The organism is Neisseria meningitidis, assembly GCF_022869645.1.
Taxonomy (GTDB): domain Bacteria; phylum Pseudomonadota; class Gammaproteobacteria; order Burkholderiales; family Neisseriaceae; genus Neisseria; species Neisseria meningitidis.
In genome coordinates, this window is the sequence record NZ_CP064367.1 from 227,884 (window position 1) to 280,904 (window position 53,021).

Annotated in this window: 64 protein-coding genes and 9 pseudogenes (1 of these 73 running past the window's edge); 23 read left to right on the plus strand and 50 right to left on the minus strand. The window is 52.3% G+C overall.

Annotated features, from left to right (window positions below; translation table 11 throughout):
• Positions 1-54: 54 nt before the first annotated feature.
• The 4 genes and pseudogenes from fdx to hscA form a co-directional block, all read right to left on the minus strand.
• Entirely contained in the window at positions 55-396 is a 342-nt protein-coding gene (gene fdx / locus IUJ45_RS01080; RefSeq protein ID WP_002217209.1) for an ISC system 2Fe-2S type ferredoxin, read from the minus strand.
• A 54-nt stretch (positions 397-450) separates the two neighbouring features.
• Positions 451-1,213, minus strand: a pseudogene (locus tag IUJ45_RS01085) (DUF2314 domain-containing protein).
• A 35-nt stretch (positions 1,214-1,248) separates the two neighbouring features.
• The gene (locus IUJ45_RS01090) at positions 1,249-1,905 is read right to left on the minus strand and encodes a GIY-YIG nuclease family protein (protein ID WP_002236974.1); all 657 of its coding nucleotides are present in this window, start codon (positions 1,903-1,905) and stop codon (positions 1,249-1,251) included.
• Positions 1,906-1,986: 81 nt separating this feature from the next.
• Positions 1,987-3,849, minus strand: a complete 1,863-nt coding sequence (hscA, locus tag IUJ45_RS01095) for a Fe-S protein assembly chaperone HscA (RefSeq protein ID WP_002234879.1) — start codon at positions 3,847-3,849, stop codon at positions 1,987-1,989.
• A 170-nt stretch (positions 3,850-4,019) separates the two neighbouring features.
• Here hscA and hpnD point away from each other — a divergent pair, with 170 nt between their 5' ends.
• From hpnD to IUJ45_RS01130, 7 genes and pseudogenes are all read left to right on the plus strand, one after another.
• On the plus strand, positions 4,020-4,892 hold the full coding sequence (gene hpnD / locus IUJ45_RS01100) for a presqualene diphosphate synthase HpnD (protein ID WP_002223786.1): 873 nt from the start codon (positions 4,020-4,022) through the stop codon (positions 4,890-4,892).
• 78 nt (positions 4,893-4,970) lie between these two features.
• Positions 4,971-6,284, plus strand: a complete 1,314-nt coding sequence (gene hpnE / locus IUJ45_RS01105) for a hydroxysqualene dehydroxylase HpnE (protein WP_002246191.1) — start codon at positions 4,971-4,973, stop codon at positions 6,282-6,284.
• An 82-nt stretch (positions 6,285-6,366) separates the two neighbouring features.
• Positions 6,367-7,086, plus strand: a complete 720-nt coding sequence (locus IUJ45_RS01110; RefSeq protein WP_002213577.1) for an SDR family oxidoreductase — start codon at positions 6,367-6,369, stop codon at positions 7,084-7,086.
• A gap of 164 nt (positions 7,087-7,250) precedes the next feature.
• Positions 7,251-7,922, plus strand: coding sequence for a CsgG/HfaB family protein (locus IUJ45_RS01115; protein ID WP_002213578.1), 672 nt, complete (start codon positions 7,251-7,253; stop codon positions 7,920-7,922).
• Positions 7,923-7,931: 9 nt separating this feature from the next.
• Positions 7,932-8,300 (plus strand): DUF4810 domain-containing protein, encoded by a 369-nt coding sequence (locus IUJ45_RS01120; RefSeq protein ID WP_002219297.1) that lies wholly within the window; start codon positions 7,932-7,934, stop codon positions 8,298-8,300.
• The gene (locus tag IUJ45_RS01125) at positions 8,297-8,944 is read left to right on the plus strand and encodes a DUF799 domain-containing protein (protein ID WP_002246190.1); all 648 of its coding nucleotides are present in this window, start codon (positions 8,297-8,299) and stop codon (positions 8,942-8,944) included. Before IUJ45_RS01120 ends, IUJ45_RS01125 begins: the two co-directional genes overlap by 4 nt.
• A gap of 287 nt (positions 8,945-9,231) precedes the next feature.
• A pseudogene (locus IUJ45_RS01130) lies at positions 9,232-10,413 on the plus strand (SbmA/BacA-like family transporter); the annotation flags it as partial.
• A 169-nt stretch (positions 10,414-10,582) separates the two neighbouring features.
• Here the strand turns inward: IUJ45_RS01130 and IUJ45_RS01135 are convergent.
• From IUJ45_RS01135 to IUJ45_RS01145, 3 genes are read right to left on the minus strand one after another with little or no spacing between them, the layout of a single operon-like run.
• Positions 10,583-10,792 (minus strand): hypothetical protein, encoded by a 210-nt coding sequence (locus IUJ45_RS01135; RefSeq protein WP_002213582.1) that lies wholly within the window; start codon positions 10,790-10,792, stop codon positions 10,583-10,585.
• A complete protein-coding gene (locus tag IUJ45_RS01140) occupies positions 10,789-11,085 on the minus strand; it encodes a hypothetical protein (RefSeq protein ID WP_002213583.1) in 297 nt (98 codons plus the stop codon). The genes IUJ45_RS01135 and IUJ45_RS01140 overlap by 4 nt, the downstream gene beginning before the upstream one ends.
• Complete coding sequence (locus IUJ45_RS01145; protein ID WP_002242615.1) at positions 11,064-11,669, minus strand: hypothetical protein; 606 nt, start codon at positions 11,667-11,669, stop codon at positions 11,064-11,066. Before IUJ45_RS01145 ends, IUJ45_RS01140 begins: the two co-directional genes overlap by 22 nt.
• A 79-nt stretch (positions 11,670-11,748) precedes the next feature.
• Between IUJ45_RS01145 and IUJ45_RS01150 the strand changes: the two genes are divergently transcribed.
• Entirely contained in the window at positions 11,749-12,036 is a 288-nt protein-coding gene (locus IUJ45_RS01150; protein WP_002213585.1) for a BrnT family toxin, read from the plus strand.
• Entirely contained in the window at positions 12,008-12,310 is a 303-nt protein-coding gene (locus IUJ45_RS01155) for a BrnA antitoxin family protein (protein ID WP_002213586.1), read from the plus strand. The genes IUJ45_RS01150 and IUJ45_RS01155 overlap by 29 nt, the downstream gene beginning before the upstream one ends.
• A gap of 801 nt (positions 12,311-13,111) precedes the next feature.
• On the opposite strand, the gene IUJ45_RS01160 is transcribed toward IUJ45_RS01155, so the two are convergent.
• The 8 genes and pseudogenes from IUJ45_RS01160 to IUJ45_RS01195 form a co-directional block, all read right to left on the minus strand.
• Positions 13,112-13,351, minus strand: a complete 240-nt coding sequence (locus IUJ45_RS01160) for a hypothetical protein (protein WP_232012976.1) — start codon at positions 13,349-13,351, stop codon at positions 13,112-13,114.
• A 25-nt stretch (positions 13,352-13,376) separates the two neighbouring features.
• The gene (locus IUJ45_RS01165) at positions 13,377-15,350 is read right to left on the minus strand and encodes a pyocin knob domain-containing protein (RefSeq protein WP_002246188.1); all 1,974 of its coding nucleotides are present in this window, start codon (positions 15,348-15,350) and stop codon (positions 13,377-13,379) included.
• A gap of 10 nt (positions 15,351-15,360) precedes the next feature.
• On the minus strand, positions 15,361-15,921 hold the full coding sequence (locus IUJ45_RS01170) for a YmfQ family protein (RefSeq protein ID WP_002213590.1): 561 nt from the start codon (positions 15,919-15,921) through the stop codon (positions 15,361-15,363).
• Positions 15,918-16,435 (minus strand): annotated as a pseudogene (locus IUJ45_RS01175) (baseplate J/gp47 family protein); the annotation flags it as partial. The pseudogene IUJ45_RS01175 and the gene IUJ45_RS01170, both read right to left, overlap by 4 nt.
• Positions 16,419-16,619, minus strand: a pseudogene (locus tag IUJ45_RS01180) (phage baseplate assembly protein domain-containing protein); the annotation flags it as partial. The pseudogenes IUJ45_RS01175 and IUJ45_RS01180, both read right to left, overlap by 17 nt.
• Positions 16,616-17,761 (minus strand): phage baseplate assembly protein, encoded by a 1,146-nt coding sequence (locus tag IUJ45_RS01185; RefSeq protein WP_002213593.1) that lies wholly within the window; start codon positions 17,759-17,761, stop codon positions 16,616-16,618. The pseudogene IUJ45_RS01180 and the gene IUJ45_RS01185, both read right to left, overlap by 4 nt.
• Complete coding sequence (locus IUJ45_RS01190) at positions 17,751-19,082, minus strand: DNA circularization protein (RefSeq protein ID WP_002217232.1); 1,332 nt, start codon at positions 19,080-19,082, stop codon at positions 17,751-17,753. Before IUJ45_RS01190 ends, IUJ45_RS01185 begins: the two co-directional genes overlap by 11 nt.
• Positions 19,082-21,253: a phage tail tape measure protein gene (locus IUJ45_RS01195; RefSeq protein ID WP_002229449.1), complete on the minus strand. Its 2,172-nt coding sequence runs from the start codon at positions 21,251-21,253 to the stop codon at positions 19,082-19,084. Before IUJ45_RS01195 ends, IUJ45_RS01190 begins: the two co-directional genes overlap by 1 nt.
• Before the next feature lie 154 nt (positions 21,254-21,407).
• Between IUJ45_RS01195 and IUJ45_RS01200 the strand changes: the two genes are divergently transcribed.
• Positions 21,408-22,010 carry a hypothetical protein gene (locus IUJ45_RS01200; protein WP_002222503.1) on the plus strand — a complete coding sequence of 201 codons (603 nt, stop codon included), beginning with the start codon at positions 21,408-21,410 and terminating at the stop codon, positions 22,008-22,010.
• Between the two features lie 42 nt (positions 22,011-22,052).
• On the opposite strand, the gene IUJ45_RS01205 is transcribed toward IUJ45_RS01200, so the two are convergent.
• From IUJ45_RS01205 to IUJ45_RS01235, 7 genes and pseudogenes are all read right to left on the minus strand, one after another.
• Positions 22,053-22,286, minus strand: a complete 234-nt coding sequence (locus IUJ45_RS01205; protein WP_082308606.1) for a hypothetical protein — start codon at positions 22,284-22,286, stop codon at positions 22,053-22,055.
• Positions 22,261-22,626 (minus strand): hypothetical protein, encoded by a 366-nt coding sequence (locus tag IUJ45_RS01210; RefSeq protein ID WP_002217234.1) that lies wholly within the window; start codon positions 22,624-22,626, stop codon positions 22,261-22,263. Before IUJ45_RS01210 ends, IUJ45_RS01205 begins: the two co-directional genes overlap by 26 nt.
• A gap of 3 nt (positions 22,627-22,629) precedes the next feature.
• Positions 22,630-23,007 (minus strand): hypothetical protein, encoded by a 378-nt coding sequence (locus IUJ45_RS01215; protein WP_002222505.1) that lies wholly within the window; start codon positions 23,005-23,007, stop codon positions 22,630-22,632.
• Between the two features lie 64 nt (positions 23,008-23,071).
• Positions 23,072-24,481 carry a phage tail sheath subtilisin-like domain-containing protein gene (locus tag IUJ45_RS01220; RefSeq protein ID WP_002225237.1) on the minus strand — a complete coding sequence of 470 codons (1,410 nt, stop codon included), beginning with the start codon at positions 24,479-24,481 and terminating at the stop codon, positions 23,072-23,074.
• A 2-nt stretch (positions 24,482-24,483) separates the two neighbouring features.
• Positions 24,484-24,681 (minus strand): DUF2635 domain-containing protein, encoded by a 198-nt coding sequence (locus IUJ45_RS01225; RefSeq protein ID WP_002225238.1) that lies wholly within the window; start codon positions 24,679-24,681, stop codon positions 24,484-24,486.
• The gene (locus tag IUJ45_RS01230) at positions 24,678-25,328 is read right to left on the minus strand and encodes a DUF1834 family protein (RefSeq protein ID WP_002229450.1); all 651 of its coding nucleotides are present in this window, start codon (positions 25,326-25,328) and stop codon (positions 24,678-24,680) included. The genes IUJ45_RS01225 and IUJ45_RS01230 overlap by 4 nt, the downstream gene beginning before the upstream one ends.
• A pseudogene (locus IUJ45_RS01235) lies at positions 25,318-25,542 on the minus strand (phage protein Gp36 family protein); the annotation flags it as partial. The pseudogene IUJ45_RS01235 and the gene IUJ45_RS01230, both read right to left, overlap by 11 nt.
• Before the next feature lie 481 nt (positions 25,543-26,023).
• Between IUJ45_RS01235 and IUJ45_RS01240 the strand changes: the two are divergent.
• The gene (locus IUJ45_RS01240; protein WP_002217985.1) at positions 26,024-26,989 is read left to right on the plus strand and encodes an IS30-like element IS1655 family transposase; all 966 of its coding nucleotides are present in this window, start codon (positions 26,024-26,026) and stop codon (positions 26,987-26,989) included.
• An 87-nt stretch (positions 26,990-27,076) separates the two neighbouring features.
• Here IUJ45_RS01240 and IUJ45_RS01245 read toward each other — a convergent pair whose 3' ends face one another.
• The 19 genes and pseudogenes from IUJ45_RS01245 to IUJ45_RS01335 all read right to left on the minus strand — a co-directional run bounded on the left by IUJ45_RS01245 (position 27,077) and on the right by IUJ45_RS01335 (position 38,380).
• The gene (locus IUJ45_RS01245) at positions 27,077-28,138 is read right to left on the minus strand and encodes a phage protease (RefSeq protein ID WP_002232421.1); all 1,062 of its coding nucleotides are present in this window, start codon (positions 28,136-28,138) and stop codon (positions 27,077-27,079) included.
• 230 nt (positions 28,139-28,368) lie between these two features.
• Complete coding sequence (locus tag IUJ45_RS01250; protein ID WP_002213608.1) at positions 28,369-28,785, minus strand: phage virion morphogenesis protein; 417 nt, start codon at positions 28,783-28,785, stop codon at positions 28,369-28,371.
• A gap of 109 nt (positions 28,786-28,894) precedes the next feature.
• Positions 28,895-30,190, minus strand: coding sequence for a phage minor head protein (locus IUJ45_RS01255; protein ID WP_002249358.1), 1,296 nt, complete (start codon positions 30,188-30,190; stop codon positions 28,895-28,897).
• Positions 30,177-31,745: a DUF935 domain-containing protein gene (locus IUJ45_RS01260; RefSeq protein ID WP_002219310.1), complete on the minus strand. Its 1,569-nt coding sequence runs from the start codon at positions 31,743-31,745 to the stop codon at positions 30,177-30,179. Before IUJ45_RS01260 ends, IUJ45_RS01255 begins: the two co-directional genes overlap by 14 nt.
• On the minus strand, positions 31,745-33,367 hold the full coding sequence (gene terL, locus IUJ45_RS01265) for a phage terminase large subunit (RefSeq protein WP_002236962.1): 1,623 nt from the start codon (positions 33,365-33,367) through the stop codon (positions 31,745-31,747). The genes IUJ45_RS01260 and terL overlap by 1 nt, the downstream gene beginning before the upstream one ends.
• Before the next feature lie 20 nt (positions 33,368-33,387).
• Positions 33,388-33,894 carry a DUF1804 family protein gene (locus IUJ45_RS01270; RefSeq protein WP_002213612.1) on the minus strand — a complete coding sequence of 169 codons (507 nt, stop codon included), beginning with the start codon at positions 33,892-33,894 and terminating at the stop codon, positions 33,388-33,390.
• 1 nt (position 33,895) lies between these two features.
• Positions 33,896-34,093, minus strand: coding sequence for a hypothetical protein (locus IUJ45_RS01275; protein WP_002213613.1), 198 nt, complete (start codon positions 34,091-34,093; stop codon positions 33,896-33,898).
• Complete coding sequence (locus IUJ45_RS01280; protein ID WP_002213614.1) at positions 34,090-34,356, minus strand: hypothetical protein; 267 nt, start codon at positions 34,354-34,356, stop codon at positions 34,090-34,092. Before IUJ45_RS01280 ends, IUJ45_RS01275 begins: the two co-directional genes overlap by 4 nt.
• Positions 34,357-34,367: 11 nt before the next feature.
• A pseudogene (locus IUJ45_RS11040) lies at positions 34,368-34,696 on the minus strand (hypothetical protein).
• The gene (locus IUJ45_RS11045; RefSeq protein ID WP_002246181.1) at positions 34,693-35,010 is read right to left on the minus strand and encodes a hypothetical protein; all 318 of its coding nucleotides are present in this window, start codon (positions 35,008-35,010) and stop codon (positions 34,693-34,695) included. Before IUJ45_RS11045 ends, IUJ45_RS11040 begins: the two are co-directional and overlap by 4 nt.
• A complete protein-coding gene (locus tag IUJ45_RS01295; protein ID WP_002246334.1) occupies positions 34,907-35,326 on the minus strand; it encodes a hypothetical protein in 420 nt (139 codons plus the stop codon). The genes IUJ45_RS11045 and IUJ45_RS01295 overlap by 104 nt, the downstream gene beginning before the upstream one ends.
• The gene (locus IUJ45_RS01300) at positions 35,298-35,534 is read right to left on the minus strand and encodes a hypothetical protein (protein WP_002215783.1); all 237 of its coding nucleotides are present in this window, start codon (positions 35,532-35,534) and stop codon (positions 35,298-35,300) included. Before IUJ45_RS01300 ends, IUJ45_RS01295 begins: the two co-directional genes overlap by 29 nt.
• Before the next feature lie 2 nt (positions 35,535-35,536).
• The gene (locus IUJ45_RS01305; protein WP_002215782.1) at positions 35,537-35,701 is read right to left on the minus strand and encodes a hypothetical protein; all 165 of its coding nucleotides are present in this window, start codon (positions 35,699-35,701) and stop codon (positions 35,537-35,539) included.
• A 2-nt stretch (positions 35,702-35,703) separates the two neighbouring features.
• Positions 35,704-35,910 carry a hypothetical protein gene (locus IUJ45_RS01310; protein WP_002219372.1) on the minus strand — a complete coding sequence of 69 codons (207 nt, stop codon included), beginning with the start codon at positions 35,908-35,910 and terminating at the stop codon, positions 35,704-35,706.
• Positions 35,907-36,452, minus strand: a complete 546-nt coding sequence (locus IUJ45_RS01315; RefSeq protein ID WP_002236920.1) for an N-acetylmuramoyl-L-alanine amidase — start codon at positions 36,450-36,452, stop codon at positions 35,907-35,909. The genes IUJ45_RS01310 and IUJ45_RS01315 overlap by 4 nt, the downstream gene beginning before the upstream one ends.
• Before the next feature lie 307 nt (positions 36,453-36,759).
• Complete coding sequence (locus IUJ45_RS01320) at positions 36,760-37,188, minus strand: Mor transcription activator family protein (RefSeq protein ID WP_002231473.1); 429 nt, start codon at positions 37,186-37,188, stop codon at positions 36,760-36,762.
• Positions 37,169-37,603, minus strand: a complete 435-nt coding sequence (locus IUJ45_RS01325; RefSeq protein ID WP_002222598.1) for a gp16 family protein — start codon at positions 37,601-37,603, stop codon at positions 37,169-37,171. The genes IUJ45_RS01320 and IUJ45_RS01325 overlap by 20 nt, the downstream gene beginning before the upstream one ends.
• A gap of 172 nt (positions 37,604-37,775) precedes the next feature.
• Positions 37,776-38,192 carry a hypothetical protein gene (locus IUJ45_RS01330; protein WP_002213616.1) on the minus strand — a complete coding sequence of 139 codons (417 nt, stop codon included), beginning with the start codon at positions 38,190-38,192 and terminating at the stop codon, positions 37,776-37,778.
• Positions 38,189-38,380: a hypothetical protein gene (locus tag IUJ45_RS01335; protein WP_002213617.1), complete on the minus strand. Its 192-nt coding sequence runs from the start codon at positions 38,378-38,380 to the stop codon at positions 38,189-38,191. The genes IUJ45_RS01330 and IUJ45_RS01335 overlap by 4 nt, the downstream gene beginning before the upstream one ends.
• A gap of 522 nt (positions 38,381-38,902) precedes the next feature.
• Here IUJ45_RS01335 and IUJ45_RS01340 point away from each other — a divergent pair.
• The 5 genes from IUJ45_RS01340 (at position 38,903) to IUJ45_RS01360 (ending at position 40,888) form a co-directional block, all read left to right on the plus strand.
• Complete coding sequence (locus tag IUJ45_RS01340) at positions 38,903-39,070, plus strand: hypothetical protein (RefSeq protein ID WP_002213620.1); 168 nt, start codon at positions 38,903-38,905, stop codon at positions 39,068-39,070.
• A 272-nt stretch (positions 39,071-39,342) separates the two neighbouring features.
• Positions 39,343-39,528 (plus strand): hypothetical protein, encoded by a 186-nt coding sequence (locus IUJ45_RS01345; protein WP_002213621.1) that lies wholly within the window; start codon positions 39,343-39,345, stop codon positions 39,526-39,528.
• Positions 39,529-39,728: 200 nt separating this feature from the next.
• Complete coding sequence (locus IUJ45_RS01350) at positions 39,729-39,929, plus strand: hypothetical protein (RefSeq protein ID WP_002213622.1); 201 nt, start codon at positions 39,729-39,731, stop codon at positions 39,927-39,929.
• Positions 39,930-40,078: 149 nt separating this feature from the next.
• The gene (locus IUJ45_RS01355) at positions 40,079-40,669 is read left to right on the plus strand and encodes an antA/AntB antirepressor family protein (protein WP_042507211.1); all 591 of its coding nucleotides are present in this window, start codon (positions 40,079-40,081) and stop codon (positions 40,667-40,669) included.
• Positions 40,670-40,672: 3 nt separating this feature from the next.
• On the plus strand, positions 40,673-40,888 hold the full coding sequence (locus IUJ45_RS01360) for a hypothetical protein (protein ID WP_002213624.1): 216 nt from the start codon (positions 40,673-40,675) through the stop codon (positions 40,886-40,888).
• A gap of 159 nt (positions 40,889-41,047) precedes the next feature.
• On the opposite strand, the gene IUJ45_RS01365 is transcribed toward IUJ45_RS01360, so the two are convergent.
• From IUJ45_RS01365 to IUJ45_RS01385, 6 genes are all read right to left on the minus strand, one after another.
• Positions 41,048-41,566: a host-nuclease inhibitor Gam family protein gene (locus IUJ45_RS01365; RefSeq protein ID WP_002213625.1), complete on the minus strand. Its 519-nt coding sequence runs from the start codon at positions 41,564-41,566 to the stop codon at positions 41,048-41,050.
• A 109-nt stretch (positions 41,567-41,675) separates the two neighbouring features.
• Positions 41,676-41,843, minus strand: a complete 168-nt coding sequence (locus IUJ45_RS01370) for a hypothetical protein (protein WP_002246178.1) — start codon at positions 41,841-41,843, stop codon at positions 41,676-41,678.
• A 79-nt stretch (positions 41,844-41,922) separates the two neighbouring features.
• Positions 41,923-42,045, minus strand: coding sequence for a hypothetical protein (locus IUJ45_RS10945; protein ID WP_002246177.1), 123 nt, complete (start codon positions 42,043-42,045; stop codon positions 41,923-41,925).
• Positions 42,042-42,197 carry a hypothetical protein gene (locus IUJ45_RS01375; protein WP_002246176.1) on the minus strand — a complete coding sequence of 52 codons (156 nt, stop codon included), beginning with the start codon at positions 42,195-42,197 and terminating at the stop codon, positions 42,042-42,044. The genes IUJ45_RS10945 and IUJ45_RS01375 overlap by 4 nt, the downstream gene beginning before the upstream one ends.
• A gap of 108 nt (positions 42,198-42,305) precedes the next feature.
• Positions 42,306-42,572, minus strand: coding sequence for a hypothetical protein (locus IUJ45_RS01380; protein WP_002246175.1), 267 nt, complete (start codon positions 42,570-42,572; stop codon positions 42,306-42,308).
• Between the two features lie 89 nt (positions 42,573-42,661).
• Complete coding sequence (locus IUJ45_RS01385; RefSeq protein ID WP_002246174.1) at positions 42,662-43,576, minus strand: AAA family ATPase; 915 nt, start codon at positions 43,574-43,576, stop codon at positions 42,662-42,664.
• A 70-nt stretch (positions 43,577-43,646) separates the two neighbouring features.
• On the opposite strand from IUJ45_RS01385, the pseudogene IUJ45_RS01390 reads away from it, so the two are divergent.
• Positions 43,647-43,724: pseudogene (locus IUJ45_RS01390) on the plus strand (GntR family transcriptional regulator); the annotation flags it as partial.
• Positions 43,725-43,790: 66 nt separating this feature from the next.
• Here the strand turns inward: IUJ45_RS01390 and IUJ45_RS01395 are convergent.
• Both IUJ45_RS01395 and IUJ45_RS01400 read right to left on the minus strand, forming a co-directional pair.
• Positions 43,791-45,764 (minus strand): Mu transposase C-terminal domain-containing protein, encoded by a 1,974-nt coding sequence (locus IUJ45_RS01395; RefSeq protein ID WP_082308607.1) that lies wholly within the window; start codon positions 45,762-45,764, stop codon positions 43,791-43,793.
• 1 nt (position 45,765) lies between these two features.
• The gene (locus tag IUJ45_RS01400) at positions 45,766-46,017 is read right to left on the minus strand and encodes a helix-turn-helix domain-containing protein (RefSeq protein ID WP_002232388.1); all 252 of its coding nucleotides are present in this window, start codon (positions 46,015-46,017) and stop codon (positions 45,766-45,768) included.
• 47 nt (positions 46,018-46,064) lie between these two features.
• On the opposite strand from IUJ45_RS01400, the gene IUJ45_RS01405 reads away from it, so the two are divergent.
• From IUJ45_RS01405 to IUJ45_RS01425, 5 genes and pseudogenes are all read left to right on the plus strand, one after another.
• Entirely contained in the window at positions 46,065-46,946 is an 882-nt protein-coding gene (locus tag IUJ45_RS01405) for a transcriptional regulator (protein WP_002246172.1), read from the plus strand.
• A 153-nt stretch (positions 46,947-47,099) separates the two neighbouring features.
• Positions 47,100-47,321, plus strand: a pseudogene (locus tag IUJ45_RS01410) (S24 family peptidase); the annotation flags it as partial.
• Between the two features lie 209 nt (positions 47,322-47,530).
• Positions 47,531-48,121 (plus strand): annotated as a pseudogene (locus tag IUJ45_RS01415) (ATP-binding cassette domain-containing protein); the annotation flags it as partial.
• Positions 48,122-48,225: 104 nt separating this feature from the next.
• Positions 48,226-48,894 (plus strand): DnaA regulatory inactivator Hda, encoded by a 669-nt coding sequence (hda, locus tag IUJ45_RS01420; protein WP_002213636.1) that lies wholly within the window; start codon positions 48,226-48,228, stop codon positions 48,892-48,894.
• A complete protein-coding gene (locus tag IUJ45_RS01425) occupies positions 48,891-49,559 on the plus strand; it encodes a histidinol-phosphatase (RefSeq protein WP_002223806.1) in 669 nt (222 codons plus the stop codon). Before hda ends, IUJ45_RS01425 begins: the two co-directional genes overlap by 4 nt.
• A gap of 1,436 nt (positions 49,560-50,995) precedes the next feature.
• Here IUJ45_RS01425 and argB read toward each other — a convergent pair.
• Entirely contained in the window at positions 50,996-51,892 is an 897-nt protein-coding gene (gene argB / locus IUJ45_RS01430; RefSeq protein ID WP_082308608.1) for an acetylglutamate kinase, read from the minus strand.
• Positions 51,893-52,061: 169 nt separating this feature from the next.
• Between argB and IUJ45_RS01435 the strand changes: the two genes are divergently transcribed.
• Positions 52,062-53,021 carry the 5' portion of a M14 family metallopeptidase gene (locus tag IUJ45_RS01435; protein ID WP_002219327.1) on the plus strand. The gene runs 171 nt beyond the window's last position, so the window shows 960 of its 1,131 coding nt (coding positions 1-960); it begins with the start codon at positions 52,062-52,064; its stop codon lies off the right edge, out of view.

Here is a 53,021-nt window from a genome sequence, read left to right on the forward strand (position 1 = left end):
CCTTATCCGCGCAACAATGCCGTCTGAAGCGTGCCGGCTTCAGACGGCCTGTTTTCAGTGTTCTTCGCGCGCGTGGTTGATGGTGTATTTGGGGATTTCCACAATCAAATCTTCGCCGGCGACAACCGCCTGACAACTCAGGCGCGAATCGGCTTCCAAACCCCAAGCCTGATCGAGCAGGTCTTCTTCCAATTCGGTCGGCTCTTCCAGGCTGTCGAAACCTTTGCGGATAATCACGTGGCAGGTTGTGCAGGCGCAGGATTTTTCGCAGGCGTGATCGACTTCGATATCATGGTCGAGCAGCACGTCAAGGACGGTTTTACCTTCGGGTGCGTTATCGATGACTGCACCCTCGGGGCATAATGTCGTGTGTGGAAGTACGGTGATTTTGGGCATTTTTATTGTCTTTCTGTAAAAAGTGTTTGTGTTCGTTTTCGGAAAACTGTCTGCCTAATGTCGCGGTTCGAGCAGGTCGGCAACATTTTGCCAGCCCGTCAGGCAGGCAAAATCGAGGGCGGTATAGCCTTCCGATGTCGTTGAGGCAGGATTTGCGCCGTATTCAAGCATGGCTTGAACCATAAGTGCATTTCCTGCGATGGCTTCATGATGAAGCGGCGTATAGCCGTCTTCGTCCTGTTCCCGCAGATAATCCGAGTTTTGGGACAACTGTTGCCGAAAATCGTCAATACAGTTCCGGCACATCGGATGCTCTTCCAGATTTTCGGGATGTTCTTTTTTCTTCATACACCAGCAATATCTGCCCGGGATCGCCGAAATCGATTCCCCATGCGGCATCGTGTTCGGTGCGCTCCTCTTCCGTCATCTGCCCGCGCATTGCCTGTACGGTAAAGCCGCCGTAGGGAATGCCGTTGCACACGAACATCCAGTCGCTGATGTCGTCAACCGGAACGCAAATGCTTTCGCCTTGTTCGACATTAGTCAGTTCGCCGGGTTTATTGTTCAGCACACCGTAAATGTAAAGACCGTCAAAATAAATATCGTCGATCCACATATGTTCGCAAATTTCGCCGTCTTCGCCGTCTTGGAAAAAAGGGGCTTTGACCATGGCAAAATCTAAGGCGGGAATGATGCGGCGGCGTTCCCAAAAAAGCTCGCGCCAAAAGTATTTGAATGTTTTACGGGCGCGTTCGCCGGCACGGTTTACCGGTTCGTCTGCCTGTTCTACATAATAAATGACGGAATCGCCCATCATACTGCTCCTCAACGTGTACGGTATCTGTTTGCACCTTACCGTGGTTTTCTGCCTTCGGCATCCGATTCGGATTTGAAAAGTTCCAAATATTCGGAATAGGCTTTTTCCAAATCCGCCCGCGAAAAACAGGTGTAAATATGGATGCCGTCTGCAATTTCGTCGGTCAGCCTCGTACCGCTTTTGCGTAAATATGCTTCTTTAAAAAGGCGGATTTTCGATTTTTTCGGCTTGTAGGATGCCGCGCCCGCCAAAAGCCGGGGCAGCGCGTAAGGGTATTCCCGGTGTCCGCGCCGTACCAAATCAAGCAGTTGTTTGCGACCGGATCCGGCATTCCCTTCCTGCCTGCGTTCGTGGACGCTTTTTTCAAATTCCGATTCCGCCGTTTCGTTTTTCGGGAACACGATTTCGCCGCGAAGCGATAAAAACAAACGTTTTACAAGATTCTCGTCCACGGCGAACAATTCGGTATCGCCTATCCTGCTTTTACTAAAAATTTCATGGAGCAGGTTTTCTTTTTCTTTGTAATTGTCGGTTTTGACGGCGAGGATGCGTTCCAACCCGGCAACGTTCGCATAACCGTTGTTTTCCAAATGGCGCATTCTGCCTTCAAAATTGCTTACATCCGAAATGCCGATTTTATACACGCCCTTGATGACGGTTTTCATCAGATAGACAATGCCTGACTTTTCCATTGTTGTTTTTTATTTTATTTCTGTGAGATGATATTTTTTCAGACGACCTCTTTATCCAATGCCGTCTGAAACCATTTGCCGTCAAATATTATCAACGCTTTGACCAGTCAACGCGCGTTGGATATTGCGGTTCATGCGTTTGGCGGCGAAGTTGTCGGTGCTGCGGCTGAGTTTGGCGACGGCGGAGCGGATGTCTTCGGCTTTTCCGTCTTTCAGACGGCCTTGCAAATCGGCGATGCCTTGCCGGATCTGTTGCAATTCTTTGGCATCCAGTAAATCGCTGTCCAACTCGAGGGCGGCGTTGACGGCATCGGTCAGGCTTTCGGCTTCGACTACGGCTTCGGCGCGGGCGCGTGCCGCCATATCTTCGGCGGCGTTGTCCATACTGTCTTTAAGCATTCGGGTAATCGCGCCGTCGTCCAAGCCGTAGGAAGGTTTGACTTCGATTTGCGCCTGTACGCCGGTGCTTTGTTCTTGGGCGGAAACGGACAGCAGCCCGTCCGCATCGATTTGGAAGGTTACGCGGATACGCGCCGCACCCGCCGCCATCGGTGGAATGCCGCGCAGGGTGAATTTGGCAAGGCTGCGGCAGTCAGAAACGAGCTCGCGCTCGCCTTGCACGACGTGTATCGTCATCGCGGTTTGACCGTCTTTGAAGGTGGTAAAGTCCTGCGCGCGCGCGGTGGGGATGGTGGAATTGCGCGGGATGATTTTTTCCGCCAAGCCGCCGTAGGTTTCCAAACCGAGCGACAAAGGTGTAACGTCCAGCAGCAGCCATTCGCCGTCGGTTTTGTTGCCTGCGAGGACGTTTGCCTGTATGGCGGCGCCGAGCGCGACGACTTCGTCGGGATTGAGGTTGTTCAGCGGGGTTTGTCCGAAGAAGGTGGCGACTGCCTGTTGGACGTGCAGCATACGGGTCGAACCGCCGACCATAATCACGCCTTTGACTTCGTTTTTACCGACACCGGCATCTTTCAACGCCTGTGTGACCGGTTCGAGCGTTTTCATCACCAAATGCTGCGTCAGGTTGTGGAACTCGGCGCGACTGATGCTTGTGTCGATTGCCATGCCGTCTGAAAGCGTCGCCTGAATGCGCGCTTCGGTTTGCGTGGTTAATTGTTCTTTGGCGGCGCGGACGAGCGAGAGCAGGAGTTGGCTGTCTTGTTCGTTGAGTTGGGAGAGTCCGTTTTGTTCGAGCAGGCGGCAGAACAGGCGGTGGTCGAAATCGTCGCCGCCCAACGCGCTGTTGCCGCCGGTGGCTTTGACTTCAAACAGTCCTTTGGTCAGTTGCAATACGGATACGTCGAATGTGCCGCCCCCTAAGTCGTACACGACAAACGTGCCTTCCGAGGCGTTGTCCAGCCCGTAGGCGATTGCGGCAGCGGTGGGTTCGTTGAGCAGGCGCAATACGTTCAAACCCGCCAGACGCGCGGCATCTTTGGTGGCTTGGCGTTGGGCATCATCGAAATAGGCAGGGACGGTAATCACCACGCCGACCAAATCGCCGCCCAAGGTTTCTTCGGCGCGCGATTTAAGGGTTTTGAGGATTTCCGCCGACACTTCGACAGGCGTTTTCACCCCCTGCCGCGTATGCAGTTCGATAACGCGTTGATTGTCGCCGAAACGGTAAGGCAGGTAATGCGTATTTTGATGCAGATCGGCAAGCGTCCGCCCGATAAGGCGTTTGGCGGAGCTAACGGTGTTCAGCGGGTCGGTTTTTTGGGCGGACAGGGCGGTTTTGCCGACTTCAATGCCGCCGTTTTCCAGATAGCGGACGACGGAAGGCAGGGTAACGCGCCCTTCGGCATCGGGCAGGCAGGCGGCACTGCCGCTGCGGACGGTGGCAACCAAGCTGTTGGTCGTACCCAAATCGATGCCTGCCGCCAAACGGTGTCGGTGCGGGGCGGCGGACATACCCGGTTCTGAAATCTGCAAAAGAGCCATAAATTCTGCCTGTCGGTGCGGTGTGTAAAGGAAGGAAGTCGGCATTTTAACAGAATTTGCGCCGATAGTTGAGCAAACCGCTAAGGATTGGGCCGTGCCGCCGAAATTGCCCTCTACCGCCAAATGCCGATAAAATCCGTCTTTCTCGCCCATCATTAGGAATATAAATCGTGAAAGGACTCGACTATTGCCGTCAAAAAGCAGAAGAAAGCCGCTCCAGTTTTTTATCGGGCTTCCGTTTCCTGACTCAGAAAAAACGGGATGCGGTAACGGTTTTATATGCTTTTTGCCGCGAATTGGACGATGTGGTTGACGAATGTTCCAACCCCGATGTTGCACAGGCAACATTGAACTGGTGGCGCGGCGATTTGGACAAGGTGTTCGGTGGCGAGATGCCGGAACACCCCGTCAATCAGGCCTTGCAGCAGGTTAAGGAAACCTTCAAGCTGCCGAAATATGAACTGGAAGCCTTAATCGACGGGATGCAGATGGATTTGGTTCAAGCCCGTTACGGCAGTTTTGAAGAATTGAAACTGTATTGCCACCGCGTCGCAGGCGTAGTCGGCTGCCTGATTGCGCGGATTTTGGGGTTTTCAGACAGCAAAACACTGGAATACGCCGACAAAATGGGACTTGCGCTGCAACTAACCAACATCATCCGCGATGTCGGCGAAGACGCCCGTAATGGGCGGATTTACCTGCCGATGGAGGAAATGCGGCGGTTTGATGTCCCCGCAAGTGTGATTTTGCAGTGCCGGCCGACAGAAAATTTCACCGAATTGATGGCATTCCAAATAAAGCGTGCGCGTGAAACCTACCGTGAAGCCGTATCGCTGCTGCCTGATGCCGACAAAAAAGCCCAAAAAGTCGGACTGGTTATGGCGGCGGTTTATTACGCGCTTTTAAACGAAATCGACCGAGACGGCGCGCAAAACGTCCTCAAATACAAAATCGCCCTCCCTTCGCCGCGCAAAAAACGCATTGCCCTGAAAACCTGGTTATTCGGATTCAAACCGCGCCCCGGCACGCCGGAACGGGCATAAGGCGCATACCGCCCGCCCTTCAGGAAAACCCAACCCCCGCCGCCCCGAAAAACGGGGTTTCAACCATTGGAGGAATAAATGATGAACACGCCGCATCCGCGCCCGAAAATCGCCGTCATCGGCGCAGGCTGGGCAGGACTGTCCGCCACCGTCACCTTGGCGCGGCACGCCGACGTTACCCTGTTTGAAGCCGGCCGGCAGGCGGGCGGCAGGGCGCGCGCACTGGCCGGAAATACCGACGGTTTCGGTTTTTTGGACAACGGGCAGCACATTTTGCTCGGCGCATACCGGGGCGTGTTGCGCCTGATGAAAACCATCGGTTCAGACCCCCGTGCCGCCTTTTTGCGCGTACCGCTGCACTGGCATATGCACGGCGGTTTGCAGTTCCGCACCCTCCCCCTGCCCGCGCCGCTGCATATTTTGGGCGGCGTGCTGCTTGCCCGGCGCGTACCGTCCGCATTCAAAGCCAAACTGCTTGCCGATATGTCCGATTTGCAGAAGTCCGCACGCCTCGGACAGCCCGACACGACAGTTGCACAATGGCTGAAACAGCGGAACGTGCCGCGTGCCGCCGTGATGCAGTTTTGGCAGCCGCTGGTGTGGGGTGCGCTCAACACGCCTTTGGAAACCGCAAGCCTGCGCGTGTTGTGCAACGTTTTGTCCGACGGCGTGCTGACGAAAAAATCCGGCAGCGACTATCTCCTACCCAAGCAGGATTTGGGCGCAATCGTCGCCGAACCCGCCTTGGCGGAGCTTCAACGGCTCGGCGCGGACATCCGCCTCGAAACGCGCGTATGCCGTCTGAACACCCTCCCGGACGGGAAAGTGCTCGTCAACGGCGAAGCTTTCGATGCCGCCGTCCCCGCCACCGCGCCCTACCACGCCGCCGCGCTCCTGCCCGAAGGCACGCCCGAACACGTTCAGACGGCATATCAAAACCTTCGCTACCACGCCATCACCACCGTCTATCTGCGCTACGCCGAACCCGTCCGCCTGCCCGCCCCGCTGACCGGCCTTGCCGACGGCACGGTGCAATGGCTGCTTTGCCGGGGCAGGCTCGGACTGCCTGAAAACGAAGTGTCCGCCGTCATCAGCGTTTCCGACCGCGTCGGCGCGTTTGCAAACCGGGCGTGGGCGGACAAAGTTCACGCCGACCTCAAACGCATCCTTCCGCATTTGGGCGAACCCGAAGCCGTGCGCGTCATCACCGAAAAACGCGCCACAACCGCAGCCGATGCCCCGCCGCCGGATTTGTCGTGGTTGCACCGGCACCGCATCTTCCCCGCCGGCGACTACCTCCACCCAGACTACCCCGCCACGCTCGAAGCCGCCGTACAATCAGGTTTCGCGTCGGCGGAAGCCTGCCTGCAAAGCCTGAGCGATGCCGTCTGAAAACGCCGGCCGGTATCGGGACGCTTTACAAGGTGCGGCAAAACGCTAAAATACCTTAACCGACCACCAAAAAGGAAAAAGTATGGCGACACTGTCCGACAAAACCATCTTAGTAACCGGCGCATCGCAAGGTCTGGGCGAACAGGTCGCCAAAGCCTATGCGGCGGCAGGCGCAACCGTGATTTTGGTTGCCCGTCATCAGAAAAAACTGGAAAAAGTGTATGACGCGATTGTCGAAGCCGGATACCCCGAACCATTCGCCATCTGCTTTGACCTTATTAGCGCGGAAGAAAAAGAATTTGAACATTTCGCCGCCACCATTGCCGAAGCCACGCAAGGCAAACTGGACGGCATCGTCCACTGCGCCGGCTATTTTTACGCGCTCTCGCCGCTGGATTTCCAAACCGTCGCCGAATGGGTCAACCAATACCGCATCAACACCGTCGCCCCGATGGGGCTGACCCGCGCCCTCCTTCCCCTGCTGAAACAGTCGCCGGACGCATCCGTTATCTTCGTCGGCGAAAGCCACGGGGAAACCCCCAAAGCCTACTGGGGCGGCTTCGGCGCGTCCAAAGCCGCGTTGAACTACCTGTGCAAAGTCGCCGCCGACGAATGGGAACGCTTCGGCAACCTGCGCGCCAACGTCCTCGTCCCCGGACCCATCAATTCCCCGCAACGCATCAAATCCCATCCGGGCGAAGCCAAAAGCGAACGCAAAAGCTACGGGGACGTGCTGCCCGCATTTGTCTGGTGGGCAAGTGCCGAAAGCAAAGGGCGGAGCGGCGAAATCGTTTACCTCTAAATCCGGAAAAGGCAGGCATCCCGCCCGCGCCGCGATTCCGTTTGAAAAATATCCGTACCTTCCGTGCGCATCCGTCCCGCACAGACAAACACCTTGACTTAAATTTACATAAGGACAATAATGACAACCCGTTATTTCCTTAACTTGACCTTAGGGTAAATTTTATGAAAACCGTTTCCACCGCCGTTGTCCTTGCCGCCGCTGCCGTTTCACTGACCGGCTGTGCGACCGAATCCTCACGCAGTCTCGAGGTAGCAAAAGTCGCCTCCTACAATACGCAATATCACGGTGTTCGTACCCCGATTTCCGTCGGAACATTCGACAACCGCTCCAGCTTCCAAAAAGGCATTTTCTCCGACGGGGAAGACCGTTTGGGCAGCCAGGCAAAAACCATTCTAGTAACGCACCTGCAACAGACCAACCGCTTCAACGTACTGAACCGCACCAATTTGAACGCATTAAAACAGGAATCCGGCATTTCCGGCAAAGCGCATAACCTGAAAGGCGCAGATTATGTCGTTACCGGCGATGTAACCGAATTCGGACGCAGAGATGTCGGCGATCATCAGCTCTTCGGCATTTTGGGTCGCGGCAAATCGCAAATCGCCTATGCAAAAGTGGCTCTGAATATCGTCAACGTCAATACTTCCGAAATCGTCTATTCCGCACAGGGCGCGGGCGAATACGCACTTTCCAACCGTGAAATCATCGGTTTCGGCGGCACTTCCGGCTACGATGCGACTTTGAACGGCAAAGTTTTAGACTTGGCAATCCGCGAAGCCGTCAACAGCCTGGTTCAGGCTGTTGACAACGGCGCATGGCAACCCAACCGTTAAGGAGAAATGATGAATCCGAAAACCTTGAGCCGTTTGTCGCTGTGTGCGGCGGTCTTGGCTCTGACCGCCTGCGGCGGCAACGGGCAAAAATCCCTGTATTATTACGGCGGCTATCCCGATACCGTCTATGAAGGTTTGAAAAACGACGACACTTCGTTGGGCAAGCAGACCGAAAAGATGGAAAAATACTTTGTGGAAGCCGGCAACAAAAAAATGAATGCCGCCCCGGGTGCGCACGCCCATCTGGGACTGCTGCTTTCCCGTTCGGGAGACAAAGAGGGCGCGTTCCGCCAGTTTGAAGAAGAGAAAAGGCTGTTTCCCGAATCGGGCGTATTTATGGACTTCCTGATGAAAACCGGTAAAGGAGGCAAGCGATGAAACCTTTGATTTTAGGGCTTGCCGCCGTGTTGGCGCTGTCTGCCTGCCAAGTTCAAAAAGCGCCCGATTTCGACTACACGTCATTCAAGGAAAGCAAACCGGCTTCAATTTTGGTGGTTCCGCCGCTGAACGAATCGCCCGATGTCAACGGAACATGGTGTGTACTGGCTTCGACCGCCGCGCCGCTTTCCGAAGCCGGCTATTACGTCTTCCCCGCCGCAGTCGTGGAGGAAACCTTCAAACAAAACGGCTTGACCAATGCCGCCGATATTCACGCCGTCCGGCCGGAAAAACTGCATCAGATTTTCGGCAATGATGCGGTTTTGTACATTACGGTTACCGAATACGGCACTTCATATCAAATTTTAGACAGCGTGACGACCGTATCCGCCAAAGCACGGCTGGTCGATTCCCGCAACGGAAAAGAGTTGTGGTCGGGTTCGGCCAGCATCCGCGAAGGCAGCAACAACAGCAACAGCGGCCTGTTGGGGGCTTTGGTCAGCGCAGTGGTCAATCAGATTGCCAACAGCCTGACCGACCGCGGTTATCAGGTTTCCAAAACCGCCGCATACAACCTGCTGTCGCCCTATTCTCACAACGGCATCTTGAAAGGTCCGAGATTCGTCGAAGAGCAGCCCAAATAAGCATATGCCGTCTGAACCTCTCCGAGCTTCAGACGGCATATGCGAATCTTGATACTTGCAAGCCGCACCGCCCAAAATCGGGCGGCCGGTTTCAATATCCGAACAAGGTTCGGGTTCTGTATTTTGCAGAACCCGAACCTTTTATTCAAATTTAAACTTAATTCCGGCGTGGTTGTATGGTAAATTAACACGCAATATGCCCTGACCTGCAAAACTTCCCCAAACTTCATCAAAAAATCAACTGTACCCGTCTTTTCAGACGGCATTGATACCGTAAGAGATTTCCCATGCAAAAATGGCAAACCGAGCTTTATTCCACACCGCTTTGGCTTTTACAGACTCTCTTGATAGTTTCTGCCGCTTCAGCGGTGATTCTGTTTTTGACACGGAAAACGCGCTTCGGGCGGGAGTTTGCCTATATCCTGCGCCTTTGTCTGACACCGAAAAGCGCGGTCAAAGTATTGCTGCTGATTACGGCAATGGTTACGCTGCTGTTAACCGAAGTACGGCTGAATGTGTTGAGTACCTTTATGTCCAAAGGGCTTTACGACTCGATGCAGGATTTGAATGCTTCGGCATTTTGGATGTTTGCCGCAATGAACGCGGGCGTGGTGCTGATACGGGCGTTTAACAACGTCGTCAACGACTTCCTCGATCAAGGCTTGGCGATTAAATGGTCGGAGCGGCTCAACGAAGTGCTGACAGCACGCTGGCTTGCCGACAAAAACTACTACCGCCTGCAAATGCGCCGCCACGCGCCAGACAACATCGACCAGCGTATCCAACAGGACGCGCAGGAATTTATCGCTTCGACCATCGAATTTGTGCGCGGCATGGTCAATTCGGTCGTTACTTCTCTGGAATTTGCCGTTGTTTTGCGGGGCTTGGCTGGCATCCTGACCGTGTTCGGCTTCGACATTCCGCACGGCATCGTTTGGTTTGTCTATATATTTGTGATTTTGGCGACCTTTATCGCCATGTGGATAGGCAACCCTTTGATTCGTTACAATTATGAAAACGAAAAACTCAACGGCGACTACCGTTATTCCCTCATCCGCGTGCGCGACCACGCCGAAAGCGTGGCGTTTTACAACGGCGAAAAACATGAATACGACCAGCTTTCCGACCGCTTTAAAGCCATTATCCGCAACCGTTGGCGCATTGCGCGGCAAAGCGTCTGCTTAAGCGGCTTTAACGGTATGTTCACCAACGGCATCAAACTCTTCCCGATTATTTTGCAAGCTCCGCGCCTGTTTGCCGGACAAATCAAAATCGGCGACATCCAGCAAACCGTCCAAGCCTTCGCGCGACTGCAAAACGCGCTTTCTTTCTTTCGAATGTTCTACAACAAATTCACCGCCTACCGCGCCCGATTGGAGCGTCTGTACGGCTTTTTGCTGAGTACCGAAGAACAACACAGCGCGCGACAACCCGAGATTAGCGAAGTTTCAGACGGCATTGCACTGGAATGTAAGGCGGCGGCAGCTTTTGCACGAATTGGCGGCAGCTTTTGCACCGCCGAAGCGTAGGAAATTGTATTAGCTTTTGCACAAATTTATCCCCGTTTAATGGTCTGTTAAACGGGGATTATCTTATGCCTTTAAAAGTAGTACGCTACTTGCGGTCAGAACTTATAAATCAGGTGGTCGTCGTAGCTTGAATTGCTGTTGATGTGCTGCTCACAGTCAAGGTTTGGCTGCCTGCAAAACGCTCCCATCCGGTCAGGCGCAGTTCTGCCACGAGGTCAAGATAAGCAGGCAGTTCGCTGCGGGTGCCGGAGAAGAAGACAAATGGCGGCCGCACCATTGCCATCAGGCGCAGAAACTCTACCATGCCGAAGTAGTTCATCGCGTCCCCTTTTCCCCGGCGGCGCGGCTTTGGTTGAACCGCGCGTCGTGCTGCCTGCCTTTCAGTTCGCTGATATACGCCTGCCGACAGTGTTGGCGGTCGAAAAACACGCCGTTAATCAGGGTATATAAAATCTTCCAGCGGGTTTTGGGCTTTTGGGCGAGCCGCGCGCCGCGATAGGTGCGGCTTGAGAGGGTTTCGTCCGCCGCGCCGCCGGTTAGGGCGTTGAACAGTTGGTCGATGGCTACCAACAGGTGGTAAACGTATTTTTTCAGCCGATGTTTAGCGTCCATTCTTCGATTTCCTTTTCCAGCGCGTCCAATCCGGGCGCGGTTTCGATGGTGTTCAATTTGTCTTCGAGCTGCTGACGCTTTCCGATAATCGCGCCGGCGGCAACAGCCAGGCGGGCGGATTTTTCGATAACTTTTTCAATCAAAACGTCCAATTCCACGCCCCTTGTGGCGGCGATTTGCGCCAGCATCGGGGTCGGGGCGTTGTTGTCCGCCTGCCGCGCGAGGGCTTCTTTTTCCTGCCTGTAAAAGCTGTCGATTTCCACTTGGGGATAGCCCGCCAAGAGGCTGTTTTTGAGTTCGTCCGCCTTTGCCGCGAGGCGGAATGCCGTGGCGGTTTTTTGTTCGGCGAAACGGGCGGCGGCAGCGGCTTCGCCGATTTCCCATTTCTTGCCGTCCCATTCGTGGTATTCAGACGGGCGCGGCGGGGTTAAAACGGGGCGACCGTCGGAATCTGCGGCAATCTGCCCTCCCTGCGCCTGTCCTGCCAAAAGGGCGGCGTATTCTTCGGCGCGGACGGCAACCGCGCCTTCGGGGATGCCGCCCAATGTGTCGTCGTAAAAGCCGTTTTTGAAATAGATGGTCATTTCGGGGTTTCCTTTTTTGTATTTACATTTTGGTTTTTTGCCGCTTATAATGTAACGACAAAATACGCTGCAAGCTGCAATGAAGATTGAATTTGACTCCGAAAAAAATCAACGCAATATCGAAGAGCGGAATTTGCCCTTTGAATCAGTCGGGCAAATACGCTGGACAACGGCCGTTATTGTGCCCGATGTCCGCTTTGATTACCCCGAACCGCGTTATGTTGCCGCTGCTTATCTAGGCGATACGCAACGCCTGCACATTGTCTGTTTTACGCCGATAAAAGACGGCATCCGTGTCATCAGTTTTCGCAAAGCGAATAAAAGAGAGGTTAAAAAATATGCAACGTCAATCCTTAACAAACGCTGACGGCGAAGTGCGGGAACTTGCCGCCGAAGATTTTGCGCTTGCCCGCCCCATTGCCGAAGCCCTGCCCGAAGACTTGGCACAGGTGCTTTTTTCCCATCAAAAACAATTGGAAGAAAAGGGCGTAATGCAAAAACGAAACACAGGCAAAACCCCGAAACAACTCGTTACCATACGCCTGTCCGCCGATGTGGTCGAAAAATTCCGCGCCGGCGGCAAGGGCTGGCAGACGCGCATCAACGAGGTTTTGCGCCAATATGTCGCCCAATTGAAATAACGGGGGCGGCCGCTGCTTATCGGGCGCGCCCGACTATCCTTTCCCGCGCGGTTTCGGCCGTGCGGTTTTTTGTTGCCGGTGCCGTCCGAAGGGGGCAGCGGCTTTTTGCGCGGTCATTCCCGCCTTTCGTTATTCCCGCCACTTTCCGTCATTCCCGCGAAGGCGGGAATCCCGAAACCCCTGCCGCCGTCATTCCCGCGAAAGCGGGAATCCAGTCCGTTCGGTTTCAGCCGTTTCCGATAGATTCCTGCCGCGTTTGGGGTCTGGATTCCCGCTTTCGCGGGAATGACGGCGGCGGGGGTTTCTGTTTTTTCCGATAAATTCCTGCCGCGTTTGAGGTCTGGATTCCCGCCTGCGCGGGAATGACGGCGGCGGGGGTTTCTGTTTTTTCCGATAAATTCCTGCCGCGTTTGGGGTCTGGATTCCCGCCTGCGCGGGAATGACGGCGGCGGGGGTTTCTGTTTTTTCCGATAGATTCCTGTTGCGTCGGGGTCTGGATTCCCGCTTTCGCGGGAATGACGGCGGCGGGGGTTTCTGTTTTTTCCGATAGATTCCTGCCGCGTTTGGGGTCTAGATTCCCGCTTTCGCGGGAATGACGGTGGCGGGGGTTTCTGTTTTTTCCGATAGATTCCTGCCGCGTTTAGGGGCTGGATTCCCGCTTTCGCGGGAATGACGAAAGCGGCGGGAATGACGAAGAGTGGCAGGATTGGCGGGGCATAGGTTTCGGGGGATTGGCGGCGCGGCCGGTTTCGGTCGGATTGCTTGGATCGGCGGGCTGAAGCCCATCTCTACAACTCGTCTCTACAACCCATCTCTACAACCCATCTCTACAGCTATCTCTACAGCTATCTCTACAGCTATCTCTACAGCTATCTCTACAGCTATCTCTACAGCTATCTCTACAGCTATCTCTACAGCTATCTCTACAGCTATCTCTACAGCTATCTCTACAGCTATCTCTACAGCCATCTCTACAGCCATCTCTACAGCCATCTCTACAGCCATCTCTACAGCCATCTCTACAGCCATCTCTACAACCATCTCTACAACCCATCTCTACAGCCCGCTAGTCTTGCAGTGCCTCGAGCAAGCCGTCTCGGCGGCGGCGGTTTCGGGGTCCGGTTGATGTTCTTCCACTCTCTCTTTGCGGTTCTTCGTTGGTTTCAGGTATTTCGGGGCCTATCGGGGAGCTGGCGGCGTTTCCCGAGGCGGCTTTGCCGATGGCCATCCAGTCGCAACTACCTTCGTACCAGTTGGTAATAATGGCGGCGGCGTGGTTTTTTGCGCGGATAAACAGCCAGTTGTGTTGCCTTCGATCGCCGGTAACGCGTCCCGAATGGCGTTCGGATACGAAGCATTTGACGTTGCCGTCGGCAAAGGCGACGGGGAAGACGACTTCGTTTTCGATGGGGCCGCCGCTTCTTGTAAACCTGTAACTGCCGGTCTGTATCATTGTGCCGTCGGGGAATCTGACAATATCCACGCCGCCGATGGTTTGGCGTGTGAATTGCGCGGCAACGGCGGTGCTGATTTTTTCGTCCAGCCCTTGGATTTGGGCGGCGGTGTGGGTGTGGTCGCGGTCGGCTTTGTCTTGGAGGTTTTGCGCCAGCGTGCCCGCGTCCAGCGCGCCTGCGTTGATGGTTTCGCCGTGGGACTTTATCCAGAACACGGCTTCGCCCAAGGTGTCGGCGGCTTTGATGCACAGTTTTAAAACCAGGGCTTTGGGGCGGTTTTCGTCGCCGCCCGTTGCCATTTTGCTGTCCGGGCGCGGGGTTAAAAAGCCGTTGTCGCTTAAATTTTCGTCCGTCCAAGTCGATACGAGCGAGCTTCTCTGCCTTTCGTTGTGGTCTTCGTAACCGAGGGCTGCCGCGTGCGGGTGGTTTACCCAGTGTGAAAATACTTTGTGGACGTGCCGTTTGATTTCGTCTTCCTGCTTCGTTCCGACTGCCAAGCTGTTGCCTGCGTTGCGGATAAAGCGGTCTTCCGCCTGCGGGACGTTTTGGATGCTGCCGTATTTTCCGGTCAGCAGGCGGTACAGCTCGGGATAAGCGGTTTTGGTTACGCGCGTGCGGATGTCGTCAAACGCCAGCCAGCCGGTCGGGATTTGGTCGGACGGAAACCACGCGGTGATGCCGATGTCGGTACGGCTTAAATCGGGCAGGCGGTTGCTGTTGCCCAGGGCGCGGTAGAGGTCGGGGAAGGTGTTTTGTGCAAAGGTCGTGCCGTTGGCTTTGAGATAGCCTGCGGGGTTTTGTACGGCTTTGGGAAAGGATACGATCGCGCCGACGGGGATGCCGTCCGAATTGAGTTTTTTCCATGCGGACCAGTTGTCGTTTGCGCTGCTTACCTGGTGGCGTTCGTACACGTCGGACGTGTAGGCGGGATAACCCAACTGCCTGCACCAGCCGGGTTGCGTTCCGGCGATGACTTGGATATGGCAGGCGGTGTTTTCAACGGGCAGGTTGGAGCTGCCGACCGCCGTCGGCAGGGAATAGACGCCGTCTGTTTTGAGGGTGTTCAAATCGCCCCGGAAGGTTTCTACTTTGAAGTTGCCGATGCCGTATCCGGACAGTGTGTTCGGTTTGCCTTCGATGTCTTCGTTAAAACGCGGTTTGTTGGCTTGGTGGAAGATGTCGTGGTTGTTGTAGGAAATGCGGTTGTTTGCGCCGTGCAGGCGCAGGGTGTCGTCGCCGAAGACGATGTGGGCGTTGTCGGCATCCGCGCCGATGTAGGCTTTGTGGCCGCCGTTCCAGTTCGTCTGGTTGGCGGATAAATGGATGCCGCTTTGGAATTGGGTTGCGGCGGTAAAGGTTTTTTGGCCGGTGATGGTTTGGTCGCCGGTGATAACTACAGCCAGCCTATTTAGTGCTGCCAGTAATTGATTAGGCTGCGACTTATCCGGCCGGATACCGGCCGCATTCAGCACGGTCAGCAGCTCGGATTGCACTTGGTTGAGCCACCACGCGGGCAGGATGGTGCCAAATTCGGACACGCCGTCGCCGTCGTGGAAGGTCTTGTCGGGGGTTTCGATGGGGTGCATGGTTTAGTCCTTATCGGTAGGTAAATCGGATAGCGGTGTGGGCGGGCTTGAGGCGGTTGAACAGGCTCTCGATCACGGCATCGCTGTAATCGGTCAGCCTGTCGCCCGCCGCCGAGATACCGGCGCGGAATCGGGTAATGCGGTTGTTGCCGCCGCGCACGTTAACGTGCCACACCCACATGATTTCCTGCGGCGCAAGACGGTCGCCGGCGCGGTTTACACCGGCGCGGAACGGCTGCGGTTCGTCGATTTGGATTTGATAGCCCGCCGCCTCGGCCAAACGCACAAAATAAGGAATACTCAAGCCGCCTGTTTCGTTTAGCTTGGCCATGACGGCCAACACACGGCGCTGGCGGTTTTTGCCCGTACCGTCCAAACCTAATACGCGCTCCCAATCGGCCAGCATTTGGCCGGCGCTGCGTGGGTCGACGGCATCGGCAACGCTTTGAGCCGATTCCGCCACCGCATCCAGCGCTGCGCCGTCTATTTCTGCCTGCGCTCGCACACGCGGGGCATTGCGGGCATACGACACGGGGGGCAACAGGCCCCGCAAGATGTCTTGATAGCTCATGACGGCATCTCCGTTACATTAATCGCACCCGCTTTAAACCACTCGATGCGGTTAACCGTATCGGCGGCACGGTTGGCCGTCGGCGCAGTCAGACGGCGGTCGATCACACCATCCACATTGCTGATAGCAGCCTCGATTTGCGACACAGTCAGGCCGTCGCCGGGATCAGGGTGTCGAAATATTCTTTTAGGGCCGTCCGTATGCGGCGCTTGGCCTCGTCCAAGTCGATACCGTCGAGCTTGACTTGCACGGTAACAGGCACCGCCGTTACGGTTGGCTTGAGTACCAGCGCATTTTTTGCCGTTACCGGGCGCATCTCGTCGATATAAGCCTGTACGCGGCGCACAGTTTCTTCCGACGGCACACCGTCGGCGGAGGTAATGGCAATATCCACCGTACCCAAGCCGCGGCGCAGCGGATAAACATATGCGCTGGTTACGCCGTCAACACTCAACGCCCAGTTTTTATAGTCGTAACGGTTGCCGCCTGCGGGCGGTCGGCGGATGGCTGGCAAAGCCGTATTCCTGCAAATGTTCAAGGTCTTGCAGGGTTTCGTCGGCCAAGCCGCTCAACTGCACGCGCTGTATCGGCTCGGACGACACCACCAGCGTGATTTTTCCCCGAAAGGCCGCGCGCAGGGTTTCGCCGATATTTTTAGCAGTTTGTGCCGTTTTTTTCGCCAATTTACTCAAACTCATTCAAACACCGCCGTTTCTGCTTGTTTTTTGCCGCCTTTTTTGCCCTTATGGCTCACGCCTTTGCGTTTGCCTTTGCGCTTGCGCGCCGCCTCGGCCTTTTTGGGGTAAGCGTCGGGTGTCCAAATACCGTCCTCTTTGAGCCGCAGCTCGGTTTGCGTGCCATCCATGCGGGATAGCATAAACCGCCGCCCCATCAGAAAAAACACCGCATCGATACCGTGCTCGTCGTCGATCACATGCACACGCTGGCCAGGTTGCCACAATACGCCGTCGCGGGTTTTATGGCCGCCCACGGTTATCGTGAGTGTCAATCCCTCCAGCCGCCAGTCGGCCAGCTGCTTTTTAGCCTGCTTTTGCAATGCGGCCAAATTGTCGGCATCGGACACCACCACCGTTTTAGGGCGGTGCAGCGTCATCGTCGGGTCTTTGTACACCCACTTTAAATCGTGTTTGGCGCTGTCGCCGCTGCGGCCGTGCGATTGCGCCAAAAAAGTAACCTCGGAAAAGCGGTTGTCGGTATCCCACTCAATGTCCATGCGCTCGATATTGCGGCGGCTGTCGGTGCGGCTCCAACACAATGTCGCCACCGGCGGGCTGCTGTAATCCGCACCGCCCACCACCAACGTGCCGTCCGGCTCCAGCCACGGATGCAGCCCGACCGAGTTGGCAATATGGGTTAATGCCTGCCATACGGTTTCGCCCGGCTCGATGTCGATTTTGTCCAAAGCGGGGTTGTTTTCGGCCTTAAGCACCACCGCTTTAATCTGCGGCCACGGCGCGGCCAGCTTTTTGGCTGCATCCAATACCGTCATGCCCTTTACATTGAGCTGCGGCGCGGAGCAATCCACCAAAAAACCGGCCAAATCACGCCCGCTCAAGCTCAACTCGCGGCCGCCCTTGCTTTTGCCGTGGCGCTGGCTGCCGATGATGCCCGTCATCACGATTTGCCCGTCTATCACTACCTCGCAGCTCTCTCCGCTTAAATCGGGTATGGCCGCCTCCGGCCCCAACCTGCCGATGACAAAATCGAAGCTGTCGGCAGGGATTAAAAAGTCGCTGTCGATGTCGTAGCGCTCCCAGTGGCGGTGCTCTTTACCGCCCACGCGCACCGACACGGCATAGCCGTATGAATTATTTTGCATAGCTGTTGACCAAAGTGCCGCGCTTGATAAACGCGGGGTGGTGGATATGGGGATTGAGCCGCACCAGCTCTGCTGCGCGGGCTATATCGCCGTAAAACTCGTGGGCGATTTGGTGTATCGTACCGTCGATTGGGGCTTGGCGCACAATCAGCGGCGGCTTTTGGTTGATGACCGCCGCAACCAACGCATTCAGACGGCCTGCCGCCGCGCGCAGGGATTCTGCCGTTTGGTAAGCCTCGGTATACACGGCGTTGGCCGTCAGCCCACCAGACTCGGCAGCAGCCGTCTGCACCGCCCGTAAGGCGGCAATCTCGGCCTGCATACGGCGGCGCATGGCGCGGTTAACCTCAATCAAATCGGGCGCGGTCATCTCTTCGCCATGCGCCTCGATTAATGCCGTTGCCACCGACAACAGCGATGACGTGGATAACAGGCGCACCGCCTGCGCTACCGGCTGCACCTGTTTGGCGGTTAAACGGTTCAGGCGGTTTTGCAGGCCGTCTGAAAAGCGGCCGGTCAGCAAATTATCAGGGATAGCGGCGGCACGGTCGGCAACAGCCGCAGCCCCGTCAAACCGCTGTCGCGGCGACCAACCGGCATGGTGCATGGCATTATCGGCCAAACCCGCCTCACGGCGTATGCCAGTATCTACCATGACCGATATATCCGCAAACAGCTTGGCCGAGCCGTTTTTAAACGCCGCTGCGCTGTATCCGCCCCGATCGGGAAAGGCAATTTTGTCCAAATCAAACAAACGGCGCACCGCACCAAACGTACCCGATGCCGCACTCCAAATGCCCAGCGCGCTGCCCCATAAAGCCGATACGCCCGCATCCACCGCCAACACCGCATCAACAAAGCCGATAGCCGCCTCGCGGTAGGTGTCGATATCAGCAATCAACGCCTCAAGCTCGACCAAAAAGGCGTTTTCAAAAACAAAGATTTCCTGCGCTTCGGCCGCCTCGCGGAAAGTAATATCGATGCCCGCATAATCCACATAATCGGCCTCATGTCGGTAACTCCATGATGCCGCAATCATGTTGTGCATCCGCCCCCAAACAGGGTGCACCAGCACGCCGCCGCCCGGCTGCTCCAGCGCATCCAGCAGCTTTTTCAGACGGCCTGCATAGCCCTTGCCCCAAAACACCGCATTAATCTGCACCTGCCGCCCGGTCATGCCCATGTCTTCAAGGTCGATACCCTGCACAAACGGCCGCGCATGCTCGGCCAATGCCTTGCCGTTGCTCTCGTCCACCACCTCAATATCAAAGCCGACGCCCTTGTAAGATGCGTCCTGCAATAAGGTATGCCATCCGCTCATTATTGACCCGCTCCACGGCCGAACATGGCCACTTGATACCGCGATACCTCATTCGCGATAACACGTCCGTCGATATTCAGGCTCACATTGGTATTGATGGTCTGACTTGCCGACGCCATCGCACTTTGCACTTGTGCCAAACCTGTTGTAACTGCAGCCGTATCCTGCGCCAATGCTGCCTGATACGCCGCCGTCTGCTGCTGAATGGCTGCCTGATACGCCGCCGTCTGAGTTGAAAACAACGGAGACAACATCTTATCGGTAGGCTGCGCTGACGGAGCAGCCAAATACTGAGGGACACCACCCCGCGCCTGTTCCCGCTTCGGCGCAGGTTCAAATCGGATACCGTTGTTTTTCAGACGATTAATCATTTCAGGAGTTGTCTTGGTACCACGCAAACCCTTTGGCAATGTGCCGTCACCCAAAGACTCGGAATACAGCAACATACCTAACAAACCCGCCCGTTTAACTAACGCTGGATTATTCATGAGCCCGCTACCGGCAGATTTTCCCCATGACAGCAACTTACCGCCTGCCGCTGTGGCACCTGCTGCCACGCCGCCTGCGGAAGCCTTACCCCATACCAACGCTTTACTACCTACATCTTTCAGAAAGCCTGCACCTTTACCGCCACCGGCGGTTAATAACATTGCGGCAGACGCCGCTGTTGCCGCCGTCGTCAATGCTTGCAGGGCTAGAGTGGCATTAGGGTATTCCGCTGCCAGCTTTTTAAACGAGGTTTCCATATCCACCAATGTTCCCGTCAGACTTTCCCGCAACATTGCCAGCGATTCCTGTTGCTCTTGTTGCGCCGCTGCCGACAACATTCGCGCCTCGTTGTTCTTAGCAATTTTTCCGTTATCCAACGTTACGCCAGCCAACGAAGCCATATATTCACGGATTTGCGTCATATCCGTTGCAGCCAGCAAACCTTGTTTTGCCTGCAAATCAGGCAGCAGTTGCGCCAAAAGCGCGCCCTTAAGCATATTTGCCTGCTCCGCCGCCGTCTTATCGCCTGCAGCCGCGCGTTTCTTATAATCTTGGTATTGCTTATCCTTTACTAGCATGGCATCGGCAAGACGGGACAACACCTGCACTGCGTTTTCGCCGTTTTGCTTGCCTTGCACAACCGAGCCTATCCAATCGACACCTTTCTTCGGGTCATTTGGATTTGCCATCTTCTTCAGACGACCTATCGTGTAAGGCGACAGAGTTTTACTCAAAAGATTTTGCACATTAGTCGCCGCTTCGGCAGGACTGCCCGATTTATTCGCCGCAGATTGTAAGAGTGAGAGCAGGTAGTCCAAACCGCCGACACCATTCATCCCTGCCTGTTGCGCGGCAGGGAGCAGGCTCGGCAGCTCCCGAACCATATCCCGCACCTCGAAAGTGCCGTCTAAACCCGATTGCAAGACGTGCTCAAGCCCGAGTTGCAGGTCTTTACCGCTCATGCCGCCATCTTTCAGGGTTTTAATCAGTTTTGCCGTATCCTCGCCACTGCCTTCTGAGGCAAGTGCAAAAGCATATGCCGCCTGCGCTTCATTCTTGGTTTGGGCAAAATTCAGACTGGTGGTCATCATGCCGCTGATTAAATCCAAAGCCTTATCGTGGGTCCCGCCATTTTTCTCGACAAGTTCAAGTGCCAAATCCTTGATCTGTTGCGCACCTTCAGTTGCAATCCACGCTGCCGATTTACTGTTATCCTCAATAAATGCCTGTCTGGACACGCGGTTGATGTTCTCATCAAGCTGCTTTCTGTTGTCCATAGCAGGCTTAAGCACCGTATACGCTGCCGCGCCACCAGCCACCGCAGCTGCACCGAATCTTCCGATTTTTCCCATCTTGTCCGCAAATCCCGTGCCCTGTTTCAGTTCCGCGTTCAGCTCGCGAATTCGGTTACGCGTAGCGACCGCCGCCCGTGCCAAATCATTTTGTGATGCCTTGCCGCTGCGCGCCAAACGGTTAAACGCAGCCTGTGTCAGCATGATTTCGCGTTGAATCTGTTTTTCTGAGCGGATGCCGGTCAACGCATAAGTATGGCTTTGCCGTTCAAGTTGCGCCCGCGATTTCGCGGTACGATCTAATTGTCGTTGAGTATCAGCCAGTAGCCGTCTCGCTCCGTCATCTCGGGCGGTTAACACCAACGACAGTTTCATGTTCCCGTTTGCCATAAAAAGCAGCCTTTAAACGTATTAACTCAAGGTCAATTATCGTTTAAAGGCTGTTTAAGGGAGGCGGTATGGGCTTCAACCCCGTTTTCGTGCTTTATTTGTTTGTTGCGTTATAATACCAGAATGATAACCATTTTATTCAAAGGGATATTTTATGAATATGAAAAAATTGATTTCCGCAATTTGTGTTTCAATTGTTTTATCAGCCTGCAACCAACAATCAAAAACGGCACAAGCCGAAGAACCTGTCCAAAGTATCCAGGCTGCTGATTGTACCGCCCCAATGGACATCACAGTTGAACAATATCTCATCAATTTGGAGCAAGCATTTAAAACTCAGAACGTCTCAACAAAAATCCATAATAAAAATATTGTCAAGACCGATTGTGGTTATGACCTTACTTTGGTAATGGATTTTGGGGCGATTGCGCTCAAACTGGACGAGCAGCAAAAAATTAGAGCTATCTCAGTAGGCTACATTTTAAAAACCGACGGAGAGAAAGGACAAAATCTAGTCAATAATGCCATAAATGGATTACACAGTATTCAGGCAGTTCTGTCTTTAACTACCACAGACAAATTGGGCGAATCGGAAGCAGGAAAACAACTTTTTACAGCTTTAACCGAAGTCGTCAAAGAATCCAATCAGACAGGAGCAACAGCGCAAAAAGACGTTCCGGCAGATGGTATTTTATATAGCGTTGTTTTTGAAAAAGAAACAAACACCATTGCAATAATCGGCAGAAAACAACCCTAACCGTCAAATAAAAAAAGGTCGTCTGAAACTCAGACGACCTTTTTATTTTTCCTCCGGCTTTCTCAGCCGTTTCGACACAATCACTCCCTCTTCCTTCGGCGTTTTTATGCCCAGGCTCGACAGGATGTCTTCAAACCATGCCGACAGCTCGGCGTGGCACATATCGCGCACTGCGTCCGCCCCTATCCCCGCCTTGCCATCAGGATGATCGCCTGACGGTAGCTTTTGTGTGCCGTCAGGTAGCTGCGTTTTACTGCTCCGCCGCCGACGGCGCATCGGGGCTCGCCGTAGCGGCGGACGGTTTTAGGCGCAAATCCTCCTGAGCCGCCATCACGGTATGGTAGTCTTCGGTAGAGAGGTTTTCCATCAGCCACTGCGCCGTCAGGATGTCGGATGGGATACCTTGGGCTTCAATCTGCTGCGACCAGTAGGTCAGCGTCTCTAGGACGTCGCGTTGCAGCAGTTCGGCTTTTGTGGCGTTTTCGGGCAGCTCGGGCAAGTCATCAATCAGGGCGAACGCCGCCAGTTCGCCGCCGACGGTCAGTGGCTTGAGGCGTAATTCAGATACGACTTTGCCATTGTAGGTCAGCCCGTGGGTCAGTTTGACGGTAATCACGCATTACTCCTTGATTTTGTGCAAAGCAATCATCTCAATGTCGATGCGTGCCTCGTTATCGACTTCATATTGCTCGCCGGTATCGACGGTAAAGCAGTCGAGGTAGGAAGTGCGGCGATCTTCGTCGTTGATGGGGTAAATCGTGATTTTCGCCTTGGTGATGTTGTCCCAGTCGATTTCCGTACCGTCGATCGGAATGGCGGCGGTAACGCTTAATTTGTGTTCGGTTACGCCGTCACAATAACCGTTGACTCGGCCGTTGCGGTTCATCGTTTTGACCGGCTTGCGGCCTGTAGTGGTTTGCGGCTTGATGCTCACAATCTCGATATCGCGGCCGTTCATCTCCATAATCACCGCGTCGGCATAGGTAGCGTCGCTCATGCTTTATCCTTTTTTAAGGTTTCAGACGGCCTTTAAACCTGTTTTAAACGCCGTCTGAAAAGGGTTACAAAATCAAATCAATGCGCCCGGCAAAGACGTGCAGGCCGTTGACCACATCGGCGGGGATAATGGCATTAACACGGTTGGGGTCGTTTTGCGCACGCGCCACCACCAGCTTGCCTTTGTTGGCCTCGGCGTTTTCGATGATTTCGGCTTGGTCGAGCTTAATCAGCACGTCCAAAATCTCGCTCTTAACCTTGGGCAGCAGGCGGTCGCTCAATTTGTCGCGCGGAAAACGCAGGGCAATGCGCTCTTTAACGCTGCGGCGCACATAATCCAGCGTGCGGATGGTGGTAATGTCGAGTAGTGCCGGGTCGTCGGTGTTGTTGGCCGACTTGGTATAGGTGGATACGGCACGCATAATCTGCACGCGGTTGTTGACCACTGTGAGCGGGGTCAAGCCGTTGTACAGCGCATTGTTGCATTCTGCAAACAGCGGCCATTGCGCATCAGGTGTAACGGCCAGCCCTTTGATTTCCAGCGTGTTCAGCGGCTTGGCAGGGTCTTCTTCAAAGGCCAACACCGCCGCATAACCTGCGGCGATGATGCCGTTTGGCTCTACCGCACCTTTGTACCAAGCACAGGTCATGCGGCCGTCGTTGATTTCGCCGGTAGCGGTGGTGGCCGTGCTCAAGGCCGCACTCATACCCAATACGCCGATACAGCCGCGCTGCTCGATGGCGTTGGATACGTTGGTAATATGGTTGCTCAAGGCTTTGGCGTTGGCGTCATCGCTAAACGGGCTGCAAATAATGTGATAATGCTTGCCCGCCACTTTGGACAAGGCCGTGGCAATGTCCGCATTTTTGGCACCGCCGGTAAAGGCATTGGCTTGATAAGTTAGGCCGGTATTGCCGGTGCTCACGGTTAAGCCGCTCTCGTTGCCGATCTCGCCTTTGTGTTTGGCCGTCAGCGTAACGGCTGCGCCGCTGCCGGATGCGGTAACGGTTACATCGGCGGCAGTGATGGCGGTTTTCAGACGGTCTGCCACTGTGGCGGCGGTCTCGCCGGTGTTAACGGCCGTGCTTACCTGCTTGCCGCCAATCGTGATTTCCACCACGCCCGGCGCGGTGGCCGTGCCGGAAAGGGTAACGGTTGCGGTTGCCTGCACGCCTGCGCTGTGGTCGGCAATACCGATAACGGTCAAATCCAAATAAGGGTTGTTGGCAAATGCTTGGCGCACCATCAAATGCGCCAGCGAGCCTTGTCCGAACAAATCGGCCGCCTCGGCATCGCTAAATAGTTGCACCGGCTCTAAGGCGGGCTGTATGCCCGCGGTCAGCATGGGTGCAACCATCAATACCTTTTGCGGATTTTGCGGCAAACCTTGTACGGCATTGCGGGTGTTAAATTCAATATACTGCCCGGGCACGCGGATGCTGCCCGGAATCGTGTCAAAATCAATATGGGGCATCATTACTCTCCCTTAGTATTGCGGGTTTTGGTATTTGGGGCGGCATCCTCAACCACCACCAAATCGCCGTCATCAATCATGCGGCGGTAATACAGGCTGTTGCCGTCCACCTCCACCGGCTCTTGGCCGATATATTCGTGCGGGTTGTGTTCGGTCGGCACACGCAGGCCGTCTGCCGCCGTTACTTTGATTTTGCTCATTGCTTATCCTTAAGGGTTAGGTTTACAGGTATTTCATCGGCGGATTGCGGGTCGTAAATTTTGCCGTCCAACCCCTCGAAATCAGGCCACGGCTCGCTCAATGTACCCTGATACTTGGTAAAGATATGGTTGGGGTCGTCGGGATTGTCGGTGCGTTCGGGGTAGCGGTCATTTTCCAACCCGCAGGTGTTAAAGCGGATGGCATACTCAACCGCATATATGCTTACTGCGGCGTTTTGCACCAGCACATGATTGGCAATCGCGCGCACCGCTTTGGGCACCAAGCCGCGGCTATCGGCAAAACCGAGCCGCTGGCCGTCAAGCAGGCGGCGAACAGCGCGGATTAAATCGTTGCTGCCGATTTCGCGGCTGTCGATGCCGCCTTGCCGCTGCGCCTGCTCGTTGCGCAGATTGCGGGCCGCCACCATCACCACAAATTCGGCGGTATCCTGATAACGTCCGCATACGCCGCCGGTGCTGGCAGGCTCAACTTTGCTGCCGCCATACGTTACCCAAACCGCAGGCAGCGTATGGATTTGCCCCGCCAAATCGTCGGCCTCGCCGTTGTAGCTTTTAACCGTGCGCACCATGCGACCCAAGCCCCGTTTCAGACGGTCTGTTATCGCTTGCTCAATATCAGTGATCACGCCCGAACACCTTATTTTTACCGTTTAGAAACACAATACCGTCTTCGCCCGCGGCCACTTCTTCGCCGCTATCATCCACGCCCAGCTGCACTTCGCCTTTGGCCATAGCACGCAGCAGGTCGAGCACGTCGATTTTGTAGCGGTTGCGGATTTCGTCGGTAATCAACACGCCCTGAGCCGCCGTCAGACGGTAGCGGGCAATGTCGCAGCATAGGCTCGGCGCAGATTGCCTTCCACACCGCTTCGCCGACTTCGGCGCGCTTCACTTCGCGCCAGCCGCCGTCAAACAGCAGGCCGCCGCGCCAAAATTCTTTGCCGTCTGCGCCGGTACTGACGAGCATCACATCGCGGCTGTCCGCCAAAGCGTCGGCGGCACGTTGCGTATGCTGCACTTTGAGTTCGGCAAGTTCGGCGGACAGTGCCTTTTTGTCGTCTTCGGCTTTTTCCAAGGCTGTGGTCAGCATTTCGACATCGTTTCGGGCGGCGGCAAGCTCTGCCTGCACGGCGTCCAATTCGGCTTTGATGTCTTCAAACGACGGGGCGGCGGTTTCGGCGGTTTCTGGTTTGTTGTTGGTTTTTGCCATGATGACTCCTTGTTTCAGACGGCGGCGGATTCGCATTTGAAGTGCAACTTTCCCTAACAGAAAAAGGCCAGTATGCGGTAGCATACGGCCTTTCCTGCAAGAAAGATTGCCATGAGCTACACGCAACTGACCCAAGGCGAACGATACCACATCCAATACCTGTCCCGCCACTGCACCGTCACCGAAATCGCCAAACAGCTTAACCGCCACAAAAGCACCATCAGCCGCGAAATCAGACGGCACCGCACCCAAGGGCAGCAATACAGCGCCGAAAAAGCCCAGCGGCAAAGCCAGACTATCAAACAGCGTAAGCGACAACCCTATAAGCTCGATTCGCAGCTGATTCAGCACATCGACACCCTTATCCGCCGCAAACTCAGTCCCGAACAAGTATGCGCCTACCTGTGCAAACACCACCAGATCACGCTCCACCACAGCACCATTTACCGCTACCTTCGCCAAGACAAAAGCAACGGCAGCACGTTGTGGCAACATCTCAGAATATGCAGCAAACCCTACCGCAAACGCTACGGCAGCACATGGACCAGAGGCAAAGTACCCAACCGTGTCGGCATAGAAAACCGACCCGCTATCGTCGACCAAAAATCCCGTATCGGCGATTGGGAAGCCGACACCATTGTCGGCAAAGGACAGAAAAGCGCATTATTGACCTTGGTCGAACGCGTTACCCGCTACACCATCATCTGCAAATTGGATAGCCTCAAAGCCGAAGACACTGCCCGGGCAGCTGTTAGGGCATTAAAGGCACATAAAGACAGGGTGCACACCATCACCATGGATAACGGCAAAGAGTTCTACCAACACACCAAAATAACCAAAGCATTGAAAGCGGAGACTTATTTTTGTCGCCCTTACCATTCTTGGGAGAAAGGGCTGAATGAGAACACCAACGGACTCATCCGGCAATACTTCCCCAAACAAACCGATTTCCGTAACATCAGTGATCGGGAGATACGCAGGGTTCAAGATGAGTTGAACCACCGACCAAGAAAAACACTTGGCTACGAAACGCCAAGTGTTTTATTCTTGAATCTGTTCCAACCACTAATACACTAGTGTTGCACTTGAAATCCGAATCCAAGGCCGTTTGAAATTCTTTGCGGAATGCTGCCGTGATTGCGGTCAAAATCGCTGATTTGTCCATTACTTACCTTCGCTTTCTTTGATTTTTACAAATTCTTCGCCGGACATGCCCAGCATTTTTGCTGCGGCTGCCTCTTCCGCAGTCAGTGCGGCGACGCGTTCGTCGGGTGCTTTGCCGCCCGTTTGCGAGCCTGCCAGTGCAGCGACCGGCTGGGCGTTTTCAATAAAGCCGGTCAAAAATGCCAAGCCGCCCGGCTGTTTCAATACGCCTTTTGCCCACTCCTTCTGAGCAGGCAGCAATTTGCCTGAAGTCAGCGCGGCGGTAATCAATTCGTTGCCTTTGTCTGCTTCCTGCTTGGCAGTCAGCGCGGCGACTTTGCTTTGCAGCTCTTGAACCACTGAGATAGGCGCGTATTTAGTCAAATCAGGCTTGGCGGTTTGCGCCGTCAATGCCGCGATGCGGCTGTCTTTTTCCGCCAGCTGCGCGAACACGTCGGCAGACAATGCCACGTCTTTCGGCTTGGCTTCCACGAGCGCGGACAATGCCGCCTTCAGTTCTTCTTCGCCCGCATCAGGCAGGTCGAACAGTTGCTGTAACAACTCTTTCATAGGGTTTTGCTCCGTTTCCGGTTTTAAAATTTGCGCCGACGCTGCCGCCAGCACCTCGTCCATACCGTCCAACGCGGGGAAATTTGTCAGCGCGGCGTGAAAAATTTTGCTTACATATCCCTTTGTGTCATAGGAAAACACAGCAGAGATGTAGCGATACTCTTTTGCGGCAATTGCCGCAGCCGCCTTGTCCGTCCACTCCACTTCGGCAAACATGCCTTTAGGCGTGAACTCCAGCCAACGCATCCAACCGGCGGCAGGTGCAGGTTGTCCGTTTTTCTCTTTGTAGAGCGTCTGGTGTTCATAATCGACAACCAACTGATTGCGCGAGCTGTTGGCCAACAACGCGACATCATGACCGTTTTCTTCGGTCAGATACCACGCAGGGACATCAGTCGGACGACCGTCTACTGCGCGAAATTCGCCATATGGCAGCAGTTGGATTCGCCCGTCTTTTGGCTGCACCTCGAAACTGCACACGGCAAGTAGGGTTTTTTGTGCATTTTTGGACATGTGTACCTCTCTCAATACGGTCATTTTGCCTATTTGAAAAAACAACAAAGAGTAGGCGTGCTTCAAACCCTCCCGCCATTTTTTTAAAACCTGTCCGCGCGATACACAATTAATCGTTTTCAGGGGCTTTTTAGAAGCGTCTAGGATTGATTTTTATATCTTGGGCAGGGGTTTGTATTACCCGCATAAAAAAACGCGCTAAAAAGCGCGTTTTTGAGGGTTTTATAAATTCACGGTATCAGACCCGAAAAATAATCCTGCACATCGTCCATCAAAGCCTGTTTGTCGTCGTCCGTCAGCGTCAAAAATTCCCGTTGCGGAATCCGAACTTTGCGGTTGCGCCCCGCCATACCGCCGAAGTTGTGGATGGCGGCATAGACGATATTCGTACCGACAAGGGCTGTATCGTTGTCTGACAGTGTGGAAAAACTGTCTTTCAGACGACCCGAATCCGAAAGCGGCTTGCCGTCGCGGTATTTTAGCCCCAACCATTTCGGACGGCCTGCGTAGCGGAAATTGAGCTTGACCGCCGTGTGCATGGTTTCGGACAGTCGGCGCATCAGCAGGTAGCGGTTTTCGATCCCGTTGCCAAGCCGCTCGATTTGGTTTAGGACGACAAAGATATTGTCTATTTTGACATCAATCATGGTATGATTCCTTATAGGCGTTGGAAAAGCGGTGATAATCTCGATACCGCAGCCTGCCCTTTAGGGTGTACGAGAGCGTGTGCAAGTGAATTCGAGCCTTGCCCAACGTCTATTTCAATACTTTCTTCTTCGCCATAAATTTGGCAATCTCTTTGTCGTTGCTGATTCGGTACGACTGTAGATAAATCTCATCCACCTCCTTAATATATTTTAAAACTGCCCACAATGCCGAGCCTTTATAGCGAGCTGTGAAAATCAATTCACGATTGTCGCGGATGACATGTTCAGGGTTTTGCAGCATATCCGGCAAAAAAGCATAGTAGGAGTCATCGAAATTCTGCCCCTCACGGCTGTCTACCTGTTTAACCAACGTATCATCAGACAGCCACACCGTCGCTCGAGTCATACCTGCCAGTTCTTGCATTTCCTTGCTCAATACACCCGCAGCAAATTTAAGCTGTCTTGATAGCGCGTTTCGGATTTTGATTTTCTGCTCTTTATCGGGCTTGCCATCAATATTCAAACGTTGCTTGACTTCATAAAACTCTTTTTCAAGCTGTTTAAAGCTGGTTTTAAAATCCGCACCACCCATTTCCGCTTTGGCAAATTGATGCGCCAACGCACGGTCGTACTTGTCTAAATCGGGGCGGTAGTTCATTCGTCCGGCGTTGTAATCAAATCCTCGATCGGTCGTGTACAGACTGCCATCCGGTGCTTTATAGGCAAGGGTCAGATAAGTATCGCCTTTTTTGTTGTAGATTTTATGGGTCTCGACCAGATTGTCCGCCGTGCTTTGCCCGACAATCCGCCCCTGGCGTTCCACATCCCGCTCCGACAGAGCGATGACCGAGCAGCGGCAGTTGTAGCCGTTGGGCGGGTAAAACGTTGCCCAAAACGGGTCGTCGTAGCGGTACACCAGCCCGTCTATTGCCGAATGCGCCGGACGGGTGCGGCTGTCGCCTACCGCGTCATACATCCAATAAGGTCGTGCATCAATATTTGCCATATATCCTTGATATTGACCGGCGTTGTAGGCAGTTTGCATGTTGGTACGGTAAATCGTCTCCAACCTCCGCGGCGAACCGAATACCTCGCCGGTGGCTGGGTCGATGATATCCTTGCCGTTATGCCCGTTCGGATGCAGCCAGCCCTTGTTGCTGAGCAGATTCAAGATACCTTTTCGCCAATCGTCAAACGACTGTCCACTTTTTGCCGATTCAACCATCGAAGTTTTGATGTCGTTGAGCATATCCAAGTCGGTCATGCGGGCAATCGTATAGACTTTGGCAATTTCGGAGGCTGTCAGATTGCGGTAGCTCTCCGCCGTAACCTTTTTACTTTCCAGCCACTCGATTGCCTTTTTTGGCGGCAGACTTAAGGCAAATCCCAAATCAGGCGCGGGCATGGTCTTGTCCCAAAATATCGCTGATAAACAAGGCCTGCTGCATATAGGTACGCAGTTTCGCGTTGTCCAAATTCGGATAAAGCGCATTCAGTGCGGCATCTGCCTCCTCGTAGCTGTTGCAAGCATTAAGTGCGGCAACCGCCTGACGCACCATCGGGTTGAGCTGAGAATTGAAATCGGGCTCAACCAGCGCGTCATCCAACGCGCCGTCCAATATTTCCTGATGCCTGCCCGTAGCCTTAGATGGTACGGTGTGGGCGGATAAAGCCGCCAATGCAGTTCTGTTTATCGGATTGTCCGGTACCTGCCGCACCAACACAGCCTCACCCTCCTGCACATCTGGAATGACCAGTTTGTCGCGCACCCAGCTTTCGGGGATTTGTACGCCGACATCCACCAGTTTCGGGATAGCGTCGGCAAAGACCGCGATGTCTTTCGGCTCGCGCGTGTCAAATTCAAATTTCGGCACGCGGTTTGGGTCGGCATTGGGATAGTTGATTTGCAGGAACGGTCCGATGATTTGGCTTGTGATGGTTTGCGCCACCTGTTTTGCGTCCGACACCAGCAAATCGCGGCGTACCTCGTTGTGGATATTGCCCAGCGCGTTGGTGCTGGATTTTCCGTCCGCACCGCTGGTTAGCGTTTGCCCCAAAATCAGCCGCGCCGCCGATTTTTCGCACCAGTCGGCCATCTGCAAAAACGGATTGCTGGTTGCCATCGTACCGCTTGCAGCGTTGTGCAGCTCGATTTCCATACCTTCTGGCATGATGCCTGCCGCGTTGTGACCGATTTCCGCCACCGCTCGAAGCAGGGTGTTTTTTTCCTCTTTGGTTGCGCCCGCGCCGTATTTGCCGATACGGATGGGCATGCCGTACAGCTCCAAAAACTCGGCAAAATCGTGGACGGCGTAGTGTTTGAACATATACAGCCAGGAAAGCGTGCGGAAAAGCCCGTTGCGCGCCTGCTGGACGCTGCGCGATTTTTGGGTATGAACGACCCAGCCCAGCGGCCACAACGCTTCGCCTTCCGGATTTTCGCGGGTACGCAGCAGCAGCCCGTTGTCTTTGTCCCATTTGAACCAGCTTTGCGGGCGGTGGATAAAGTTTCGGGGTAGGTAAAGGCCGTCTGAAAATACCCACTCGACCTCCAACGCAGAAAATCCGTGCCCTACCGCGTCCATCAAATCCATAATCAGGTCTTCGAGGGTAGGCAGGCTGTCCATCATTTCGTAGGCTTGGTCGGACAGCTTTTCTTCTTCGGGCGTCGCATTTCGCGGCGGGGCGACGCGCCAGTTGAGCGTCAGCAGCGCGCGTTTGCGCGTCCCCATATTTGCCGCGATGTCGCTGTCGCGCTCCTCAATGTCCGCGAAAAGCTCGTGTTGGGCGCGGATGTCGCCGCTTTCCGCATCCTCGAAGAGGGCCCGCATCTTTTGCGGTGTAATAAAATTGGACGGATGCTCGGCGATAACCCGACCGGTCGCCGTAATTTGAGCCACGTCCGTCTGCAATGCAGCTTCGGGCTTTTGGATTTTAGTTTTATTGTTCTTTTTTGCCATTATCGGCTCCATTTACTTTTTATCTCGTCATCAAAATCGTTATCGGTAGGGCTTTGCCATTCTATCGGCACACAATTGGCCACCGCCCCCGACCAGAGCATATGCACTGCATCAGGACCATCATCATGATCAGCCTTTGGAAAATGGCGGAACTGCTGTATCAGCGTCTGTTGGCTCTCATTCAACAGAATCAAACCGTTCGCCATGTGAGGCTGTAAAGTCTCAATCCGCAAGAGCTTGTCCGATACCGGCTTGACCGCCCGCGCCGGGACAGGTATTCCACGCGCCGCGCTGCGCTTGACCAGCTCATCTTTCAAAAATTCCTGAAACTGAACCGTCTCAACAAACCACAGTTTGCAACGATATTGACGGTGCAATCTGATAACGTCCTCAATAATCAAATCAGGGAGACGTTTTTTAATCTGAGCTTCCACGACATACAGTTTGCCGGTTTCACGTTGATAACCGCCAATGATAATCGCCGACGGGTCACGGCTCGCCCCCGCTTTACCCAGCGACGGGTCGAGCGCACCGAAATACACCAAATCGGACGGCAGGTCGTTCCAAAACTTCATCGACTTGGCAAACGGCGCATCTTCGCCGCTGACCGGGTCGTTTTGATATTCGCTGTCAAATGTCGCATGACCGTCACGCGCACGGATTTTCATCAGCGCGAGTACGCCGCGAGCCGCCCAGCTTGTTTGCGCACCGCGCTCCATCTCGTCTTTATTGGCGAGATAAAACGCCTCGGCCACAGTCTCGCCGTCGTTTCGGAAAAGTTCCTCCCATCTGTCCCACAAATCCATGCGGTCGGGCCAGCGTTTCATCGCCTTAAACTTAATACCGTGCCAAAACGGGTTATTCAAAGTGCGGTTAAGTACGCTGTCGTAATGCAAAATCGTGCCGATATATATCACATCGTATTTCTGGCCGACACCGCCCAAAGGCAATACAGTCTTAGTCAGCCACGCATTGAGCTTGTCGCGCTGTTCGGGGTTGCGGACTTGCTCGTCATTCTCAATATCGTCCAAAACAGTTAAGTCAGGACGGTAAGGGCCGTGACGCAAACCGCGCAGCTTTTTACCGCTACCGGCCACTTGGACTTTAACGTCATTGGCCGTCACAATCGTACCGGCCTGCCATACGCGGCCCTGCCCGCATACTTCCGGAAAGTCGGTTTTCAAGCGCGGATTAAATTCCAATTCCGCCTTGATGGCTTCGAGCATCGGGTATGCCTGATCTATGCTGTCCATCACAATAACGGCATAATGTTTTTGGCCTGTCACAATACACCACAGCGTAAACAACTGAGTAACCTGCGTCGACTTACCCTCGCCACGCGGCGCACCCACCGCCTCATTTTCCCCTTTGGGGGAGCGGATAATCTCCGGCAGACGGCTGAATAAAAACGCATGCAGTTCGGATTTTTCAGGGGAGCGGATATAATGCGGAAAGTAGGTGTTGACGAAATACTCGTAACCGCCTACCGGGTCAAACACCTTGGCACGGCGTGCAGCAATAGCCTTGGGCGACGCATCGAAGCCGTCCACCTCTGCCTCAATAATTTGGCGGAGTTGGGCGGCATATTCGGCAAGTGACTTTAAAAACTCTTTGGACTTCATTCAATTACCTTATGCAGTTGCTACCTGTATTTCTTTTCAATTTCCACACCCAACGGCTCGACCAGCTCGACATAAGCCTGCAAGTGTTGCGGGTATCGCTCCCTGACCACTTCGCCGAACAATTCCAACACCTCGATTGCCGTCGCCAGTTTTGACGTTTCCGGCATCACTTTGGCGTTTGCCGCCACGGTCTTGGTAAACGCGTCGGACAGGCTTGTCAACAGTTTGGCGCGCTCGGACGGCATCAGCCCTTCAATCGACGTGTCTTGCAACATTGTCATCGTTGACTGGTACTGCACCAAAAAACCCGCCAGCAGCGAACGGCTCAAGTCTTCGATGCCGCCGCCTGCCAAGGTATAGGCGGCGCGCACTTTGTCCCAATCGTCGCTGCTTTCCTTGGCGGCGCGTTTCCAGCTGCGGGCGGTCGCAATCGGGATTTCGCACATCATCGCCGCGATTTCAAGCGTCTGCCCGTCGCTGACGTACAATCGGCGCAGCTTTTCGCGGATTTCCTTCGGATGCGCCATATCAGCCCCCGAACTTGGCTCTCAGCAGCTCCCAGCCGGTCGTTACAATCACACCGCCGAGACCGCCGTAAACCGCCGCAGATTTCTTGCAGTCTTTCTTAATTTGCTGCAATTCCTCGTCCATTCGAGCCTGATTGGCGAGCATGTCATCCTGCTTGGCTTCGATACGCGCCAAGACTTCCAAAATCGGGTCGCTCATGATTTGTCCGCTTTCCTGTCCAATTTTTCGTTTACTTTTTCCAACTTGTTTTCAATTCGTTCTAAGGCTGCCGCAATATTAGTGCTGTCTGCCTTGGCATCTTGCTTGGTGTGATAAGAGAGCTTGACCGCGTGCAGCTCCTCTTTAAGGTCGTCAATGCGCTTGTCCGCCTCTTTCAGACGGCCTGAAATGCCGTTGACCCAAAACCAAAACGCCGCCGTTGCAATCGGCCACAGGGTTTTAAACCCAAATTCAAAATCCATTTAAAACCCCTTTAAACCGGCACATCGCCAAATACGATACGGACCGCGTAGCCTTCGGGATGACGACTCGCCGCCTCGACCTTTTGGCCGTCTGAAAAGACTGAGTAATATTTCCGCAAAATACCAATCACATCAGCAGGGGCGTCGCGGAAAACTCCACACAAAAGGTCGTCTGAAAATCCTTATCCATGCGTACCGCGTAATCGATACCGGCCTTATCCAACAAATCGGAAACATGAATGACAAACGGCTCTTGCTCGCGTGCGCGGCTCAATCCCAGCTCTAAATCCGCATGGCGGCAGGCGACCGTGCGTTGCACCAACTCACGATAAGTCGTCATCGCGCACCCTCCGAACCGTCAACTGCCGCTTGACTGTTGACCCAGTCGCGCCAAGCCTGATTTTGATTTTCCAGTTCGGCAACATAGCCGCCAAACTCGGCGGCGTGTTCCAACAGCGTTACTGTCTTGCCGTCTTTCGGCGGATTTGGGCGTACCGGCGCGACCATCAATGCGGCAGGCGGTGTCGGCATGACCGCCTTTTCGACAACCTTAATTTCCGTAGCCGAGGGCGCGCTTGTAGAGCTGCAAGCCGTGATGGCCAAAGCCGTCAATACAACCGCCGCCTGCATTTTTACGGTCTTGAGTAAGGACATTTTCGATTTCCTTTTTATTTTCCGTTTTCAGACGGCTGACTTCCGCCTGTTTTTTCGCCAAAGCCATGCCGACGGCGTGCGCCTTGACTTCATATTTTTTAGCTTCCGCACGCGCCTGTTCCAGTTCGCGGGCGTAGTTTTGAGCCGACAACAGCAGGGCTTGCGCCTTGTCGCGCTTCATTTTCTCAATGACCGCCTGCTGCTTCGCAAAAGCCGACTTGTAGCCTTGATGGTGCGACACCGCCAAACCCGTGCCGACAAGCGCGATGATGGCAATCGGTTGCCAGTTATTCGCCAGCAGTTTCACGAGATTCATTCTCGACCTCCTGACGTTTGACGCTGACCAACGAACGCGCCACCGCATAGCCGCCGACAATGCCCAAATACACCGCCCAAATCTCCGCCGACGGGTCGGGCAGCATCACAAACTTAACCGTCCCCGCCGCGCAGGCAACGTTTGCCCACAGTTTCGAGTGCGACACATTGCCTGTCGCTGGGTTTTTAAAAATATCCAAAATACGCATTGCTATTCCACACTTTTGGTTTGCAGGTGCCGTTTCAGCATTTCCTGATAATTGGCCAGTTCGCCCTCCGCAAATTCAAACGCCGCCAAGTCTGCCTGTTCGCTTGCCTCACGGCTTTTGGCCGACCACAGCCCAATCATCTTTTCGTAAAACGCAACCTGTCCCATGATTAACGACGATTCTTGCGTTTGCGCGCCGCGCGTTTCGCGGCTGCCACGCCTGAGTTTCTTAAATTTGGGCGTGGATAGGTGTGTATCGGACGAACATTTGGCATCTGTATAAGTGCGCGGTTTACCTGCTCATTACTAGGATTTTCTCCAATCAATTTTGTAAGAAAATAGGAAGCAGCTTCTTTCAATTTACCAATAATATTCATACTCTTGCCGCCCCCAATTCCATCGCAATCGCGTCCGCAATCGCGCGGCAGATGCCCCATTTAGTCGTCTTAAACAAGGCCAAATCAGTGTCGTTGCTGATGAAAAAAGGCTCAAACACAATGCCGCCGGCTTGTGCATAAGCCAGGCGCGAATGCTGGCCCGCATTGTCGGGTTTAAAGCCGTCTTCGCCGCGCAGTTTCCAGCCGGTTTTCTTGGCAACGGCTTTGCTCAACACCTGACACCAGCGTTTGTTTTTAACGGTACTCAAGGCTTCGATGCCTGTCGCCGCTTTGCTGACGGCAGCGTTGGTGTGAAACTCAATCGCCACATCCGAGCCGCGAATCAGCTTGACCGCTTCGCGCAGCGGCATATTGCCTTTGCCCGTGCCGTCGGTTTTAACAGTCAAACCGTAGTCATCGCGCAAAATAGCAGCCACGATATTGCGCATATCCTGCGCCAAGTCCGCCTCACGGTCGCTTCCGTTGACCGCACCCGGGTCGGTGTTGCTGTGTCCAGCGGTTAAGGTTACGGTTTTGCCCATTCATCATCTCCAAAAAATATTGATTGCATATAGTGGATTAACAAAAATCAGGACAAGGCGACGAAGCCGCAGACAGTACAGATAGTACGGAACCGATTCACTTGGTGCTTCAGCACCTTAGAGAATCGTTCTCTTTGAGCTAAGGCGAGGCAACGCCGTACTGGTTTTTGTTAATCCACTATAACATTTGAAAACCCCATTAAACCGTCTTTAACCCATCGTCCCGAACGGTAGATGTTTCACCCCTGCAAACCAAAAAAAAGACCGTCTGAATACAGACGGCCAAAGCCTGGTCACACATCACTGCCTAAAATAAAGCTGCCTGCTGTGCCGCAGGTCGGCTCATTTCATTGATAATCGTATATCCCGTTCGTGAAGAGATGCCGTATTTAGGGCATAGCTTCGTCATCGCCATAAGCCCGCTCTTCTTATCAATATCGCGCAATTTGACAAACTCCTGATAAAACCTATGGTTTCTCAACTGTATTAACGCCTTGCCGCACCGTGGGACATACAATTCCTCGCCACCATATACCTGCAACAGCTCATGTGTTTTCACTTCGCCGATGGCTTCGACCAAAATTGCCAAACGCTCGGTGTCCACCTTGCCCTTACCAAATTTAAACCGCGCCCCGCCAATCGCCTTGACCAGCTGTTCCGTCGCTGCCAGTCCGATGACATCCACAATGTCCAACACGGTATCCGGCAATAAATGTTCAACTTTTTCGAACCCCATCATCCCCACCCGCTTTTTCCGTTTTCCTGTTTTCCGCAATCTGCAACGCAGCAACCAGTTTATGTAGCTGCGTATCGTCTAAATATTCGACCTTATCCTTACCAAACATCCGCCGCGCCATTGCGTGTGCATAGTTCCAATGTTTGCCGCCGACGGTCAGCAGGGCTTCGACTTTGTCCAGCATTGCCGCTGATGATGTCCGACGCAGATGCGGTTTGCCGTGTGGGTTACCTTTTGCTTTAGGCTTAAATCCGTGCGACCGCATATCAGCGACAACAGACTCAAGTTCAGAAACATCCATATCCGCACACGACCGCTTGCCCGTCACGCGCTCCAACACCGCGCGATAGGTACCGTCGTCCAAGCCCAGCTCCTTTTGGGCAATTTTAATTTTCGCAATCAACGCCCGGCGCATTATCTCTCCAATACAACATATAGTATAAATTAGCGCATTTTATACAATAAAATACAATATATAGTATTAAGCCGATGTTTTTTTGCGAAACGGACAGACATAAAAAATGCCGTCTGAAAACGAGCTTTGCGAGTTTCGCCAAAACGTTTCAGACGACCTTTTTTACTACAATCTAATCACTGTCTTTTTCGCGCCGTTGCTTTTCCAAGGTTTGCGCTTTACCTCTGTTGATTCCTGCAAAATATCCCAAAGCTACCGCCCCGCCGATTTTGACAATTTCAATAGCGACGCTGTCCTTATCGCGCCATAACGCAGTAATCAGCACGGCGGCAATCAGAAAAGAAATAGCAATCACGGCATTCAGACGGCGTTTGTGTACCTCTTTGAAAATCTCACCATGTTGCTGTTCACCCTGTTTTTGCGCTTCGATGGTAGCCAGTGCAATGCGTTCGTGAGATTGGATTTCGTCCTTACGGCTTTCCAACTCCTTCTGTTTGACTGCAATATCCTGTTTTTGAAGTTCTAAAAACTCCTGAAGCATTTTCTGCTGCTCATCGGCCGGCAGATTCTCGGATTTTTCCCCGCTCATAAATCAACCGCCACTAAGGTTTTGTAACGGACTTTGAATTTGCCGTAACCCCGAGCCCCTATTTTCGGCGGCACAAATTCCACGGACGCAATATTGCCCGTCTTACGGTCTTTACGGACTTCTTCCAAATAATCGGCAGCATTGAGCAGCCGTTCGCGGACTGCCGTATATTCTTTGACGGTATTCATTTTTCAACCTCGCCCAAATAGTGCAAATATTAGCATATGGGATTTATTTTTCAAGAAAATCAAATCCATATAAAACAACCGTATAATATTTTAATACTATATATGGTAAATTTCTTCTAAAAATACACACTAAAATACCATATCTTGATAACCGCAACGCCGCACAAATGGCAGGGCATTGATGCCCGACAACAAAAAATGCCGTCTGAAACAGCATTCGAGCTGTTTTCAGACGGCATTTTTCTTTGATTTTGTTGGGGAAAGGGTTGACTTTTAACGTGTCCACGTTTATAATTCAATTCATCGGCGTAGTGAGGGCCGATACGGGAAAAGCCCCACCGAAGCGGGGCTCAACTGGGAGAAAGAAGATGAATAAACGCACTATTCAAATTCTCATCTTGGTCGCAGTTTTCATGTTGGCAAGTGCTAATGCCTACTAAAGACTGACCAGCTGGGGGCGGTCGCCGCTGTCCCCAGTCCCAATCTTACAAAATACGGTTTAAAAAATCAAGGAGTTTGCCTATGGTTGATGAAAAACTGGCAGAAAACCGAAAGCGTTACGAGCAGAAACGGGTGATTAAGAAAGTCTCGTTCAATGCCGAAACGGAAAAAGAACTTTTGGAATATGCCCAAAATATCGATTTTTCCCAATGGGTTAAATCAATCATCAAAGAAAAAATCAAAAAATAGCTTGACTAAATTCTAGAAATACTAGATAATACGCCTATCTGATAAAGCAAAGCCCCGAAGCGGCAACTTCGGGGGCTTATCGGATAGAAAGGAGGCTTGTGGAAATGACAAAACTGGCGAAAGTTGTTTTTTTCATCATTCTGCTTTTAAGCTGTAGTCCGGCTTACTAAGCAAGTTGATTAAACACAAGGGGTGGCAGAACACCGCGCCCCTTTCGCCAACCTTTCTGCAAGCCATTTTACTACAACGATTTTAAAAATCAAGGATTGCCTATGCCTGATGAAAAAACGCTAAAAGCAAAACAAGCTGAATATCAGCGAAAGTATGACCAAAAGCGGCTGATGAAAACAGTTTCTTTCCATTTGGAAAGAGAGAAAGAGTTGGTGGATTTTATGCAAAAAGAAATTCCCGACTTTTCAAACTGGGTTAAATCAGTCATGAAGGAAAAAATGAAATAAGAAAATTCCGCCGATGGGAAAACATCGGCGGAACAGGTGGAAAGCAGAGCAGCAACTCTCTTTATGTAGGGCATGAAAAAAGGCCGTCTGAAACAGGTTTTAAACCCCATTTCAGACGGCTTTTTGTTGTAATACATCTTGATTAAAATGGTTTTTAGTATTACCATAATCGTGTTTTAAAACCTATTTAAAGGAAGATTATGGACTCGATTAAAAAGGCTCAAGAAAAATACGCACTCAAGCGAGTAGTGAAAACAGTATCGTTCAATTCCGAAAAAGAACTTGATTTAATTAAATTTTCTGAAAATTTAGATTTTTCAAACTGGGTAAAATCGAAAATTAGAGGAGATATGGAATCGGAAAAATTCAAAAAGAAAGCAAAAAAGAATATTGACAAATAGAATTACCATAATTTAAAATTTCCATATCTTGTGCAACACAAGATATGGAAATCCCCGATAAGTGACAGCTTATCGGGGATAGTGGAAAAGCAACGTTAGAGCGTTCTTTTCCTTGTCATCTCAACCTTGAAATGAAAGATAATTTTACCATGAATACCCAACTCATCCCAACTGTTTCAGGTCAATTGGACAATCAAACACAAGCACTGGTTGATGCTCATGACCTGCATAAGTTCTTAGGTGTGGAAACACCATTTTCTAAATGGATTCAGCGTCGCATTGAAGAATACGGATTTACACAAGCCCTTGATTTTATCGGCGTGGACAAAATTGTCCGCACCGAAGCAGGTTTCTTTGGACAGCGTGATAAAACTGTTCAGGGGTATTATTTATCCCTCGACATGGCAAAAGAGCTGTGCATGGTGGAGCGCAACGACAAAGGACGCCAAGCCCGCCGATATTTTATCGAAATGGAGAAACAGGCAAAAGCCCTGCCTGATGCCGTGCTATACCGCATCGATGCATTGGAAGACGCCTATTTCCAAGCCGCGCCCGAAATGCTCGCGCTGCTGCGCTACCGCAGTATGGGCTTGAACCTGACCGAAATAGGCAAACTCTTGGACATGAACCCCGGCGCGGTTTCCTACCGTCTCAAAAAACTCAACGATTTGGGTTTCTTGGAATATGTCCCCAAGCCCAAAATGGTGGTGCAACAACAGTCTTTGGGATTGGAGGGTTAAGCCATGAATACCACCTATACTCTGACTTTCGACCAAGACAGCCTCAAAGCCCTGAATCTGCTGGTGTTCACGCTCAACCATCTGAAAGTTTTGGATATGGACATGGAAGGAATCGAAGACGGTTTGTCTGCCGTGATTGAAACCGCCTCCGAGAAAGCCGACAAGCTGTCCGCCGCTTTCTACAACGCCGTGTACGAGCAGGAAGAGAAAGCAGCCTGAATCTAGGGTATGAAAAAAGGCCGTCTGAAACAGGTTTTAAACCCCATTTCAGACGGCCTTTAATCATGGGTTAAAGCCTATTTGAACCGGCTAGGCAAGCTCCTGCTCCGTAGGCTCAATCACGTTTCAACACACTGAATTGAAATCAGGCTGTTGATTTTATAGAATTTGTTCGCTCGGCTCAATCACAAAATCCTCCACGCCGCTCACAATCTTAATCCCCGGCACTTGGCCGTCTGAAAAACGCTCTTTTTGATTCAGGATGGCGTCTTTGTCGATTTCCTTTTTAGTGCGGACAAACTCGGCAAAGGCGGATTTTTCCGAGAGCCACGCCAAGACGGCGGCCACGCCCGTTACCTTGACGGATGGCGGACGGATGCGCCATTTAATCAGGCCGGTAGTAAAGTCCACGGTTTTGGTTTTACCGTTTTCCGTCAGCTCGTCCTTATGTGCCTCGCAGTATGCGGCCACACGTTCGGTCAGGCTCATGATTTCGGCACACATCGGCGCGGCTTGGGCGGCATATTCTTCTTCGATGGCCGCTTTTTTGTCTCCGGCTTCGGTTTCCAGGCGTTTGACTTCGCGCTGCAAGTCGCCGATTTGGCGGATAAATGCAGTAACTTCCGTTTTGTCTTGTGCCGCTTCGATGGCGGGCTGTTTGATTCGGGTTTTAGCCATTTTCTCTTCCTTTCAGGTTGGGTTTAACATTTCGGCTTACTCAAGCCTTGTTCGCGTTCGTGCTTGGCAAGTGCTTCAACTTTCGCGCGGTTTCTCAAAAACTTAAACATCACACTTCCTCCCATAAAGTTATCGCCTGAGCCAAAGTTTCCGCCTCGGCAGTCTTCCACATCCCGTCCGGCGCACGCGCTGCAATCACAAAGCCTTCGCCGTCCTTTTTCATAATCATCAGCTCGCCACGGTCTTCGATCCATTCTGCAATTTCTTTTGCATTCATTTCCTAAATCCTTTTAAATCAATACCTTATATTTTCAATAAGACAAAAAAATATAGAGCAACATCAACGGCTTACCGTTTTAATTGTCGTCATACCCGTCATGGCCTTCGCCTATCATGTGCAACACGACGATTCTGGCCGGCATTTCAAGCCAAATCCCCAGCAGCACCAACACCGCCAATCCGACAACAGACCAAATCATTTTTTCTCCTCCTTCTTCTCGGCAGGCCGTCTGAAACGCGCCTGATATTCTTCGATTTCGCGCTCCCGGCTTTTTTGCGCCATTCGCGCCGTCGCACGCCTGCGGTGTTGTCCCCAAGCCTGCCAATCCGTATTACGTCGTCCGAAACTCATTTCACACATCCTTTCACAATCGCCTTATCGCCATATTTCGCACGGATTTCCTTGACCGCCCGATCCAAAGCCTCTTTTTTCGCCGCAGGGCTCAATAAAATTGGCTTATCACTCATAAACAATCCCTTTCATTTTTTCCTCGACGCTCATTGACTCGTATTGCGCTTCCCATACCTTGACCTCCAAATCCGCCTGTCTTTCCATCTTCTCAACCTTCGTCGGCTCTTTCGCAACCGGTTCGGGTTCTTTCGCGCAGGAATGCAACGCCATTCCCGCCACAAAACACCACACGCCCACCGTCAAACCAACCGGCACACACCGCCAAAAAGAGCGTGCCACAAACATCTTCCAATCAACTTTCTTCAAAACTTGCATTTTGCGTTTTCCTTTAGAAAACAATAACTTATTAAAATCATAGGGTAAAAAATATATAGCCCTGTCAGAGACTTACCGTTTCAGACGGCCTATCGGATAATCAGGGAGCTGTATTTCTTAACGATACCGGCCTGCATCTTGATACCGTTCTTGTTCGCCGTGCGTACCGCGCCGCGCATCAATTTGCTCATCCGGCGCGTATTGCCGTTGCTATGTTTAACCAGTTCCAAGAGCGTTTCTTCGTCCGCATCAGGCAAAGCTGCTCTCGCAATCTCAAAGAGTTCGTCATCCGGCAAAGATTCGCCCAAATTCAGCGCAACAGACACGCGGCTGTAAAGCTGTACCAGCTCGCCATGCTTACCGCGCAGGTTGGCCACCAGTCGGGGCATACCGCTCAACACCAAACCGCAGCCCGTTTCATCATGCAGTCGGCGGATAATCTCAAGGGCGCGTAACGGCAGGTTTTCCGCTTCATCGACCACAATCAGACGGCCTGAATCACGCAATCTGTCCGATACCGATTCAAACAAATCATTCAAACTGCCCATCGCCGATACCTTCGCCGCTACTGCCAACTTGCGCATCAGCACAAGTGCCGTAAAGCTCGGATTAGCCTCAATCAAGATGGCCGCAGGGTTTTTCTCGCAGTAGTTTTTGACCGCCTGAGTCTTGCCCAATCCCGCCTGACCGTAGATCACCACTGTTTCGCCGCCTTCGTGCGCAGCGCGCATCACTTCCACGATTCGGCGGGTCGTCTTAGTCGATACAAAACCCAACACCAGCTCTTCGCGTTTCGCTTTACTGTCCTGCATCTCCAAAAACGCCTCGATTTTCGGCTCGATGGTTTCATAATTACCGCCTTTTTCCGCATAAGTACCGTTCAGATACATACTGACGGATGCCGGCGAAGTATCGATACCGCGTGCCAGTTGGGTTTGGCTCATACCCGATTTTTCTTTAAACTCAGCCAGTTTTTGTTGCAATGCTTGATTGATTTGTTTCATTTTTAATATCCTTGAGTTTTAAACAACCTTTAAAGGCCGTCTGAAATGAAAGAGTTTCCCGATTTAGAAATTTGAGCCTGATTCCGTTCAGCGGGAACACCTTGAATCTTTACTTGAAATCGTTGAATCCGCCCAAGGGCTCGCTTGAGTTTCAATTTTTCAACAAGCTCGGTCGAAAACGCCGCATTTTTCTGTTTGTCCATCATGTTTTCCTTTATCTATCCGCCTCAAATAGCACAAAATCGTCCGTGCCCGTTTTCGGCAATACCGCATACTCCGCCTCGATGACGTTTCCGCCCAAATGTCCCAGCTCGTCCCAAACTGCCGCCTGTTCCAAAGCCGGATTGACTTCCGCATTTGCGAGCTTGATTGCATTTTCCGCCCGCTTGATTTTGCCTTTTCGGCGTTTTTCCGCCAGTTGGTCGATACGAGCCGTCGGGAAAGCCTCGCGGGTATTGCCGTCGGCCTGCGCCTTAGTGATAAACTTGCCGTCCATATCAAACACATTGACCGCCGACGCATCGCTCAAATCGTAGCTGACCCGTACCTCGTCTTTGTGATACTCCGCCAGCTCAGTTGAGAAATAAGAGTTGTTGAACAAATCCAGCCAACCGCGCTGTACCTTTCGCACCTCTTGCGGCATAAACATCGTCGCCAGCTCTTCTGCCGACAACATATCCGGCGCGATACCGTCCTGTTCCAGCCTCATTTCCCGATAAGCCTTCGGCGAATAATGCCCGCCGTCAGGATGTCGGGGCAGCTCGCCGTGCGGGCGGTTGTTGTATTCATCGATACACTTGACCACATCCGCGATAAAGCGCGACCAGCTCGGCAGTTTTTTCAAATATTTCTGTTGTTCCTCCGTCAAATCCTTGCCTTTTTCCAAAGCATTAAAAGCACTTTCCATCTTGCGGTATATCAGGTTCTTCGTGCTGCTGTCCATCCCCGCGCTCGCAAACGTCTCATACTGTCGCGCCATCTCAATCAGATTGTCTTTCCACCATCGTTCGATGATGCCTCGACCTTGCGGGTTGCCCGCAATACCCGTTTCATGGCGGATACCCAGTCGGGACGTAATACCCGTGATTTCATGGTCAATCGTCTTGCCGGTTTGGCCGCCGCCGTTATCCGAGTAATAGATAATCGGCAAACCAAAATGCTTGACCCCGATACGCAGAGCATCCGATACCGCCACACAACTTTCAGCCAACGAAACCGAAAAACCGACCACAAACCGCGTACAACCATCAATAATCACCGTCACTTCCGGCTTAAACGGCCTGCCGTGTACCGGATGCGCCACCTTCGCCTTAAAGCTGTGGCCGTCGCCGATCCAAACATCGTTCGGCTTCAAAGCCCCCCAATCACGTTTCACATAAGGCAGCAGCGATTTATAAGCCGCCCCCGTTTTCCTGCCGCGCTCCTGCATAATCAGCGGCAGCTTGTCCCAAACGCGCCGCACCATACTCAAATTAGGCACATCATTGACCGGCATATTTTCCGCTTCCGCCCACTGCACAAACCGGCGGTAGCTGTGTGCCAGCTTCGGAGCTGAAGGGATGTTGTGAAACTGCATAAACATCGGCAACCAACCGTAGCTCTCAATCGGCTTAACCGCCTTCGTCGTCTTCGGAGCCAAAGCAACCAGCCGCTCCGTCGCGTTTTCCGCTTTCAAATAAGCAGAAATCCAGCCGTCTAAAGTACGTTCGCCAACCTTTGCCGACCGGCTGCGGTCATTGGCCTTTTCCAAGTTCCCAAGCGTGACCGCGTCCAATTTACTTTCTGCCAGCAAGCCCAAAAACTGAGCCACCGCAGCCTTGGCAGAGCAATCGTATTCGTATTTAATCCCCAACACCGCCACCACCACCGCACATCGCGCATCCGCCACCGACCGTTGTTTCTCGTTCAACAGCTTGGCCGCTTCAGCCAGTGCCTGAGCCGACATCGCCGTCCCTGGTCTGACTTGGGGCAGGGTTTTCGGCATCTTCTCCGCCAGCTCGTCCGACTGCCGTTTCATGATGGCTGCTCGGATTTCAATAGGTAGGGCATATTCAACACCACCACCCTTACCTTGACGCCTTCTCGTTTGCCAACCATCCCTTTGCGCTTTTTTTCTCAGCCCTATTACTGTTCTTGGCATATTTGGCAACCCAAAATTAAGCAGGCTTTTGAGATCCATATATTCCATTTCAACCCACTCCGAGCATCTCTTTCAATTCAGCTATCTTTTTGTCTCGACAATCTGTTTTCTTGTAATGCGGAAAAACTTCAACTAAATCTTTTTGAATCACTTTCGCGATTGCTTCCGCAATTCTTTTGCTTCCTCGTCCATTTCTTATGACCTCAGAAACAGATTGGTTAGTTACCCCTAAAGCCGAAGCCAACATTCTTGCCGATATATTTTTTTCTTCTAAGGATTTATAGATTTCGTTCGCTTGCATAATGCCTCCATGATAGAATCCATTACTTACTTACCTTACAGGCTTTAATGCCTGCCTTAACTGTTACTTGGATGATATACACAAAATATTTGGTAATATTTTGCGGTGTTTTTATGGAACGCATTGATTTAGCATTGAATTTAGTTGAAGAGAGAAGCCGACTTGGATACTCTCGAAAGAATTTTGCTGAGCAAACTGGATGCAGTGCAGAAAGTTTGAGACTGTATGAAAGCGGGCAGGTCAACATTCCTGCGGACTTTTTACTTGCTGCTGTCCAATTAGGGGTGGATATTCAATTTGTCTTTACAGGCATTCATTCGGCAAATTTAAATGCTGTTTCAGACGACCTTAATAAAAAATTGGACGACGCTATTGGCAAATCAAACGTTGAGAATCAGATTAACGGCAACGTCAGTAACGCTGTTATCGCCTCATCTGGTTCGGTTGTTCATCAAATTAATACCCAAAATCACGTCATCAGAACCCGTGTCGATTCAAAACCCGGCAAGGAACATATAACGCTTGAGCAAGCTTCAAAGCTGCAACAACTTGTTAAACAAGTTGCCGCAGCAGAAGAGATTGCCAAACGGTCGCCAAAATCAATCCGTGCAATTTGGGCTAGTCTGAATGCTCACTGTAAAGTTCCAAGTTACAAACTAATCGCATTGAGCGATTACGACAAAGCAGAAACTTATCTCAGAAAATGGCTGGGTAGGTTGAGCAATACAGCAACATCAAAGAACAACGATCCCGACTGGCGAAAAAAGAAATACGCTTATATCAAATTAAATGTAAAACAGCTTGAGCTTGAAGATTGGTTGAAAAGTTACCTCGAAAAAAATTTCTCAGTAGAAAGCCTGACTGAATTAAGTGATGAAGATTTGCAAAAAACATATGCAGCAGTATCGACTAAAAAACGGAAAAAATAGGCTTAAACATGAAACTCCGCCTTTAAATTCAAGTTTCATGTTTAGCTTATGGTCTTCAGATGCTTTTTTTAGATGTATGATATTAAAAGATTTTTTCAAACATGGAACTATTATACAAGTTCCATGTTCAGTTTCTAGTTAAAGCCTTTTATAAACATTCTAATCAACCACGCCGAAACCGAGCCGCGCGACGGCCTATATGTCTTGCGTATAGGCAATGACCTCTTTGTCAAACGTGTGCAACGTATACCGGGCAAACTGCTTGTAACGTCTGAAAATCCACGTTACGCACCGTTTGAAATAGATTTGAGTAATACCCAAGACGACATCGCCATCATAGGCCGTGTTGAGTGGTATGGCCGGAGTATTGATTAAATCCATTTTAAAAACCTCTTAAAACAGTTTTAAAAATTCCCTAATCTCGTCAGCTTTAAACAGAAAACCGCGCATTCCGGCGCGGTTTTGTGAAAAAGCTGGCGTAACTTTTCCGGATACAAAAAAACGCCGAAATCCACGTCTTCCGAAGATTTCAGCGTTTTTTTACTCTATTTGTTCCTTGTGCAAAAACTAACAGTCCCCCACAGGAAAACGTCGCTCTGTTCCGCCACAACGGCGAAATCCTGTTGAGCGGCATCAACATCAAACTCAAAAGCGGCGATTCCCTGCTGATACGCGGCCCGAGCGGTTGCGGCAAAACTTCGTTGCTGCGCGCGCTGGCTGGGCTTTGGCCGTTCGGCAGCAGCGGCAAAGTCAGCCGTCCGCCGCATCAAGACATCCTCTTCCTGCCGCAACGCCCGTACACGGCACAGGGCAGCCTGCGCGACGCGGTTTGTTATCCCGACATCGACAAACAGCATCCGGAGCTAATCGAAGCCATGAACACCTGCCGCTTGGGTTATCTGATTGACAAATTGGACAAAACAGACGACTGGCAGCACAAACTCTCCCTGGGCGAACTGCAACGCGTCGCCTTCGTCCGCGCCCTGCTTTCCAAGCCCAAAATCGTCCTGCTCGACGAAGCCACCGCCGCCTTGGACGAACCGGCCGAAGCCGCGCTCTACCGCGCCTTAAAGCAAAAACTGCCCGACAGCATCATCATCAGCATCGGACACCGAAGCACGCTCAACGCGTTCCACAATATGCGCCTCGATGTCGGCAACGTTGCCTGCGGTTGAACGATGCCGTCTGAAGCCGTTTTCAGACGGCATCGTTCAAATTGATAAAGCACGCGAAAACAACGTACAATAAACCCGTTTACCACCCCTCGGAATGCCGAACCGTGAACCAGCTTATTTTCGACTTTGCCGCACACGACTATCCGAGTTTCGACAAATTCCTCGGCACGGAAAACGCGGAACTGGTCTATGTCCTCCGACACAAACACGGACAGTTTATCTATGTCTGGGGTGAAGAAGGTGCGGGCAAAAGCCATCTTTTGCAGGCGTGGGTCGCACAGGCGCTCGAAGCCGGCAAAAACGCCGCCTATATCGATGCCGCCTCCATGCCGCTGACCGATGCCGCGTTCGAGGCGGAATACCTCGCCGTCGATCAAGTCGAAAAACTGGGCAACGAAGAACAAGCCCTGCTTTTTTCCATCTTCAACCGCTTCCGCAACAGCGGCAAAGGCTTTTTGCTGCTCGGTTCGGAATACACGCCCCAGCAGCTTGTCATCCGCGAAGATTTGCGGACGCGTATGGCGTACTGCCTCGTTTACGAAGTCAAACCCTTAACCGACCAAGAAAAAATCGACGCGCTCGCCAGTATGGCGGCGGCACGCCAAGTAACCGTCGATTCCGAAATTTTCGAATACCTGCTCAAACACTGGCGGCGCGATATGGACAGCCTGATGATGATGCTCGACACGCTGGACAACTACGCCGTCACGATGGGCAAACGCATCACCCTGCCGCTTTTGCGCCAGCTTTTGAAACAACAGGAAACCCAATGAAAAACCTCGCCATCTTCGACCTCGACAACACCCTCATCAACACCGATTCCGACCACGCCTGGCCGCAATACCTCATCAAAAAAGGCTTGGTTGACGCTGCCGAAACCGAAGCGCAAAACGAAAAATTCTACCGCGACTACCAAAACGGCTGCCTCGACATCGACGCATTCCTCAAATTCCACCTCGCCCCGCTCGCCCGTTACAGCAAAGAAGAGCTGGCGGAATTTCACCGCGAATTTATGGCGGAATACATCATCCCCCACATCTCGCCTATGCAGCGTATGCTGGTGCAGAGCCACCAAATGGCAGGCGACGAAACCCTCGTCATCTCATCGACCAACGAGTTCATCATCACCCCCGTCTGCCGCCTTTTCGGCATTACCAACATCATCGGCACACAACTCGAATCCGGTTCCGACGGCCGCTACACCGGCAATTACATCGGCACGCCCAGCCTCAAAGAAGGTAAAATCACCCGCCTGAACCAATGGCTCGCCGAACGCGGCGAAACGCTCGAAAGCTACGGCAAAACCTATTTTTACAGCGACTCCAAAAACGACCTGCCGCTGCTGCGCCTCGTCGACGAACCCGTCGCCGTCAACCCCGATGCCGAGCTGGAAAAAGAAGCCAAAGAAAAAGGCTGGCCGGTTTTGAATTTCAAATGACGCAATGCCGTCTGAAGCCCGATTCGGCGTTCAGACGGCATTGAGGCTGAAATCCAAAAAACTCAAAGCCACAGGAATTTATCCGGAAAAACAAAAAACACAGGAATTCATCGGGAAAAACAACAATCTTTCCACCGTCATTCCCACGAAAGTGGGAATCTTGATCCGTCCGCACGGAAACTTATATTTCGTCATTTGCACCCGACATAATTCAATACTTTATTTTGCAATAAATTAACGGATGCTGACAAATTAGATTGGATTAATTACCCTATTATCCATATTGGGTTATCGGGTTGCTAATTGAGCAGAGCGTAGCAAACCATAAAGTGAGTGTTTCCACCCACTCTGCATTTACTATGAAGTGGTTATTAAATATGATAATGAGACCTATTAAATTTAGTATGGTAAATACGTTATTATTTATTGTTATATGTAGTTCATTTTTTGATCTGCTCGTTCAATTATGTACAATTTTATTTCATAGCCAAAAAATATACTTTATTACATTATTTTTATTATTTATTTTTAATTTTGTTACAAAATCTATCTATATGGCAATTATTTATCCTATTTTATATTTTTTTACGATAAAAAAATATTATCCTTACTCTAGGAAAGTGATAATTCTATTATCATTAGCATTATCTATATATTTTAGTTTTATGGACTTTTACTTTTTTTCCATATATTCAGATAACCTTAGCTATGAAACGGAGCCTTTACATTTATACATCCCTATTATTATTAATTTTTTCTCACTTTTAGTTTCTAATTTTATTTTATCTTTTATCAACAAGTAAATGTATATACAAACTACAATCCAAAAGATCCTAAGCAAACCACCAATCCCACACCACCCTTACCGGTTCAAATCCGCACAAAAACCCACATCCCGTCATTCCCACGAAAGTGGGAATCTGGGACGTATAGTGGATTAACAAAAATCAGGACAAGGCGACCAAGCCGCAGACAGTACAAATAGTACGGAACCGATTCACTTGGTGCTTCAGCACCTTAGAGAATCGTTCTCTTTGAGCTAAGGCGAGGCAACGCCGTACTGGTTTTTGTTAATCCACTATAAAATCTAAAGAAACCTTTTTTCCCGATAAGTTTCCGTGCCGACAGGTCTAGATTCCCGCCTGCGCGGGAATGACGGATCTTAGGCTTCTGTTTTTGTTTCTATAGTGGATTAACAAAAATCAAGACAAGGCGACCAAGCCGCAGACAGTACAAATAGTACGGAACCGATTCACTTGGTGCTTCAGCACCTTAGAGAATCGTTCTCTTTGAGCTAAGGCGAGGCAACGCCGTACTGGTTTTTGTTAATCCACTATATTTTTTCAGGAATGACGGTTTGGAAATTGCCCGAAACCCCAAAAACAGAAACCGGACAAACGGGTTTTCCGCCAAAGCCGGCATTTTCCGACTTTGCTTCAGGCATCTTCCCCACCGCCCAAAATCATCGAACCGATACCGGCATCGGTAAAGATTTCCAGCAAAAGCGCGTTGGGCACCCTGCCGTCGATGATATGCGTGGCTTTCACGCCGTTGACGGCGGCTTCGACCGCAGAAGCGATTTTCGGCAGCATACCGCCATACAGCGTGCCGTCGGCAATCAGTTCATCAATCCGTTTCGGCGTGAGTTTGGTCAGCAGATTGCCCGTTTTGTCCATCACACCGGCGATATTCGTCATCATCAAGAGTTTTTCGGCGTTCAATTCTTCCGCCAATTTGCCTGCTACCAAATCGGCGTTGATGTTGAACGCTTCGCCTTTTTCACCTACGCCGACGGGGGCGACGACGGGAATGCAGCCACGTTCTATCAGCCCTTTAACCAAACCGGTATCGATGCTTTCCACCGTACCGACCTGTCCGATGTCCACGCCATTCTGTTCGGGCGTATCGATCAAAAGTTTCTTCGCCTTAATGAAATGGTCGTCGCGTCCGCTTACGCCGACCGCGTGTCCGCCATATGTGTTAATCATCGACACGATTTCTTTATTGACATGCCCGCCCAACACCATTTCGACAATATCCATCGCCTCTTTGTCGGTAACGCGCATTCCTTGGACAAACTCACCCTTTTTGCCGACTTTTTCAAGCATCGCATTGATCTGCGGCCCGCCGCCGTGAACGATGACGGGATGAATGCCGACCAGCTTCAGCAGCACGACATCGCGGGCAAACCCTTCTTTCAAGGCAGGTTCGGTCATCGCGTTGCCGCCGTATTTGATGACGGCGACCGAACCGGAAAACCGGCGGATGTAAGGCAGCGCTTCGGCAAGGATACGCGCCTTGTCGGCGGTGGAAATAATGTTTTCAGACTCCATAACGGCTCCCTATTGTTGACAATTTCGGCTTATGTTAACGCCAAACGCCGTCTGAAACAATCTTCAGACGGCATCCGGCAGACTTTCGAGCAGGTTGAAGCCTTGCGATACGGGCGGTAAAATCGCGGTTTATCCGGTTCGAGAAACCGGCGACAGCAAGGACTTTCCCATGATTAAAATCAGCACCCGCTTCGATGCCGGCTCGGTCGTCGTCAAAGACCTGACCGATCCTTCCAACATCCGCCTCGCCCTGCGTCCCGACAACGCCTCCGATTTTGCACAATGGTTCTACTTCCGGCTGCAAGGCGCGGCATATCAAAACTGCATCATGCATTTTGAAAACGCGGCAGAAGCCGCCTACCCGAAAGGCTGGGAAGGCTATCAGGCGTGTGCCTCATACGACCGCCGCAACTGGTTCCGCGTACCGACTTCCTACGAAAACGGCGTACTGACCGTCAATCATACGCCGCTGTCCAACAGCGTGTATTACGCCTATTTCGAACCTTACTCCGAAGAACAGCATTTAAACCTCCTCGGCGACGCGCAAGGCAGCGGCCTGTGCCGCATCGACGACTTGGGCAGCACCGTGCAAGGGCGCGACATCAATCTGCTGACCATCGGCAATCAGGTCGAAAGCGATCTGAAAATCTGGATTACCGCCCGCCAGCATCCGGGCGAAACCATGGCGGAATGGTTTGTCGAGGGGCTGCTCGGCAGGCTGCTCGATCCGCAAGACCCGACAGCGCGCACCCTGCTCGACCGCGCCACGTTCTATATCGTCCCCAATATGAACCCCGACGGTTCGGCACTGGGCAACCTTCGTACCAACGCCGCCGGTGCGAACCTCAACCGCGAATGGGAAAATCCGACTTTGGAAAAAAGCCCCGAAGTGTTCTTCGTGCGCGAAAAAATGCTGGAAACCGGCGTGGATTTGTTCTTGGACATCCACGGCGACGAAGGGCTGCCCTTTATCTTTGTTGCAGGAACTGAAGGCGTGCCAAACTACAATCCGCGCATTTCCGCGTTGGAAACACAGTTCAAAACCGCCCTTTTGAACGCCAGCCCCGATTTCCAAGACGAATACGGTTACGAAAAAGATGCGCCCGGTCAGGCAAACATGACCTTGGCA

Bases quoted from the DNA above. Each gene is read 5' to 3' on its own strand.
- fdx (WP_002217209.1), bottom strand. From the start codon at position 396: ATGCCCAAAATCACCGTACTTCCACACACGACATTATGCCCCGAGGGT.
- IUJ45_RS01090 (WP_002236974.1), bottom strand. From the start codon at position 1,905: ATGGAAAAGTCAGGCATTGTCTATCTGATGAAAACCGTCATCAAGGGC.
- hscA (WP_002234879.1), bottom strand. From the start codon at position 3,849: ATGGCTCTTTTGCAGATTTCAGAACCGGGTATGTCCGCCGCCCCGCAC.
- hpnE (WP_002246191.1), top strand. From the start codon at position 4,971: ATGATGAACACGCCGCATCCGCGCCCGAAAATCGCCGTCATCGGCGCA.
- IUJ45_RS01110 (WP_002213577.1), top strand. From the start codon at position 6,367: ATGGCGACACTGTCCGACAAAACCATCTTAGTAACCGGCGCATCGCAA.
- IUJ45_RS01115 (WP_002213578.1), top strand. From the start codon at position 7,251: ATGAAAACCGTTTCCACCGCCGTTGTCCTTGCCGCCGCTGCCGTTTCA.
- IUJ45_RS01120 (WP_002219297.1), top strand. From the start codon at position 7,932: ATGAATCCGAAAACCTTGAGCCGTTTGTCGCTGTGTGCGGCGGTCTTG.
- IUJ45_RS01125 (WP_002246190.1), top strand. From the start codon at position 8,297: ATGAAACCTTTGATTTTAGGGCTTGCCGCCGTGTTGGCGCTGTCTGCC.
- IUJ45_RS01135 (WP_002213582.1), bottom strand. From the start codon at position 10,792: ATGAACTACTTCGGCATGGTAGAGTTTCTGCGCCTGATGGCAATGGTG.
- IUJ45_RS01140 (WP_002213583.1), bottom strand. From the start codon at position 11,085: ATGGACGCTAAACATCGGCTGAAAAAATACGTTTACCACCTGTTGGTA.
- IUJ45_RS01145 (WP_002242615.1), bottom strand. From the start codon at position 11,669: ATGACCATCTATTTCAAAAACGGCTTTTACGACGACACATTGGGCGGC.
- IUJ45_RS01150 (WP_002213585.1), top strand. From the start codon at position 11,749: ATGAAGATTGAATTTGACTCCGAAAAAAATCAACGCAATATCGAAGAG.
- IUJ45_RS01155 (WP_002213586.1), top strand. From the start codon at position 12,008: ATGCAACGTCAATCCTTAACAAACGCTGACGGCGAAGTGCGGGAACTT.
- IUJ45_RS01160 (WP_232012976.1), bottom strand. From the start codon at position 13,351: ATGGTTGTAGAGATGGCTGTAGAGATGGCTGTAGAGATGGCTGTAGAG.
- IUJ45_RS01165 (WP_002246188.1), bottom strand. From the start codon at position 15,350: ATGCACCCCATCGAAACCCCCGACAAGACCTTCCACGACGGCGACGGC.
- IUJ45_RS01170 (WP_002213590.1), bottom strand. From the start codon at position 15,921: ATGAGCTATCAAGACATCTTGCGGGGCCTGTTGCCCCCCGTGTCGTAT.
- IUJ45_RS01185 (WP_002213593.1), bottom strand. From the start codon at position 17,761: ATGCAAAATAATTCATACGGCTATGCCGTGTCGGTGCGCGTGGGCGGT.
- IUJ45_RS01190 (WP_002217232.1), bottom strand. From the start codon at position 19,082: ATGAGCGGATGGCATACCTTATTGCAGGACGCATCTTACAAGGGCGTC.
- IUJ45_RS01195 (WP_002229449.1), bottom strand. From the start codon at position 21,253: ATGGCAAACGGGAACATGAAACTGTCGTTGGTGTTAACCGCCCGAGAT.
- IUJ45_RS01200 (WP_002222503.1), top strand. From the start codon at position 21,408: ATGAATATGAAAAAATTGATTTCCGCAATTTGTGTTTCAATTGTTTTA.
- IUJ45_RS01205 (WP_082308606.1), bottom strand. From the start codon at position 22,286: ATGCGCCGTCGGCGGCGGAGCAGTAAAACGCAGCTACCTGACGGCACA.
- IUJ45_RS01215 (WP_002222505.1), bottom strand. From the start codon at position 23,007: ATGAGCGACGCTACCTATGCCGACGCGGTGATTATGGAGATGAACGGC.
- IUJ45_RS01220 (WP_002225237.1), bottom strand. From the start codon at position 24,481: ATGCCCCATATTGATTTTGACACGATTCCGGGCAGCATCCGCGTGCCC.
- IUJ45_RS01225 (WP_002225238.1), bottom strand. From the start codon at position 24,681: ATGAGCAAAATCAAAGTAACGGCGGCAGACGGCCTGCGTGTGCCGACC.
- IUJ45_RS01240 (WP_002217985.1), top strand. From the start codon at position 26,024: ATGAGCTACACGCAACTGACCCAAGGCGAACGATACCACATCCAATAC.
- IUJ45_RS01245 (WP_002232421.1), bottom strand. From the start codon at position 28,138: ATGTCCAAAAATGCACAAAAAACCCTACTTGCCGTGTGCAGTTTCGAG.
- IUJ45_RS01250 (WP_002213608.1), bottom strand. From the start codon at position 28,785: ATGATTGATGTCAAAATAGACAATATCTTTGTCGTCCTAAACCAAATC.
- IUJ45_RS01255 (WP_002249358.1), bottom strand. From the start codon at position 30,190: ATGCCCGCGCCTGATTTGGGATTTGCCTTAAGTCTGCCGCCAAAAAAG.
- IUJ45_RS01260 (WP_002219310.1), bottom strand. From the start codon at position 31,745: ATGGCAAAAAAGAACAATAAAACTAAAATCCAAAAGCCCGAAGCTGCA.
- terL (WP_002236962.1), bottom strand. From the start codon at position 33,367: ATGAAGTCCAAAGAGTTTTTAAAGTCACTTGCCGAATATGCCGCCCAA.
- IUJ45_RS01270 (WP_002213612.1), bottom strand. From the start codon at position 33,894: ATGGCGCATCCGAAGGAAATCCGCGAAAAGCTGCGCCGATTGTACGTC.
- IUJ45_RS01275 (WP_002213613.1), bottom strand. From the start codon at position 34,093: ATGAGCGACCCGATTTTGGAAGTCTTGGCGCGTATCGAAGCCAAGCAG.
- IUJ45_RS01280 (WP_002213614.1), bottom strand. From the start codon at position 34,356: ATGGATTTTGAATTTGGGTTTAAAACCCTGTGGCCGATTGCAACGGCG.
- IUJ45_RS11045 (WP_002246181.1), bottom strand. From the start codon at position 35,010: ATGTCCTTACTCAAGACCGTAAAAATGCAGGCGGCGGTTGTATTGACG.
- IUJ45_RS01295 (WP_002246334.1), bottom strand. From the start codon at position 35,326: ATGAATCTCGTGAAACTGCTGGCGAATAACTGGCAACCGATTGCCATC.
- IUJ45_RS01300 (WP_002215783.1), bottom strand. From the start codon at position 35,534: ATGCGTATTTTGGATATTTTTAAAAACCCAGCGACAGGCAATGTGTCG.
- IUJ45_RS01305 (WP_002215782.1), bottom strand. From the start codon at position 35,701: ATGGGACAGGTTGCGTTTTACGAAAAGATGATTGGGCTGTGGTCGGCC.
- IUJ45_RS01310 (WP_002219372.1), bottom strand. From the start codon at position 35,910: ATGAATATTATTGGTAAATTGAAAGAAGCTGCTTCCTATTTTCTTACA.
- IUJ45_RS01315 (WP_002236920.1), bottom strand. From the start codon at position 36,452: ATGGGCAAAACCGTAACCTTAACCGCTGGACACAGCAACACCGACCCG.
- IUJ45_RS01320 (WP_002231473.1), bottom strand. From the start codon at position 37,188: ATGGGGTTCGAAAAAGTTGAACATTTATTGCCGGATACCGTGTTGGAC.
- IUJ45_RS01325 (WP_002222598.1), bottom strand. From the start codon at position 37,603: ATGCGCCGGGCGTTGATTGCGAAAATTAAAATTGCCCAAAAGGAGCTG.
- IUJ45_RS01330 (WP_002213616.1), bottom strand. From the start codon at position 38,192: ATGAGCGGGGAAAAATCCGAGAATCTGCCGGCCGATGAGCAGCAGAAA.
- IUJ45_RS01335 (WP_002213617.1), bottom strand. From the start codon at position 38,380: ATGAATACCGTCAAAGAATATACGGCAGTCCGCGAACGGCTGCTCAAT.
- IUJ45_RS01340 (WP_002213620.1), top strand. From the start codon at position 38,903: ATGGTTGATGAAAAACTGGCAGAAAACCGAAAGCGTTACGAGCAGAAA.
- IUJ45_RS01345 (WP_002213621.1), top strand. From the start codon at position 39,343: ATGCCTGATGAAAAAACGCTAAAAGCAAAACAAGCTGAATATCAGCGA.
- IUJ45_RS01350 (WP_002213622.1), top strand. From the start codon at position 39,729: ATGGACTCGATTAAAAAGGCTCAAGAAAAATACGCACTCAAGCGAGTA.
- IUJ45_RS01355 (WP_042507211.1), top strand. From the start codon at position 40,079: ATGAATACCCAACTCATCCCAACTGTTTCAGGTCAATTGGACAATCAA.
- IUJ45_RS01360 (WP_002213624.1), top strand. From the start codon at position 40,673: ATGAATACCACCTATACTCTGACTTTCGACCAAGACAGCCTCAAAGCC.
- IUJ45_RS01365 (WP_002213625.1), bottom strand. From the start codon at position 41,566: ATGGCTAAAACCCGAATCAAACAGCCCGCCATCGAAGCGGCACAAGAC.
- IUJ45_RS01370 (WP_002246178.1), bottom strand. From the start codon at position 41,843: ATGAATGCAAAAGAAATTGCAGAATGGATCGAAGACCGTGGCGAGCTG.
- IUJ45_RS10945 (WP_002246177.1), bottom strand. From the start codon at position 42,045: ATGATTTGGTCTGTTGTCGGATTGGCGGTGTTGGTGCTGCTGGGGATT.
- IUJ45_RS01375 (WP_002246176.1), bottom strand. From the start codon at position 42,197: ATGAGTTTCGGACGACGTAATACGGATTGGCAGGCTTGGGGACAACAC.
- IUJ45_RS01380 (WP_002246175.1), bottom strand. From the start codon at position 42,572: ATGCAAGTTTTGAAGAAAGTTGATTGGAAGATGTTTGTGGCACGCTCT.
- IUJ45_RS01385 (WP_002246174.1), bottom strand. From the start codon at position 43,576: ATGAAACAAATCAATCAAGCATTGCAACAAAAACTGGCTGAGTTTAAA.
- IUJ45_RS01395 (WP_082308607.1), bottom strand. From the start codon at position 45,764: ATGGAATATATGGATCTCAAAAGCCTGCTTAATTTTGGGTTGCCAAAT.
- IUJ45_RS01400 (WP_002232388.1), bottom strand. From the start codon at position 46,017: ATGCAAGCGAACGAAATCTATAAATCCTTAGAAGAAAAAAATATATCG.
- IUJ45_RS01405 (WP_002246172.1), top strand. From the start codon at position 46,065: ATGCCTGCCTTAACTGTTACTTGGATGATATACACAAAATATTTGGTA.
- IUJ45_RS01425 (WP_002223806.1), top strand. From the start codon at position 48,891: ATGAAAAACCTCGCCATCTTCGACCTCGACAACACCCTCATCAACACC.
- argB (WP_082308608.1), bottom strand. From the start codon at position 51,892: ATGGAGTCTGAAAACATTATTTCCACCGCCGACAAGGCGCGTATCCTT.